General features: G+C 67.1%; 56 protein-coding genes, 1 tRNA gene and 1 other RNA gene (1 of these 58 running past the window's edge). 28 read left to right on the forward strand and 30 right to left on the reverse strand.

Annotated features, from left to right (window positions below; translation table 11 throughout):
- The 3 genes from DQP57_RS14905 to ffs all read right to left on the reverse strand — a co-directional run.
- On the reverse strand, positions 1–1,324 hold a 1,324-nt coding region (locus tag DQP57_RS14905; RefSeq protein WP_112633680.1), incomplete at its 3' end, for a DNA polymerase III subunits gamma/tau.
- Between the two features lie 52 nt (positions 1,325–1,376).
- Entirely contained in the window at positions 1,377–2,669 is a 1,293-nt protein-coding gene (locus DQP57_RS14910; protein WP_112633732.1) for an aminotransferase class I/II-fold pyridoxal phosphate-dependent enzyme, read from the reverse strand.
- 78 nt (positions 2,670–2,747) lie between these two features.
- An RNA gene (gene ffs / locus DQP57_RS14915) (signal recognition particle sRNA small type) lies at positions 2,748–2,844 on the reverse strand.
- A 76-nt stretch (positions 2,845–2,920) separates the two neighbouring features.
- Here ffs and DQP57_RS14920 point away from each other — a divergent pair.
- Together DQP57_RS14920 and DQP57_RS14925 are read left to right on the forward strand one after the other, a co-directional pair.
- A tRNA-Ser gene (locus DQP57_RS14920) sits at positions 2,921–3,009 on the forward strand.
- 89 nt (positions 3,010–3,098) lie between these two features.
- The gene (locus DQP57_RS14925) at positions 3,099–3,929 is read left to right on the forward strand and encodes a hypothetical protein (protein WP_112633681.1); all 831 of its coding nucleotides are present in this window, start codon (positions 3,099–3,101) and stop codon (positions 3,927–3,929) included.
- Here DQP57_RS14925 and DQP57_RS14930 read toward each other — a convergent pair whose 3' ends face one another.
- Together DQP57_RS14930 and DQP57_RS14935 are read right to left on the reverse strand one after the other, a co-directional pair.
- Positions 3,930–4,670 (reverse strand): enoyl-CoA hydratase/isomerase family protein, encoded by a 741-nt coding sequence (locus tag DQP57_RS14930; protein ID WP_112633682.1) that lies wholly within the window; start codon positions 4,668–4,670, stop codon positions 3,930–3,932. It lies immediately after the preceding gene.
- Between the two features lie 14 nt (positions 4,671–4,684).
- Positions 4,685–5,065, reverse strand: coding sequence for a hypothetical protein (locus DQP57_RS14935; RefSeq protein WP_112633683.1), 381 nt, complete (start codon positions 5,063–5,065; stop codon positions 4,685–4,687).
- Positions 5,066–5,240: 175 nt separating this feature from the next.
- On the opposite strand from DQP57_RS14935, the gene DQP57_RS14940 reads away from it, so the two are divergent.
- From DQP57_RS14940 to DQP57_RS14950, 3 genes are all read left to right on the forward strand, one after another.
- Positions 5,241–5,699 (forward strand): lipoprotein LpqH, encoded by a 459-nt coding sequence (locus DQP57_RS14940; protein WP_205869137.1) that lies wholly within the window; start codon positions 5,241–5,243, stop codon positions 5,697–5,699.
- A 99-nt stretch (positions 5,700–5,798) separates the two neighbouring features.
- A complete protein-coding gene (locus tag DQP57_RS14945) occupies positions 5,799–7,532 on the forward strand; it encodes a hypothetical protein (RefSeq protein WP_112633685.1) in 1,734 nt (577 codons plus the stop codon).
- Positions 7,529–8,914 (forward strand): CHAT domain-containing protein, encoded by a 1,386-nt coding sequence (locus DQP57_RS14950; RefSeq protein WP_112633733.1) that lies wholly within the window; start codon positions 7,529–7,531, stop codon positions 8,912–8,914. Before DQP57_RS14945 ends, DQP57_RS14950 begins: the two co-directional genes overlap by 4 nt.
- A gap of 3 nt (positions 8,915–8,917) precedes the next feature.
- On the opposite strand, the gene DQP57_RS14955 is transcribed toward DQP57_RS14950, so the two are convergent.
- Positions 8,918–9,256, reverse strand: coding sequence for a hypothetical protein (locus DQP57_RS14955; protein WP_112633686.1), 339 nt, complete (start codon positions 9,254–9,256; stop codon positions 8,918–8,920).
- Positions 9,257–9,300: 44 nt separating this feature from the next.
- Here DQP57_RS14955 and DQP57_RS14960 point away from each other — a divergent pair, with 44 nt between their 5' ends.
- From DQP57_RS14960 to DQP57_RS14970, 3 genes are read left to right on the forward strand one after another with little or no spacing between them, the layout of a single operon-like run.
- Positions 9,301–10,632, forward strand: a complete 1,332-nt coding sequence (locus tag DQP57_RS14960) for a hypothetical protein (RefSeq protein ID WP_112633687.1) — start codon at positions 9,301–9,303, stop codon at positions 10,630–10,632.
- Entirely contained in the window at positions 10,629–11,768 is a 1,140-nt protein-coding gene (locus DQP57_RS14965) for a hypothetical protein (RefSeq protein ID WP_112633688.1), read from the forward strand. The genes DQP57_RS14960 and DQP57_RS14965 overlap by 4 nt, the downstream gene beginning before the upstream one ends.
- A 38-nt stretch (positions 11,769–11,806) precedes the next feature.
- Positions 11,807–12,865, forward strand: coding sequence for an NAD(P)H-dependent amine dehydrogenase family protein (locus tag DQP57_RS14970; protein ID WP_112633689.1), 1,059 nt, complete (start codon positions 11,807–11,809; stop codon positions 12,863–12,865).
- Between the two features lie 31 nt (positions 12,866–12,896).
- On the opposite strand, the gene DQP57_RS26870 is transcribed toward DQP57_RS14970, so the two are convergent.
- Positions 12,897–13,055: a hypothetical protein gene (locus DQP57_RS26870; RefSeq protein WP_165821815.1), complete on the reverse strand. Its 159-nt coding sequence runs from the start codon at positions 13,053–13,055 to the stop codon at positions 12,897–12,899.
- A gap of 61 nt (positions 13,056–13,116) precedes the next feature.
- On the opposite strand from DQP57_RS26870, the gene DQP57_RS14975 reads away from it, so the two are divergent.
- Genes DQP57_RS14975 through DQP57_RS14985 form a run of 3 tightly spaced genes read left to right on the forward strand, consistent with a single transcriptional unit; the run spans position 13,117 to position 15,025 of the window.
- Positions 13,117–13,290, forward strand: a complete 174-nt coding sequence (locus tag DQP57_RS14975) for a CsbD family protein (protein WP_112633690.1) — start codon at positions 13,117–13,119, stop codon at positions 13,288–13,290.
- Positions 13,290–14,012: a cutinase family protein gene (locus DQP57_RS14980; protein ID WP_112633691.1), complete on the forward strand. Its 723-nt coding sequence runs from the start codon at positions 13,290–13,292 to the stop codon at positions 14,010–14,012. Before DQP57_RS14975 ends, DQP57_RS14980 begins: the two co-directional genes overlap by 1 nt.
- Positions 14,013–14,038: 26 nt before the next feature.
- Entirely contained in the window at positions 14,039–15,025 is a 987-nt protein-coding gene (locus DQP57_RS14985; RefSeq protein WP_165821816.1) for an SDR family NAD(P)-dependent oxidoreductase, read from the forward strand.
- Positions 15,026–15,037: 12 nt separating this feature from the next.
- Here the strand turns inward: DQP57_RS14985 and DQP57_RS14990 are convergent, their stop codons facing one another.
- Positions 15,038–15,427: a PPOX class F420-dependent oxidoreductase gene (locus DQP57_RS14990; protein WP_112633693.1), complete on the reverse strand. Its 390-nt coding sequence runs from the start codon at positions 15,425–15,427 to the stop codon at positions 15,038–15,040.
- Positions 15,428–15,574: 147 nt separating this feature from the next.
- Between DQP57_RS14990 and DQP57_RS14995 the strand changes: the two genes are divergently transcribed.
- Positions 15,575–16,159: a TetR/AcrR family transcriptional regulator gene (locus DQP57_RS14995; RefSeq protein ID WP_112633694.1), complete on the forward strand. Its 585-nt coding sequence runs from the start codon at positions 15,575–15,577 to the stop codon at positions 16,157–16,159.
- Positions 16,160–16,168: 9 nt separating this feature from the next.
- On the opposite strand, the gene DQP57_RS15000 is transcribed toward DQP57_RS14995, so the two are convergent.
- Together DQP57_RS15000 and DQP57_RS15005 are read right to left on the reverse strand one after the other, a co-directional pair.
- Positions 16,169–17,371, reverse strand: a complete 1,203-nt coding sequence (locus DQP57_RS15000) for a cytochrome P450 (RefSeq protein ID WP_112633695.1) — start codon at positions 17,369–17,371, stop codon at positions 16,169–16,171.
- A gap of 11 nt (positions 17,372–17,382) precedes the next feature.
- A complete protein-coding gene (locus tag DQP57_RS15005; RefSeq protein WP_112633696.1) occupies positions 17,383–18,216 on the reverse strand; it encodes a mycofactocin-coupled SDR family oxidoreductase in 834 nt (277 codons plus the stop codon).
- A 236-nt stretch (positions 18,217–18,452) separates the two neighbouring features.
- Here DQP57_RS15005 and DQP57_RS15010 point away from each other — a divergent pair, with 236 nt between their 5' ends.
- On the forward strand, positions 18,453–19,286 hold the full coding sequence (locus tag DQP57_RS15010; RefSeq protein WP_240631766.1) for a rhomboid-like protein: 834 nt from the start codon (positions 18,453–18,455) through the stop codon (positions 19,284–19,286).
- Here the strand turns inward: DQP57_RS15010 and DQP57_RS15015 are convergent.
- Positions 19,227–21,269 (reverse strand): glycoside hydrolase family 172 protein, encoded by a 2,043-nt coding sequence (locus tag DQP57_RS15015; protein ID WP_112633697.1) that lies wholly within the window; start codon positions 21,267–21,269, stop codon positions 19,227–19,229. The genes DQP57_RS15010 and DQP57_RS15015 overlap by 60 nt on opposite strands.
- Before the next feature lie 360 nt (positions 21,270–21,629).
- On the opposite strand from DQP57_RS15015, the gene DQP57_RS27440 reads away from it, so the two are divergent.
- Complete coding sequence (locus DQP57_RS27440; protein WP_276310837.1) at positions 21,630–21,752, forward strand: hypothetical protein; 123 nt, start codon at positions 21,630–21,632, stop codon at positions 21,750–21,752.
- Positions 21,753–22,368: 616 nt separating this feature from the next.
- Here the strand turns inward: DQP57_RS27440 and ligD are convergent.
- Positions 22,369–23,400 (reverse strand): non-homologous end-joining DNA ligase, encoded by a 1,032-nt coding sequence (gene ligD / locus DQP57_RS15025; protein WP_112633699.1) that lies wholly within the window; start codon positions 23,398–23,400, stop codon positions 22,369–22,371.
- A gap of 26 nt (positions 23,401–23,426) precedes the next feature.
- On the opposite strand from ligD, the gene DQP57_RS15030 reads away from it, so the two are divergent.
- Positions 23,427–24,506 (forward strand): ATP-dependent DNA ligase, encoded by a 1,080-nt coding sequence (locus tag DQP57_RS15030; protein ID WP_112633700.1) that lies wholly within the window; start codon positions 23,427–23,429, stop codon positions 24,504–24,506.
- A gap of 366 nt (positions 24,507–24,872) precedes the next feature.
- Here the strand turns inward: DQP57_RS15030 and DQP57_RS15035 are convergent, their stop codons facing one another.
- Positions 24,873–26,117 (reverse strand): HNH endonuclease signature motif containing protein, encoded by a 1,245-nt coding sequence (locus DQP57_RS15035; protein ID WP_112633701.1) that lies wholly within the window; start codon positions 26,115–26,117, stop codon positions 24,873–24,875.
- A 133-nt stretch (positions 26,118–26,250) separates the two neighbouring features.
- A complete protein-coding gene (locus DQP57_RS15040) occupies positions 26,251–26,541 on the reverse strand; it encodes a CDGP domain-containing protein (RefSeq protein ID WP_112633702.1) in 291 nt (96 codons plus the stop codon).
- An 83-nt stretch (positions 26,542–26,624) separates the two neighbouring features.
- Between DQP57_RS15040 and DQP57_RS15045 the strand changes: the two genes are divergently transcribed.
- Entirely contained in the window at positions 26,625–26,993 is a 369-nt protein-coding gene (locus DQP57_RS15045) for a hypothetical protein (RefSeq protein ID WP_112633703.1), read from the forward strand.
- Here DQP57_RS15045 and DQP57_RS15050 read toward each other — a convergent pair.
- The 6 genes from DQP57_RS15050 to DQP57_RS15075 form a co-directional block, all read right to left on the reverse strand.
- Positions 26,990–28,249 carry a cytochrome P450 gene (locus tag DQP57_RS15050; RefSeq protein ID WP_112633704.1) on the reverse strand — a complete coding sequence of 420 codons (1,260 nt, stop codon included), beginning with the start codon at positions 28,247–28,249 and terminating at the stop codon, positions 26,990–26,992. The two genes, DQP57_RS15045 and DQP57_RS15050, sit on opposite strands and share 4 nt — an antisense overlap.
- Positions 28,250–28,284: 35 nt before the next feature.
- Positions 28,285–29,190: a haloalkane dehalogenase gene (locus DQP57_RS15055; RefSeq protein ID WP_112633705.1), complete on the reverse strand. Its 906-nt coding sequence runs from the start codon at positions 29,188–29,190 to the stop codon at positions 28,285–28,287.
- A gap of 1 nt (position 29,191) precedes the next feature.
- On the reverse strand, positions 29,192–29,677 hold the full coding sequence (locus DQP57_RS15060; protein ID WP_112633706.1) for an NUDIX domain-containing protein: 486 nt from the start codon (positions 29,675–29,677) through the stop codon (positions 29,192–29,194).
- Positions 29,678–29,683: 6 nt separating this feature from the next.
- Complete coding sequence (locus DQP57_RS15065) at positions 29,684–31,039, reverse strand: WS/DGAT/MGAT family O-acyltransferase (RefSeq protein WP_112633707.1); 1,356 nt, start codon at positions 31,037–31,039, stop codon at positions 29,684–29,686.
- Positions 31,040–31,155: 116 nt separating this feature from the next.
- Positions 31,156–31,539, reverse strand: a complete 384-nt coding sequence (locus tag DQP57_RS15070) for a DUF1330 domain-containing protein (RefSeq protein WP_112633708.1) — start codon at positions 31,537–31,539, stop codon at positions 31,156–31,158.
- Positions 31,540–31,585: 46 nt separating this feature from the next.
- Entirely contained in the window at positions 31,586–32,443 is an 858-nt protein-coding gene (locus tag DQP57_RS15075; RefSeq protein ID WP_112633709.1) for an SDR family oxidoreductase, read from the reverse strand.
- Between the two features lie 113 nt (positions 32,444–32,556).
- Between DQP57_RS15075 and DQP57_RS15080 the strand changes: the two genes are divergently transcribed.
- Genes DQP57_RS15080 through DQP57_RS15095 form a run of 4 tightly spaced genes read left to right on the forward strand, consistent with a single transcriptional unit; the run spans position 32,557 to position 35,505 of the window.
- On the forward strand, positions 32,557–33,642 hold the full coding sequence (locus tag DQP57_RS15080; protein ID WP_165821817.1) for an NAD(P)H-dependent amine dehydrogenase family protein: 1,086 nt from the start codon (positions 32,557–32,559) through the stop codon (positions 33,640–33,642).
- A complete protein-coding gene (locus tag DQP57_RS15085) occupies positions 33,639–34,142 on the forward strand; it encodes a VOC family protein (RefSeq protein ID WP_112633711.1) in 504 nt (167 codons plus the stop codon). The genes DQP57_RS15080 and DQP57_RS15085 overlap by 4 nt, the downstream gene beginning before the upstream one ends.
- The gene (locus DQP57_RS15090; RefSeq protein WP_112633712.1) at positions 34,139–34,912 is read left to right on the forward strand and encodes an SDR family NAD(P)-dependent oxidoreductase; all 774 of its coding nucleotides are present in this window, start codon (positions 34,139–34,141) and stop codon (positions 34,910–34,912) included. The genes DQP57_RS15085 and DQP57_RS15090 overlap by 4 nt, the downstream gene beginning before the upstream one ends.
- Positions 34,909–35,505: a TetR/AcrR family transcriptional regulator gene (locus tag DQP57_RS15095; RefSeq protein ID WP_112633713.1), complete on the forward strand. Its 597-nt coding sequence runs from the start codon at positions 34,909–34,911 to the stop codon at positions 35,503–35,505. The genes DQP57_RS15090 and DQP57_RS15095 overlap by 4 nt, the downstream gene beginning before the upstream one ends.
- 5 nt (positions 35,506–35,510) lie before the next feature.
- On the opposite strand, the gene DQP57_RS15100 is transcribed toward DQP57_RS15095, so the two are convergent.
- Positions 35,511–36,500, reverse strand: a complete 990-nt coding sequence (locus DQP57_RS15100) for a D-2-hydroxyacid dehydrogenase family protein (RefSeq protein ID WP_112633714.1) — start codon at positions 36,498–36,500, stop codon at positions 35,511–35,513.
- Positions 36,488–37,939, reverse strand: coding sequence for a short-chain fatty acyl-CoA regulator family protein (locus DQP57_RS15105; RefSeq protein ID WP_240631767.1), 1,452 nt, complete (start codon positions 37,937–37,939; stop codon positions 36,488–36,490). The genes DQP57_RS15100 and DQP57_RS15105 overlap by 13 nt, the downstream gene beginning before the upstream one ends.
- Before the next feature lie 109 nt (positions 37,940–38,048).
- On the opposite strand from DQP57_RS15105, the gene prpD reads away from it, so the two are divergent.
- From prpD to DQP57_RS15125, 4 genes are read left to right on the forward strand one after another with little or no spacing between them, the layout of a single operon-like run.
- Positions 38,049–39,554: a 2-methylcitrate dehydratase PrpD gene (gene prpD / locus DQP57_RS15110; protein WP_165821818.1), complete on the forward strand. Its 1,506-nt coding sequence runs from the start codon at positions 38,049–38,051 to the stop codon at positions 39,552–39,554.
- Entirely contained in the window at positions 39,554–40,471 is a 918-nt protein-coding gene (gene prpB, locus DQP57_RS15115; RefSeq protein ID WP_112633716.1) for a methylisocitrate lyase, read from the forward strand. The genes prpD and prpB overlap by 1 nt, the downstream gene beginning before the upstream one ends.
- Positions 40,468–41,595: a bifunctional 2-methylcitrate synthase/citrate synthase gene (locus DQP57_RS15120; RefSeq protein ID WP_112633717.1), complete on the forward strand. Its 1,128-nt coding sequence runs from the start codon at positions 40,468–40,470 to the stop codon at positions 41,593–41,595. Before prpB ends, DQP57_RS15120 begins: the two co-directional genes overlap by 4 nt.
- 5 nt (positions 41,596–41,600) lie before the next feature.
- Positions 41,601–44,984, forward strand: a complete 3,384-nt coding sequence (locus DQP57_RS15125) for a pyruvate carboxylase (protein WP_112633718.1) — start codon at positions 41,601–41,603, stop codon at positions 44,982–44,984.
- Positions 44,985–44,987: 3 nt separating this feature from the next.
- Here DQP57_RS15125 and DQP57_RS15130 read toward each other — a convergent pair whose 3' ends face one another.
- From DQP57_RS15130 to DQP57_RS15140, 3 genes are read right to left on the reverse strand one after another with little or no spacing between them, the layout of a single operon-like run.
- Complete coding sequence (locus tag DQP57_RS15130) at positions 44,988–45,905, reverse strand: HpcH/HpaI aldolase/citrate lyase family protein (protein ID WP_112633719.1); 918 nt, start codon at positions 45,903–45,905, stop codon at positions 44,988–44,990.
- A 13-nt stretch (positions 45,906–45,918) separates the two neighbouring features.
- Positions 45,919–47,103: a CaiB/BaiF CoA transferase family protein gene (locus tag DQP57_RS15135; protein WP_112633720.1), complete on the reverse strand. Its 1,185-nt coding sequence runs from the start codon at positions 47,101–47,103 to the stop codon at positions 45,919–45,921.
- A complete protein-coding gene (locus DQP57_RS15140) occupies positions 47,096–48,460 on the reverse strand; it encodes an LLM class flavin-dependent oxidoreductase (RefSeq protein WP_112633721.1) in 1,365 nt (454 codons plus the stop codon). The genes DQP57_RS15135 and DQP57_RS15140 overlap by 8 nt, the downstream gene beginning before the upstream one ends.
- Positions 48,461–48,527: 67 nt before the next feature.
- Between DQP57_RS15140 and DQP57_RS15145 the strand changes: the two genes are divergently transcribed.
- On the forward strand, positions 48,528–49,178 hold the full coding sequence (locus DQP57_RS15145; protein ID WP_112633722.1) for a GntR family transcriptional regulator: 651 nt from the start codon (positions 48,528–48,530) through the stop codon (positions 49,176–49,178).
- A gap of 13 nt (positions 49,179–49,191) precedes the next feature.
- Here DQP57_RS15145 and DQP57_RS15150 read toward each other — a convergent pair whose 3' ends face one another.
- From DQP57_RS15150 to DQP57_RS15170, 5 genes are all read right to left on the reverse strand, one after another.
- Positions 49,192–50,163 (reverse strand): LLM class flavin-dependent oxidoreductase, encoded by a 972-nt coding sequence (locus DQP57_RS15150; protein ID WP_112633723.1) that lies wholly within the window; start codon positions 50,161–50,163, stop codon positions 49,192–49,194.
- 16 nt (positions 50,164–50,179) lie between these two features.
- Positions 50,180–50,668, reverse strand: coding sequence for a VOC family protein (locus DQP57_RS15155; protein WP_112633724.1), 489 nt, complete (start codon positions 50,666–50,668; stop codon positions 50,180–50,182).
- Positions 50,665–51,903 (reverse strand): MBL fold metallo-hydrolase, encoded by a 1,239-nt coding sequence (locus DQP57_RS15160; RefSeq protein WP_112633725.1) that lies wholly within the window; start codon positions 51,901–51,903, stop codon positions 50,665–50,667. The genes DQP57_RS15155 and DQP57_RS15160 overlap by 4 nt, the downstream gene beginning before the upstream one ends.
- A gap of 15 nt (positions 51,904–51,918) precedes the next feature.
- Complete coding sequence (locus tag DQP57_RS15165) at positions 51,919–53,190, reverse strand: sulfotransferase family protein (protein WP_112633726.1); 1,272 nt, start codon at positions 53,188–53,190, stop codon at positions 51,919–51,921.
- A gap of 96 nt (positions 53,191–53,286) precedes the next feature.
- On the reverse strand, positions 53,287–53,673 hold the full coding sequence (locus DQP57_RS15170; protein ID WP_112633727.1) for a DUF2237 family protein: 387 nt from the start codon (positions 53,671–53,673) through the stop codon (positions 53,287–53,289).
- Positions 53,674–53,803: 130 nt separating this feature from the next.
- Between DQP57_RS15170 and DQP57_RS15175 the strand changes: the two genes are divergently transcribed.
- The 3 genes from DQP57_RS15175 to DQP57_RS15185 form a co-directional block, all read left to right on the forward strand.
- Positions 53,804–54,241, forward strand: coding sequence for a TM2 domain-containing protein (locus DQP57_RS15175; RefSeq protein WP_112633728.1), 438 nt, complete (start codon positions 53,804–53,806; stop codon positions 54,239–54,241).
- Positions 54,242–54,472: 231 nt separating this feature from the next.
- Positions 54,473–55,606: a cellulase family glycosylhydrolase gene (locus DQP57_RS15180; RefSeq protein WP_112633729.1), complete on the forward strand. Its 1,134-nt coding sequence runs from the start codon at positions 54,473–54,475 to the stop codon at positions 55,604–55,606.
- Between the two features lie 137 nt (positions 55,607–55,743).
- Positions 55,744–55,760, forward strand: partial view of a DUF4185 domain-containing protein gene (locus DQP57_RS15185; protein WP_112633730.1) — the 5' portion only. The gene runs 1,654 nt beyond the window's last position; only the first 17 of its 1,671 coding nucleotides appear in the window; it begins with the start codon at positions 55,744–55,746; the stop codon falls past the right edge of the window.

Raw genomic sequence — 55,760 nt, forward strand, 5'->3', positions numbered from 1 at the left:
CCGGCTCGGGGGCCGGAGCCGGTTGGGCCTCGGGCTTGGGTTCGGGTTTCGGGTCGGGCTTGGCGGTGGCCGCCGCGGACCGCCGGGTGAACCGGGCGGGTGGCTCGGGTTCGGCCCCCGCCGCAGCGCCGCGCGGCGCCGCTCCGGCGGCATCGGAGGCGGGAATCGACATGTCCAGCCGGGTCTCGATGCGCTCGACGCGTTGCAGCAGCGCGGATTCGGTGTCGCTGGCCGAGGGCAGCAGCAGTCGCGCGCACACGACCTCGAGCAGCAGACGCGGCGCGGTGGCACCGCGCATCTCCCCCAGCCCGGCCTGCACCACCTCGGCGTAGCGGGTCAGGGTCGCGGGCCCGATCCGGGTGGCCTGCTCACGCATCCGCTCCAGCACGTCCTCGGGGGCGTCCACCACGCCGCGGCTCGCCGCGTCCGGGACGGCCTGCAGCAGGATCAGGTCACGAAACCGCTCGAGCAGATCGGTGGCGAATCGCCGGGGGTCGTGCCCGGCGTCGATCACCGACTCCACCGCGCCGAACAGCGCCGCGGCGTCGGCGGCGGCCAGCGCGTCCACGGCGTCGTCGATCAGGGCCATGTCGGTGGCGCCGAGCAGCCCCAGCGCCCGCTGATAGGTCACGTGCGCGCCTTCGGCGCCGGCCACCAGTTGATCGAGCACCGACAGGGTGTCGCGCGGCGAGCCTCCGCCGGCGCGGATCACCAGCGGATAGACGGCGTCGTCGACGGCGACGCCCTCCTGCTCGCAGATCCGGCCGATCAACGCGCGCATGGTCTTGGGCGGCAACAGCCGGAACGGGTAGTGGTGGGTGCGCGACCGGATGGTCGGCAGCACCTTCTCCGGTTCGGTGGTGGCGAAGATGAAGATCAGGTGCTCGGGCGGCTCCTCGACGATCTTGAGCAGCGCGTTGAACCCCGCCGTCGTCACCATGTGCGCCTCGTCGACGATGAACACGCGGTATCGCGACTGGGCCGGCGCGTAGAACGCGCGGTCGCGCAGCTCGCGGGTGTCGTCCACGCCGCCGTGGCTGGCGGCGTCGAGTTCGACCACGTCGATGCTGCCGGGCGCGTTGGGCGCCAGCGCCTGGCACGAATCGCAGACGCCGCAGGGGGTGGCCGTCGGCCCCTGGGCGCAGTTCAGCGAGCGGGCCAGGATGCGCGCCGAGGAGGTCTTGCCGCAGCCGCGCGGTCCGGAGAACAGGTACGCGTGGTTGATCCGGCCGGCTTCCAGCGCGACCGACAGCGGTTCGGTGACGTGCTCCTGCCCCACCACTTCGGCGAAGGTTGCCGGTCGGTACTTGCGGTAGAGGGCCACGGTCAGCAGGCTACCGGCGTCCGCCGACGGCGACGCGGGCCGGCAGGGTCGTCTAGTTCACACTCGAGGTCGACGACGCCAGCAGCGACTCCGACGCCGCCAGCAAGGCGCAGGTGGCCAGGCCGTCGACGGCCTCGCGCAGGTCCGGCAGCGACGGGAAGGTCGGCGCGATCCGAATGTTGGTGTCCTTGGGATCTTTCCGGTACGGGAACGACGCGCCCGCCTCGGTGACCGCGATGCCGGCGTCCTTGGCCAGCGCGACGGTCCGCTTGGCCGTGCCGGGCAGCACGTCGAGGCTGATGAAGTAGCCGCCCTTGGGGTCGGTCCACGAGGCGATCTTGGAATCGCTGAGCCGCTGATCCAGGATCTCGGCGGCCAGGGCGAACTTCGGCGCCAGGATCTGCTGGTGCCGCAGCATGTGCAGCCGCACGCCGTCGGCATCGCGGAAGAAGCGCAGGTGCCGCAGCTGGTTGATCTTGTCGGGTCCGATCGACTTCTTCGACGCGTATTGCAGGTACCACGCGATGTTGCCCAGCGAGCCGCCCAAGAAGCTCACGCCGGCGCCGGCGAAGGTGATCTTGGAGGTGGACGCGAACACGTACGGCCGATGGGGGTTGCCGGCCGCGGCCGCCAGCCCGAGCACGTCGACCTGCCGGATGAAGTCGTGCGTCAGGGTGTGCACCGCGTAGGCGTTGTCCCAGAACAGCCGGAAGTCAGGGGCCGCCGTCCGCATCTGGACCAACCGCAGGACGGTGTCCCAGGAGTAGGTGACCCCGGTCGGGTTGCCGAACACCGGCACCGTCCACATTCCCTTGATGGCCGGGTCGGCCGCGACCAACTCTTCGATCAGGTCGACGTCGGGCCCGTCGGAGAGCACCGGGACGGGGATCATCTCGATGCCCATCGTCTCGGTGATGTTGAAGTGCCGGTCGTAGCCGGGGACCGGGCACAGGAATTTGACGCTCGGTTCGTCCTTCCAGGGCCGCTGCGAGTCCACGCCGCCGTACAGCATCGAGAAGGCGACGAGGTCGTGCATCAGTTCCAGGCTGGAGTTGTTGCCCGCGATCAGGTTCTGCACCGGGATGCCGAGCAGCTCGCCGAAGATGGCCCGCAGCTCGGGCAGGCCGTGCAGGCCGCCGTAGTTGCGGGTGTCGGTGCCCTCGTTGTCGCGGTAGTCGTCGCCGGGCAGGCTCAGCAGCTGGTTGGACAGATCCAGCTGGGCGGCGGCCGGCTTCCCGCGGGTCAGGTCCAGGGAAAGCTTCTTGGCCTGCAGATCCGCGTAATCCTGCTGGTGGCGAGCGTGCGCAGCCGCGAGCTCGGCAGGGGTGAGGGACTCCAGCGACACCGTGAACCCTTTCGCTGTCGGCATTGGGGGCGGCCGCAAGCGCGGCGTGGCCGGGCGCAGCGGGTCGGCACCCATTTGACCTAGGGGACCCCGCGCACCCGACAGAGCCCATTGACCCTTGCTGCCTTCCGGCCCTGGGGGAGTTCACAGGATAGACGCCGCGCGGGGTCCAGCGATGAGTCTAATACCTGCCCCGGAGTCGACGACGAGCAACTGGCAGCGGCCATCGGGGCCTCGGTTACCATGGCCACGGAGGATTCGCCTAGTGGCCTATGGCGCTCGCCTGGAACGCGGGTTGGGTTAACAGCCCTCGCGGGTTCAAATCCCGCATCCTCCGCCAGTGGTCCGCCGAGCGGACCTGTACGAATTGATAGGGATTCGGGTCGGCCGCCTTTAGGCTGGCGTGGATTCACCAGCATGAGGAGGGGTATGGGGCGCAAGATCGCCGTGCCATGGCACCTGCTGTTCTCCCTCGTTGCCGGCGCCCTCTACTTCTTCTTTGTGTTGCCCCGTTGGCCGGAGCTGATGGGGGACACCTCACGCACGCTGGGGATGGCGCTGCGCATCGTGACGGGCGCCCTCATTGCGCTCGCGGCGCTGCCGGTGGTGTTCACCCTGCTGCGCACCCGCAAGCCCGAGCTGGGGACGCCGCAGCTGGCCTTGTCCCTGCGGATCTGGTCGATCGTGGCCCACGTGCTGGCCGGCGTGCTGATCATCGGGACGGCGATCAGCGAGATCTGGCTGAGCCTGGACGCCGCCGGGCGGTGGTTGTTCGGCATCTACGGGGCCGCCGCCGCGATCGCGTTGCTCGGCATTTTCGCTTTCTACCTCTCCTTCGTCGCCGAGCTGCCCCCGCCGCCGCCCAAACCGATCAAGGCGAAGGAGCCCAAGAAGCGCCGCGTGCGCGGCAAGAAGGGCGACGAGGCCGAAGCCGACGAGACCGACGAGGCCGACGAGGCGGAGACCGCCGCCGCGGAAGTCGAAGAGACCGAGGACGCCGAACAGGCTGAGCCGGCAGCCGAACCCGCCGAAGTCACCGCCGCCACCGGCGACGCCGCCGAGGCCACCGAGTCTGGGGTGACGCCGGAGCCGGCGACCGAGGCAAAACCCGACGAGGCTGCCGTCGAGGACGCCGACGAGTCCGACGAGTCGGGGGCCAAGTTGCGCAACCGGCGCCCGACCGGCAAGGGATCGCACCGGATGCGGCGCAGGCGCACGCGGGCCGGCGTTGCCCTCGACGAAACCGTCGACGAGGACTAATCAGCGGCGCCGCAGCCGCTCCGCGTAGGCGGCGATGCGTCGCAGCGTGTCGTCCGTGCCCCACATCCGGCGAACCTCGTCATCGACCCCGCGGGCCTCGCGGATCCGCGCCATCGTCGGAGCATGCAACTGAGTCTTGGTCTGCCGGTAGGCGTCGGGCGGGACGCTGCCCAGGTCCGACGCCTCCGCCACGGCCGCCTCGAGGAGCTCCTCGGCGACGACGCGGTGGGCCAGTCCGCGGGCCACGGCCTCCGCGCCCCGATAGCTGCGGCCGCCCAGCAGCACCTCATCGGCGTGCATCCCGCAGGCGTAGCGCATGACCTCCAGCGCGGCGACCGGGAACGGCACCCCGACCCGCACCTCGGCCGCGCCGATCTGCGCGTCGGGGCCGATCAGGCGGCGGTCGCAGGCACACGCGAGGACGCAGCCGCCCGCGATGGCGGCGCCGTTGATCGCGGCGACGGTGGGTCCCGGATAGCTGAACACCGCCTCGAAGGCCGCCGACAGCGCGGGAACCAGCCGATCGGTGTAGCCGGTGCCGCCCTGCACCACGCGGTTGAGGTCGACGCCGGCGGAAAAGGCCCGGCCGGCACCGGTGATAACCAGCGCGCCGGCGTCCGAACTCGCCAGCTCGCGCACCGCCGTAGCCAGGCCTTCGAGCAGCTCGACATCCTGCGCGTTGACCGGCCCGGAGGACAGGGTCAGCACCTTGACGGTTCCCGCGGAGTTGATGTCGATCATGATGCTTCCTCCGTTCAGCGGCCGACGGCCACGAGGACCACGGGAATGTCGGTGTTCTCGTCGGTGTGATAACTCGCGCAGACGCGGTGGTAACCGTCGGCGATCTGGACCGGAACCCCGGTGACGAAGTCACCGCGCACCAGCAGGATCGGTGACAGCGGCAGGCCCTTCTCGACCTTGGTCAGGTCGGCGGCGACGTGCGGATTGTCCACCGGCAGCAGGCCCAGCTGCGCGGCACGCAGAATGTCCTTGGCCTTCCGGTGTGTCACGGTCCCGGACTTGAGCTTTTTGATCGCCTTCTTCACCGTCTGCGCGCCGGCAAGCATGCTGAGGTAGTCCGCCGCCGCCGGAAAGTCATGGGCCTCAGGCTTTTCCAGCCATTTCACGCTGAGCATCGCGGTATTCCCTTCGCCGACTCCGACATCGACGCAGCCTACCGCTGGGCCGGGCGAAATTTGGGATCGGTAGCAACCGCAGCGGTCTGTACTGGCGCCAGGACGACGCCATCGGGGCGGCGCACGAAGGAAGGAACCACAAGTGAAACGTCTTCTCGCAGCTGCGATTGGGACCCTGGGCTGCGCCGCGGCTTCAGTGGCCCTGGTGGGGTGCTCGAGCGGCGGCCACCCGGCCGCATCGGGGTCGAGCACGACGCCCAGCGCCTCCACGGGCACCAACGCCCAGGTCAAGGTGGGCGGTACCGACCTCGCGGGCGTGAACCCGGCGTCGGTGACCTGTGTGCGCACCGGCGGCAAGATCAACATCGGTAGCGGCTCCACGGGCGGTGCCCAGCAGGCGCTGGCCGTCGTGCTCACCGACGAAGCCAGCCCGAAGGTCCAGTCGCTGGCCCTGGTGGTCGACGGCAACGCGCTGGCGGTCAGCGACAACATGGGCGCCAAGGTGGGTTCGGCCAACGTCGCGGTCGATGGCAAGACCTACACCATCACCGGTCAGGCGCAGGGTGCCGACATGAAGAACCCGATGGCGGGAATGATCACCAAGGACTTCACCATCAAGGTGTCCTGCGGCTGATCGGTTTGCGGCCCTCGAGCGGCGGACGTGCCTCACTCACGCGTCCGCCGCTCGCGGTTTTGGCGATCCAGGTACCACCCTCGGACTTATGATGCAGCCGTGTCGATCCCGGACGAATTGGACGAGGCGCGCCGTTTGGCGTTCGCCGCCGACGAGGCCGGTGCCCGCGATCTGCTGCTGTCACTGATTCCGCGGATCGAACGCGACGACCGGGACGACGACCTCATGCTGGAAGCCCTTGGGCAGCTTGGCGAGATCTACCTGGCGCGCGGGGCGTACGACGGGGTCCGCGAATCCATCCGGCGCATCGAAGACTGTTTGGCCATCTACGCCGGCATCGCCGCGGGCACGATGCCGCACGAAGCCGAGCGGGTGCGGCTTTCCGGCACCGGGATCGCGCGGATGATGGGCCAATACTCGCGGCGGGCGCAGTTCCTGCGGACCGGGTTGGCCGCCGCTCTGGGCGACCACGAAGCCGCGGCTGCGGAGCTGGAAACGTTGTGCGACAACGGCTCCGGGGACGAGGACCCCGCTCTCGCCGACGAGCACAGAACTCTGTGCGCCACCGCGCAGATCCTGTGCGCCACCGCGTTGTGTGACGACGACCTGCATGTGCGGTCGGTGGCGCTGTGGGAAAAGGTTCTGGACAACATCGGTCATGCCGGCGGCGGCGAGCGCGCCGACTATCTGTGGATCACCGGCGCCACCGGGTACGGCAGGTTCTGCGTGGAAACCGGGCGGTTGAGCGAGGCCGAGCCGTGGTTGCGGCGCGCCGAGGCGCGGGCAGCCGCCAAGGGTTGGGAATTGGCAAGAGCCAGAGCACAATTGGAGCGGGTGGCGGGCCGCTGGGCGGCCAACGACCACGCCGGTGCCGAAGAACTGGTCGGTCAGGCCTATCCGGTCATCGCCCGCCATGACCGGGCCCACGACGTGGCCCGGTGCTGGCTGTACATGGGACTCACCCGGCTGGGATCTGGCGCCCTGGAGGCCGCCGACGAATGCTGGGAGCACGCCGAACGGCATTGGCGCGAACTTGGAAAGCCGCTGCCGCTGCATCGAATCCTGCTGCAGCGCAGCTGGATCGCCATCTTCTGGAGCCGCTTTTCCGACGCCGTCGAGCTGATCGCGCAAGCCCGCGAATTGCTGGACTCCTCGCCACGCAGCAGCTGGCTGCAGTACGCCCAGCTGGACAATCATCTCGGAACGGTCTGGCGCGCCGACGCTCTGGCGGACCTGGGTTTCGACAGCTCGGGCGATCCCGACGAGACGCTGCAGGAAACCGAGGCGCGCCAGGCCGAGGGGCTCGGCATCCTGCGCGGCGAGGTCGGCACGCCGGCCTACTGGCGCGCAATGACCAAACTCGAACAGGCCGCCGAGCTCAAGGTGCCGGCCGCCCTGGCGGTCGACTCGGTGCGGTACTCGATCGCCGACGCCGACGCGCGGGCACGGTGGGCCACCGGCATTTCGGCGCCCATCCTGGCCGGTGCGTTCGCGGTGGCCTGGGAGTGGGAGAACACCGCCCTGATCAGTGAGCTCGTTGAATACCACAGTGCGCGCGGCACTTTCGAAGGGTTGCAGCGACCGCGGATCGGCGAATGGGCCTCGACGGCCGTCGCGGCCGTTCCCGTCGAAGCCGACGCGGAACCCGTGGCGCTGGCCGCCGCGGGCCCGTCGACACCGGGCCGCGCGTCGTTGACGAAGCTGGGTCCGCTGCCGCCGCTGCAGATGCAACCCGGGGCGGCGCCGATCCTGAGTCACTATCGGGAGCTGGCTGTGCAGCGCTACGGGCGCGAGGTCACCGCGGCCGAGCCCGCCTGGTCGACGTGGCCATGACCGGGCCCGACCGGCTGACCCTGGTGCTGCGATACGCCGACCTCGGAATCGCGACCTACGCCAGCCTGCAAATCGTCGGCCAGCCGTCCAGAACCGTCACCTGGGTGGTCGAAGAACCCCTGCTGCTCGCCGCGCTGGCCGAACTCACCGCCGCCCTGCCCGAGCCGCACGGCGCCGAAACCCGGCGCGACGCGATCGAGCGCGCGCTGACCACGGGACCCTTCGCCACGCCGGACACCGAGCTCACGGTCGCCTACATTCTCGGTGTGCTGCTCATCGGTACGGCGGGCTGGCAACTGCTGGCCGAATGCGTGGCCTCGCCGCGGGCGGTGCTGTTCGTTTCGCCCAGCGCACGGCTGGCCCGCGTGCCGTGGGGGCTGCTGGCCATCCCGAAATCGGGTCCGAGCAAAGAAGAACTGGTGCGTGCGCGCCAGGAAGCGATCACCGCCAGCGGTCGCACCGCGGCCCAAATCCCTTGGCGGCTAGCCGATATAGCGGAACTGACCGATGGCCATCGGCTGATGGAACTGGTCGACGTGCTCATGGCGGTGCCGCCCAACATCGTGCACTCGCCGCGCGCGCCGGCCGAATGGCACGCCCGGCGAGACGGCGCACCGCTGCTGATTCTGGATCCTCGCGTGCCGGGGCAGCGACCGGACTCCGCGCTGGGATCGGTGCTGGGCAGGCCCGCGCCGCACACGCCGGTGGCGCAGCACTTCGCCGGCGTCATGCGGCGCCGGCCCGTCCTGCCGCGCGCCGACACCGTCGTCGACCTGTTCCGCCGCCAGGATGCCGGGCGGGCCTGGCTCGCCGACCTGCTGCGCCAAAACCCGTGCCGGCTGCTGTATGTGGGCCATGCGAGTTCGGCCGACACCCAGCACGACCACGGAACCCGCGCGGACCGGGCCGCCCTGCATCTGGCCGATACGGCGGACGTCCCCGGGGATGCCAACGTGATCGGCGATCATCGCCCGCTGACCGCCTCGGACCTGATGGCCCTGCGATTGCCGATGCCGCCGCGCGTGGCGTTGCTGGCCTGCGGATCCGGTGGTGATTATCAGTTCGACGAAGCAACCGGGTTGGTGGCGGCGATGATCCTGAACGGCGCGCAGCTGGTGACCGCCACGCTGTGGTCGCTGCCGACGACCGCCGCGCACCGGCAATTCGCGCGGTTCACCGGCGCGGCCGACGCGGAGCCTGCCGACCCGATGGCCGAACTCGTGGCGGCCGTGGACGACGCCCACGACGCCGCGCAGGAGGCCGGGTGCGCGGTGAACCGGTGGCAGCGCGAACAGATGCGGCGCTGGCGCGACGGTGAGGTCAGCGCCAGCCCGCTGTATTGGGCCGCCCTGGCCACGTTCGCCGTCGACGGCGCGCGGTAACGCTCACAGCGAGGCCACCCACGCCGCGTGGACGGCCAGCACGTCGTCGGGCAGCGAAAGCTCTTCGCGGGCGGTCGGATCGAAGGCCACCAACACGACCAGGCCCGGCCGCAGCATCGACAGGTCCGGGCCCCCGTCGCACCGGGCCAGCTTGCCGATGAACGTCTCCCCCGACACGGCCACCACCTCGATGAAGACCTGGCGCTTGACCTTGCGGACCGTGCCAACGCCCACGGTGCGGTTCCCGGCGTCCCGGCGGCGGCGCGACCGGAGCCATTCGACCAGCAGCAACAGCTTGTTCATGCGATCAGGGTCCGGCCGCAGCCCGGCTACCGAACCCAACTTTTTGGCTGCCGCAAACTTTGCGATGGCCCTATTCTGTGCAGATGAGCGCCGACCCGCAGGTTGCGACCGCCGTGGGAGGTGAGGCGGTGGCCCATCCACGGCGGTCGGTGATCGAGGCGGCGTGGCGGGCCATCGGCCCCGGCGTGGAGGTGCTCAGCGGTGACGACGGTGCCCCACTGAGCCGGACCGTCAAACGCATCCTCGACCCGTTGGTGCTGCGACTGCGATCCAACCCCGCCTATTCGGCCCCGGTGGTCACGGCGGAGACGGCCGCGGCGATGCACGACCTCATCGTCGGCGGCGGCCCCGAATTGCGTTCGGCCGCAGCATGGTTCGATGCTCTCAAGCTGGAGCGCCGCAGGCAGCGGATCCGCACCGGCAACGCCCAGGAGCTGTATTTTCCGGTCTGTTTCGAACTCGCCGTCACGAAAGGCCCTCCGACGCCGCAGGATTACCAGACCGCGGCGGCGGTGCTCGGCGAGATCCATCGCGATCGCGATCGCACCGCGATCGAGGTCCTGCACCGATACGTGGCCGATGCCCATGTCGTTGCCGCGCTCGCCGAGCAGTTGGAGCACAGTTGGCGCGATGTGCGACCGGACGAGGCCGCCGTCATCGATCCGTTCCGGGCCGAGCTCGGCACGGTGTTGGGCGCGGCCGGCGGCCACGGCGCCGCGGCGACCCGCCGGCGCGTGTGGTCGGCGATGATCACCGACCCGACCCCGTACAACCTGGGCGCGCTGGCCCGCACCGAGACGGACCGACTGCCCTGGTCGATCGTCGATCTTGGCCTGAGTTCCGTTGCGCCACAACAGCCGCCGTCGATTTCACAGAGCGCCGATGGTGAGCGTCCGCTGGATCGCAGTGTGGTGGACCGGGTGCGGGCGACCCTGCGGCGCGCCCTGGATCGCGACGCGTTACCCGAAATCCCGGTGCTGTGCGCGGAAGAGGTCGACCGGGCCTGCGCGCCGTGGGGGCTACTGGCCGAGGACAAACAAGCCACGCTGGTGGCGGGCATCGAGGTCGCGATCCAGCTCGCTCCGCTGGACCCGTCCGCCTCGTGCCGTTACGACCTCGCCGCGCAGATCCAGGCGCGGCTGCGCAAGGAGGCGTACGTGATGCACGCCCGCCGGTATCTGGCCGAGAACGGCCCGATTCATCCCCGCCAGCGTCAGGTGGTCGACGACCTCGCGGCCTTCGCGCAGCCCTACCTGAGCCGGCTGTGGGCGCGGCTGCACGGGCGGGACGTCTGGCAGGAGCGTTGTGACGACGTCGACGACGTGCGCGCGCTATTGGACGGGGTGGCCCGGTCGGTGAGCCTGGATCACCGGCAGCGCATCAAAGCGATGCTGGAATTGCAGGTGGCCGGGTGAGACTGGTTGCCGATTCCGGGCTTTGGAGCACCGAGCCCGTAAACCCCACGGCCGCAACGCCACTGATCGCCCTGCTGGAGGTCAGCGGAGCGGTGCTGTCGTGGACGGTGGACGACCCCGACGACGCGGCGCCGCACATCACGTTCACCGACGTGTCGCGCGCGGACTGGTTGTGGCGGGTGCTCGGTGAAGCCGGTCATGTCGCGCTGGTGTCGGCCGTGGACGGGGTGCCCGGTCACCCGCGCGGCATCGAGCTCGCGGGCGTCGACCTGGTGCCGGGCTCGCTCGCCCCGCTGCGCAGGCTCGCCATCGGCCATTGGCTGCGCCGGTGGTGGCCCGCCAGCAGGCAGGACGGCCTCGCCGGCCTGGACCGCGCGCTGCTCGATGTCGAGGTTGCGGCGCTGACCGCCGGCGCGCAGAGCTTCTTTTCCGACGACACGCTGGATTCGGACGTGACGCAGCTGCTTGCGCCGCACGCCGACGCGCTGATGAGCCGGGCCCACAGCGATGATTCCCGGGTGGTGGACCTGGTCCGGGCGAGCGCCGGACTCGCCGAGGAAATCGGCGTGGGCGGCGACCGGTGGTTCGAACTCATTGCCGCGCTTGACGATCCGCGCCTGATTGTGACGATGCCGACCGATCGTCGCGATGACTACGCGTTAGCCGCCGGCGCGGGCGCGGGTCCGTTCGGGGCGGCCGCGATAGCCCGCGGCGTCGCCTCCGTCGCCTGGAGCGGGGTTCCCCCGGCGATCTTCGATGCCGGCGAAAACACCGTGGACTGGAGCGTCGACGCCCGCGGTTCGGCGGTCGTCGCCGTCGTACAGGCGGCCGTCATCGGGCCGGACCCGGCGACCGGCATCGCGGTGCGCCTGCGTTCGGCGGCCATCGAGGGCCTCGGCACCCTGGACGCCGGCGGCCGCGCAACCCTTCCGTTGCAAGACGGCCGCGGGCAGCCCCTGACGGAGTCGGTGGCCTGGGACCACGACTGGTCGGCGACGTCGGTCCTGGTGGGTGCCGAATCGACGGAATCCCCCGAAATCCGGGAGCGGGTGCGGCGCTGGGCTCGGTCGCGGCTGGACTCGCCGCCGCGAGACGCCTTCCTCGCCGAAATATTGGCCGCGGAATCTGCCTATTAGGCCTACTAAGAACCCCGGCCATTCCCTATGCTGAGCGAGTGCCAAACACCTATCGCGTCGTTCAGTGGAACACCGGAAACGTCGGCAAGAGCTCACTGAAGTCGATCGTCGGCAACTCCACCCTGGAATTGGTGGGCTGCTACGCCTGGTCGCCGGAGAAGGCGGGCCGCGACGCCGGCGAACTCGTCGGGATCGAGCCGCTCGGCGTCAAAGCGACCAACGACATCGACGAGCTGCTGGCGCTGAAGCCGGACTGCGTGGTCTACAACCCGATGTGGATCAACGTCGACGAACTCGTCCGCATCCTGTCCGCCGGCGTCAACGTGGTGACCACGGCCTCGTTCATCACCGGCCACAACCTCGGCGAGGGTCGGGACCGGATCCTGGAGGCCTGCGAGAAGGGCGGCTCCACGATCTTCGGGTCAGGCGTCAGCCCGGGCTTCGCCGAACTCTTGGCCATCGTGTCGGCGATGGTCTGCAACCGGATCGACAAGGTCACCGTCAACGAGGCCGCCGACACCACCTTCTATGACTCGCCGGAGACCGAGAAGCCCGTCGGCTTCGGCCAACCGATCGACAACCCCGACCTGCCGGCGATGGCGGCGAAGGGCACGGCCATTTTCGGCGAGGCCGTCCGGTTGGTGGGTGACGCGCTGGGTGTCGAGCTCGACGAGGTGCGCTGCGTCGCCGAGTTCGCCCAGACCACCGAGGATCTCGTCATGGCGTCCTGGACCATCCCGGCCGGACACGTCGCCGGTACCTACATCAGCTGGCAGGGCATCGTCGGCGGCCAGACACTCATCGACCTCAACGTCCGGTGGAAAAAGGGACAGACGCTCGATCCCGACTGGCAGATCGAACAGGACGGCTGGGTCATCCAGATCGACGGGCAGCCGACGGTCACCACCAAGGTCGGCTTCCTACCGCCGCCGTACTTCGAGGCCACGACGCTCGAGGAATTCATGGACCTCGGCCACATCATGACGGCGGTGCCGGCCATCAACGGCATCGCCGCGGTCGTCGCCGCGGCGCCGGGAATCGCCACCTACGCCGACCTTCCGCTGACACTCCCGCGCGGCAACGCGTATGTCGGCTGATCCGGGTCAGCCCTGCCCCGACATCGCCGTCTCAGCCCAAATGCTCCGGGGGCTCGGGTTTGATAACGGGGGGCCGATCGGCGGGCGAGTCACCCAAATAGCGCCTCAGGCGCAGCAGCTGATTGATCACCATGCCGATGCCGAGCAGCATCAGCCCCGCCACTATTGCCACCACGATCGCGGTGCTCACGAGTCCATGATGACAGCAACGCGGGTTTTGATAGCTGCCATTGCCGGGTAGCCACAGCGGCATGAGCAACGAAGACAAGCTGAAGAACAAGATCGAGGACCTGGGCGGCCGGGCCAAGGAGGCCATCGGCAAGGCGACCGGTGACCACGACACCAAAAACGAGGGCAGGGCGGACCAGGCGAAGTCCAGCCTGAAGGACGCCGGCGAAAAGGTGAAGGACGCCTTCAAGAAGTAATGAGCATCCGTGCGGTGTCGGCCGTCATGTTCGGGCGCCGGCTGTCCATCTGTGCGCTTTCCGCTGTCGCGGTGTGCGATTCGCTGCTCGCGAGCGTGCCGGTTCCGTCCGCGGCGGCCGAGCCGTGTCCGGACGTCGAGGTCGTCTTCGCTCGGGGATCCGGCGAGGCGCCCGGCGTCGGCGGCATCGGCCAGCCCTTCGTCGACGCGTTGCGTTCACGGCTGGGCGGTCGGTCGCTGGCCGTGTATCCGGTGAATTACCCTGCCAGCACGGACTTTTCGAGCCCGGACTTTCCATTGACGGTCATCGACGGCATCCGCGACGCCAGTTCGCACATCGAGTCGATGGCGGCGAGCTGTCCCAACACCAAAGAGGTGCTCGGTGGCTACTCGCAGGGCGCCGCCGTCGCGGGGTACACCACCTCGGCCGCCGTGCCCCCGGGCGTGCCGGCGTCCGCGGTGCCCCCACCGATGCCGCCCGACGTCGCCAAGCACGTGGCCGCGGTGACGCTGTTCGGAACGCCCTCGGGTCAGTTCCTGCAGAAGTACAACGCACCGCCGCTGACCATCGGGCCGTTGTATCAGCCCAAGACCCTCGAGTTGTGCGCGCAGGGTGACCCGATCTGCGGCAAGGGCGACGGCAGTGACTTCGCCGCGCACACGTCGTATCCGATCAACGGCATGACCAACCAGGCGGCCAACTTCGCCTCGAGCCACCTCTGAATTTCCGCGTCTTGCAGAATGAGGCCATGCGGGTTCTGATCACGGGCGGTACCGGATTTGTCGGCGGGTGGACCGCCAAGGCCATCTCCGATGCGGGGCACTCCGTCAGGTTTCTGGTCCGAAACCCCGACAAGCTGCAGACCACCGTGGCCAAGTTGGGCGTGGACGTCACGGATTTCGCCGTCGCCGACATCACCGACCGCCTCGCCGTGCGGGAGGCGTTGCAGGGTTGCGATGCCGTCGTGCACAGCGCCGCACTCGTGGCCACCGATCCGCGCCAGACGGCCGAGATGCTCGCCACCAACATGCAAGGCGCACAGAACGTCCTCGGCCAGTCGGTCGAGCTGGGCCTGGATCCCATCGTCCACGTGTCCAGCTTCACCGCGCTGTTCCATCCCGACCTGGAGACCTTGACGGCGGACCTGCCGGTGGTGGGCGGCGCGGACGGATACGGAACGTCCAAGGCGCAGGTCGAGATCTACGCCCGGGGCCTGCAGGATGCGGGTGCGCCGGTCAACATCACCTATCCGGGCATGGTGCTCGGTCCCCCGGCCGGCGATCAGTTCGGTGAGGCCGGCGAGGGTGTGCGGTCCGCCCTGCAGATGCACGCGATCCCGGGGCGCAGCGCGGCGTGGCTGATCGTCGACGTCCGCGACCTCGCCGCGCTGCACGCGGCCCTGCTCGAGCCCGGGCGCGGACCGCGCCGCTACACCGCGGGCGGTCATCGGGTGCCCGCGGCCGAGCTGGCCAACCTGCTCGGCGAGGTCGCCGGGACGCCGATGGTCGCCGTCCCCATCCCGGACACGGCGCTGCGCGTCGCCGGGGCGGTGCTGGATCGGGCGAACCGCTTTCTGCCCTTCGAGACGCCGTTCACCTGGGCGGGAATGCAGTACTACACGCAGATGCCGGCCTCCGACGATTCCCCGAGCGAGCGCGAGCTCGGTATCACCTATCGGGATCCGCAGGAGACCGTGGCGGATACCTTCGAGGCGATTCGCACCGAAGGCGCCTAGCCGCGCCGTGTCTCAGGCGGCGGGCTTGATCTCGAGTCCGACGTGCACCTTGTCGATGCCGCCGCGGACGATCGAGTGCGCATAGAACCACGGGGCGTGATACCAGTAGCGCCTGAGGACGGCGTTGTAGACCCGCCTCGTCTCGGATTTCGGTAGCACCCGGGCTTTCGCCTCGACCTCCTCGCTCTTGGGCTTGCCCAGCGCCGTGCTCTTGGCGATCGTCACCCTGGGAGTGTTGGTGATGCGCTTGGTTTTCCAGGACCCGTCGTCGGTGATCACCAACAGCGTGTCGTCCCCGTCGGGCACGCCCCAGATCGGTGTCGGTTTCGGACGCCCGTCCTTGGTGAAGGTCGTCAACAGCAGGTACTTGGATTGAATGACGTCCGTGAAGCTGGGGGCCACGAGCTTTCCTTTTCTGTGGATCAGGGTGTTTGGACCTCAATTGCCCCATCATGCGACTTCCTAATCGTGGGCCGGCCGACCTGAGCTAAGCTCTTGGGCGATTGCCCAAACCGTGGCGTTTGTATCCGTTGCCGAAAGAGCCAGCACATGACAGCTTCGCGACGGCCGAAGACGCGGGACTCCACCACTCGCGACATGCTGATCGACGCAACAATCCAGATCATGGTCGAGGAAGGATACGCGGCGGCGACCTCGCGGAGGGTGGCCAGCGCAGCCGGTGTCAAACCGGCGCTGGTCCACTATTACTTTCCCACCATGGATGAGCTGTATCTAGACGTGTTCCGGCGCGGGGCGGCCGCCTATCAGGAGCGCCAAAAGCAGGCGTTGACCTCCGACCGACCGCTACATGCCTTCTGGGACACGCTGATCGAACCAAAGGACACGCGCCTGCTGCTGGAGTTCATGGGACTTGCCAATCATCGCAAGGAGATCAGGGCGGAGCTCGCGGCTTGGTTTCAGCGGTGGCGCGATACGCAGATCACGGCGCTGACCTTCATCGTCCGCGAACATGATGTGGACACAAACGAATTTCCGCCCGCCGGGCTCGCGGTCATCATCGCCGCGATCGGCCGCATGCTCATCCTGGAACAAGCGCTCGGCGCCACAGGGGGCCATGAAGAAGCCGTCGCGCTGGTCAACCGGCTCATCGAGCGATTCGAGATGCCCACCTAGCGCGGGCCTTCAGGGCAACACGACCCGTAGTCGCTCCCAGCCGCGGACGGTCGACGTCGACGCCAATTGCGCTGTGTCGTAATCGATGTCCCATTCGGGCCACCGATTCAGGATCTCGTCCAGCGCCACGCGACCCTCCAGGCGGGCCAGGTTGGCACCCAGGCAGTAGTGCACGCCCTTGCCGAAGGTGATGTGCGAGATGTTGTCGCGGCGGATGTTGTAGGTGTCGGGATCGGTGTAGCGGCGGTGATCGCGATTGGCTGCCCCGAACAGCAACAGCATGGCGCTGCCGGCCGGGACCGTCGTGCCGTAGCACTCGAAATCTCTTGCCAGCCAGCGGGCGACGTGCGGACCGGTGGGTTCGAATCGCAGTGTCTCGTCGACGGTGCGGGTCAACAGTGACCGGTCGCGGTAGACCTCGCGGCGCTGATCGGGGTGCTCGGCGAGCACCTTGGCCAGCCAGCCGATCAGCCGGCCGGTGGTCTCGTTCCCGGCGCCGGCGACCACCTGGGTGTAATGCAGCACTTCCTTGCGGGTCAGCTTGCGGTGCACCCCGTTCTCGTCGTCGAATTCGACGTTGAGCAGCGTCGTCATCAGATCGTCCGAGGGGTTCTTGGATCGCCATTCGACGTAGTCGGCATAGATCCGGCCGTCGGCGATGGAGTCGGCGTCGGCGACCTTCAGTGGCGCGCCGGGCTTGGTGCGCAGGTTGGCGTCGTTGGCGTCACGCACCGAGATCTGTTCGGACTCCGGGATTCCCAATAACATACCGATCACGCGCATCGGCATCATGGATGCCAGCTCGGCGATGATGTCGAAGCCCCCCGAGCCGACGAGCGGGTCCAGACACCGCACGCAGTATTGCCGGATCTGGTCCTCGAGCGCGGCCATCCGGCGCGGGGTGAACACCCGCGACATCAGGCCGCGCAGCCTCGAGTGTTCGGGCGGGTCCTGGAACATCATGACGCCCCCGGGCATGTCGAATTTCGACTGGACGAGCTCGAGGATGTCGCTTCGCCTGTTGGAGAAGGTCTCCCAGTTGGCCAGGCCCCGCTCGACGTCGGAATGCCTTGACAGCGCCCAGAAGTCGTAGCGCTCGTTGTAGTAGATAGGCGCTTCTTCGCGCAGCCGCGCGTAGATCGGGTAGGGGTTGGCATTGATCTCGACGTCGTAGGGGTCGTAGTAGACGTCGGTGTCCTTGGTGACGGTCATCGATCCGTTCCTTACTTCAGGCAGCTGCCGGCGTCCACTGGGAGCGCGACGCCGGTGATGTAGCGGGCCTCGTCGGAGGCCAGGAACAGCACGGCATTGCTGATGTCTTGGGCGGTGACCCACGGGATCGGCAGCGTGTGGAAGGTCTGGCAGATCGGCGCGAGGTCTTCGGGTCCCGGGTTCTGCAGGTCGGGGCGGAAGGCATGAAAGGTGCCCTCGTTGATCAGCAGCGGCGTGTTCACATGGGTGGGTAGCACGGCGTTGACCCGGACCATCTTGTGCCCGAGTTCAACCGCGAATGCCCGCATCAGGCCGATCACCCCGTGCTTGGCCGAGGTGTAGTGGCCGGTGTGCAGGTAGGCCTTCCTGCCCGCGACCGACGAGGTCAAGATGATCGAACCGCCGCGGTCGCCGTCCAGCAGGTGCGGGACACCGGCTTTGACCGTCTTCCACACGCCGCTGAGGTTGACGTCGATCATTTCCTGCCACAGCGCCTCGTCGGTCTTGTGCAGCTTGCCGGTCATCGTGCCGATGCCCGCGTTGGCGACGATGACGTCGAGGCGCCCCAGCTGTTCGACGCCGGTGTCGACCGCCGCCTTCAACGCGTCGTATTCGCGGACGTCGACCTCGGCGGTCACCACGCGTGCTCCGGCGTCCTTGACCATGCCCGCGGTGATGTCGAGGTCTTCCGGTGTAGCGGCGGGTGCCGGTGACCCTTCGAAGCCCCGGCAGATGTCGACCGCGATGATGTCGGCACCCTCCTGGGCGAGCCGGACGGCGTGACTCCTGCCCTGCCCCCGTGCCGCACCGGTCACGAAGGCAACCTTGCCGTCCATCCGACCCATGGCATCCTCCACCCGTCGATTTTGGGCGATCGCCCAAAAGTGTGGCGCAGGCCATGTCTAGCAGCATCCCGACGAGTCCGTCAAGGCGATCGAGTCCGCCGACGGGGCCGTTGCCGCGATCGCCGCTCTTTAAGGTGGCGTCACGGGGCCCGCCCATCCGTGAAGATTTGCGACGCGCGTGTGAAGGCTTCGTTAAGAACGAGGCGCGCCGCCCGCCGAACCGGCACGGTCGAACCATGACGCTCGCCGCTACCCGCCGCGACGGCGCCCCGCGTTGGACGGAGGCGCCGCTGCGCGCTGTGCCCGCGGCGGCGTCGGTTCGAGTCACGGCCAGCTATGCGATCGTCCTGCTCACCATCTATGTCACCCTCGCCGCGGCGGGCCCGCACGCGCACGAGGTCGCCGTGAGCCGAATGAGCACCAACGTCCACAACCTGGGGCGCGGTCACCTGGGCACCTTGATCGGCAGCGCTTTCGTGAACGACGGCGGCGATCTGTTCTTTTGGCTGCCCGGGCTGGTCTGCCTCCTGGCCTTGGGTGAGCTCATGTGGTGCGGCAGGGGATTGCTTGTCACCTTCGCCGTCGGGCACATCGGCGCCACGCTGATCGTCGCTGTCGGATTGGTCGCCGCCATCGAAACCGGCATGCTGCCGGTTTCGGTCGCCCGCGCCAGTGATGTGGGAATCAGCTACGGCGCGGTGTGCGTGCTCGGCGCGTTCACGGCCGCGATCCCGGCGCGTTGGCGCGGCGTCTGGGCGGGTTGGTGGCTGGGGATCGCCGTGGTGGCTGCCGCGGGCGCGGACTTTACCGCCGTCGGCCATGTGGTGGCGCTGCTGCTCGGCATCGGGTTGTCGTTCCGGCTCCGGTCGGCTGCGTCATGGGCGCCCCTGCACCAGACGCTGCTCATGGTCGCCGTCACGTTCGGCTATCTCTTGCTCGCCGGGCCCTCGCTGATGGCGCCCGTCGGGGGGCTGGCCGGGGCGCTCATCGGACTGGCCACCAACCGTTCGTTAGCCGGTGGGTCCCGCCAGGTTGTCGACGTGGTACCGGCTGGCGGTCCAGGGCGGTGAGTCGGCGGTGGGCGTCAGGGTGATCGTCGCCTGCGCTTTGCCACCCGTCACCGAACGCGGCAGCAGGTAGGTGTCGTCCAGCCACCGGTGGATGCTGTTGCTGCGCGGCTGCAGCCAGTTGCCTGTGGGGGTGCCGTCCACCGCAACGTCGGCCGATTGAAAGCCGGTGGCCTGATCCGAGGTGCGCCGCAGCAGGATGCCGTCGTTGTCCGGATCGATCTGGACGTGAAAGGTGATCGCGCCGTTGGCGGTACGGACCGAACCGGCGACGGGCAGGGTGTCCTGAGTGCCTTCGTACTCGCTGACCAGGAGCTGGTCGGTCGCGTCGGAGTCGGTGTAGCCGTGTAGGACTCGATTGACGGGATCCGTCGGGCTGATGTCGTCGCCACCGGTGACACCGGGGTCCGGCTGGGTGTAGAGGAAGGCGGTCGAGCCGTAATCGGGCTGCACCATGTTCCGTTTGCCGTGTTCGATGCCGAATCGGAGCGCGGAGTGATAGCCGATAGCGTCGGCCAGCATAATCCGGTAGACGGCGACGCAATAGTCGGCGCAACCACCGGCGGAGGTGCGTTGATCGGGCTGGCCGTTGAGTGGGTCGCTGAAGTGGGTGCCGTCCTTGAAGTACCAGCCGCCCTCGTAAAGGTCCTCGGTGCCGGTGCCGTACCACTGCGGGGACGCGGCGCCGTCGATGTAGACCCGTTCGGCGCCTTCGAGAAAGTACGGGGCATCGTCACTGAACGCCGTTTTGGTTCGATAGCCGTGGATGGTCTGGCTGACACCGACGAATTTGCCGCGTCCCTGCTCCTCGGCGAACAGCCAGTCCTGGCCGAGCGCGGTCGGCCCGGCATGTGAGCGCGCGGTGAAGTAGCCGGCCCGGCCGCTGATCAGCGCGGGCGCCCACCGGGCGTCGGGTGTGGTGGCGACGTCGCTGACGATCCCCGATACCGCGTCGCCGCCGGTGTTGACGAGCGTGACGCGGGCCGATTGCGCGAAAGGCATTGGCCACCAAGCGCATAGCTGCAGCGCCCCATCGGGCTGTGGGGTGGCCGCGAACATCAGCGATCGCACGGAGTTGACACCCAGCCCGGCGCCGAAGAACTCCCCCAGTGGGGAGTCCACCATGGTTCGCCCGTCGAACTCGATCCGCAGCTGCAAGCCGTTCAACTGCGCGGCCGCCGGCCCCGGCAGCTGCAGTCGCAGCGCCGAAATGCTACCCGGGCCGGTCGATTCGGCGATGGTCTGCGCGGCGCCGCCGGCCAGCTCGATGACCCGATTGCTGTGCGCCACATCGGCGGCCGCCGGTTTGGGGTCGGTTGTCCCGGCGGCCCGGAGGATGTCCAGCACGTCGAGCGCGGGATCGCTGGGCGCGAAAGTGTTGATCCCGTCGGCGTTGGGAAACTGCCGATAGTCGACGTGGTAATACTCCAAATGCGATGTGACGCTGACCCGCATCGAGCGCCGGTACGGCATCGGCACCTTGATGTAGTCGCCGCCCGGCGATTGCGCGGCGTTGGCCACCAGCGGCCACACGAACGGTGCCCCCAAGCTGCCGTCGACCAACGATTGCAGTGGGGTGTCGACCACGGTCTGCCCGTCCAGCTCGATGCGGATGTGTCCGAGGGCGCGGACATTGCCGCCGTCCCGGGTCAGCCAGATCGAATCGATCTCTCCGGCACCGTGATCCTCCGCGATGATGCAGCCGGCGCCGCCCGGCGCCAGGCACCCGCCGCTGCCGTTGCGATTGCCGGTCGATATGTCGAAATTGCCGCCGCTGCGATCAAAGCTGGATACCTGCAGGGTTTGCGAGGCGGGGTCCAAATAGGGCAGCCGATCCAGCCGCCGATAGGTGTCCCAGCCGACCAATCTTTCGCCGGCCAGGTTTGTACCGGGCGTGGCCGGATCCGCCCCGGCCACCCCGGCCGCGGAATTCGTCACCAGCAGCAACGCGAATGTCGCGGTGCATAACCGCGCTGCCACCGACATAGAAACAGAGCCTACGGAAGGAAATCCCGTACCTGCAGTTAGGCGCTCCGGTGAATTCGATACCGAAAGTTGGATATCAGGCCCTAAAGCAAGTTTGTATCCTGTTTCGGCCCAACACGTTTCCTCCCTGGCGATAACTGCCTGCGGGTACCCCTTTGCGGCGCAATAGGACTCGATTTAGACCCGAAAACATCTGCACTCACCCCGTAAGGTGCCCGAAATCAACGACCTGCACTCGGCTACTTTCAGTCAGGTGAAGTAATTAGTCCGAAAATTACTCATTCCCATACTCATACGACAGCGCGACGCGTAATATACCTACTCTCGGGCGTCAGATATTCTCCTACGGACGGAGTGGTCATGTCTGGTCTGAAATACAAAGTTGTTCTTGGTCTGATCCTCACCTTCACCGCCATCACGGCTTCCGGCTGCACGACGCCGATAACCATCGACTGCGGACCCAACCTGACCTGCACGATGTAGGTTTTGCCGGGCTACCGGCACGGGGTCTCAATTACTCGCATCCATTCCTTGGTATGGCCCATTTCGTGGGCCTGTTGCGTAGTTTCTCCATGGCATTGGGTGCCAGTTTGCGCACGGTCACATACCGTTACGTGCCGGCGTAGCGGATGGGACCATGACGGCATCAACCGAAACCTCGTGATGTGAAAGTCACTGGGCATCAGGGGTTTTGCAGGCCGCATCGGTCGCATTCGGGCCGCGCTTGGGCAACGCCCACTCGAGCCACGCGAGGGCGTGCGCATTGTTCGGGCCATGCGCACGCTCTCCGCGAATTGCCTGGGTGACCTTTGCGCGCGATGGCGGTAAGCTAATCGCCTCGGCTAAACAGTTCTGAAAGCCGTTGGCCCCGACGCCGTGGCAGTTCGGGCGGGGGAATTCGTGTGGTTTGAATCCGGTTCGCCAATGCGGGGATTGAGGCCCCGGGGTGTCACTGTGACAAATCAGGTTAAGCCACTGCGGCGCAACAGAATGCCTTCTGCGCACGCGCCGCGAGTGATAGCGTTGGCACCCTCACGTGAACAAAGGGGCGCGCGAGGGTAAACCGCGGCCCACGCAGAGTCCGTACAACGCATTGTGGTTAGTCCTTCTCGTTTTTGAGGTCTCGATCCCGGCTGGGTTGAACGCGTTTGGGTTCGCCGGGCATTTTCGGGTAGTTCGGTGGATACGGCATGTCCCCAAGCCCACGCTCGTCGTCGGCCTCGGCCATTTCCAATAAGGGAACAATCGATTGGGCCGCATCATCCATTGCGGCCCAAGGGTCTTGCCGATCCTTGACCAGATCGGGCACGGTCGCCATGGTGTAATCGTCCGGCTCGGCGTCGGCGAGCTCGTCCCACGTCAGTGGCATCGATACCGTGGCGATCGGCGTGCGTCGCACCGAATACGCCGACGCCATGGTGCGGTCCCGGGCGTTCTGGTTGAAGTCGATGAAGATACGCTCGCCGCGTTCTTCCTTCCACCAGGACGTGGTGACGGCATCGGGCGCCCGGCGCTCGACTTCGCGGGCCAGGGCGATGCCGGCGCGGCGCACTTCGATGAAATCCCAGTCTGTCGTGATCCGCAGGAACACGTGGATACCGCGACCGCCCGAAGTCTTCGGGTAGCCCGCCAGTCCGAGCTCGTCAAGCAGCGGGCGCAGCACGTCGACCGCGACCGTGCGCGCCTGGTGGAATGCGACGCCGGGCTGGGGATCCAGATCGATGCGCAGTTCGTCGGGATGGTCGGTGTCCGGACAGCGCACCTGCCATGGGTGCAAGGTGACCGTGCCCATCTGTGCCGCCCACACGACCGCCGCCGGGTGGGTGACTTTCAACGCGTCGGCGGTCCGCCCCGACGGAAAGGTCACCTGGCACGTCTGCAGGTAGTCGGGATGGTGCTGCGGGATCCGCTTCTGGTAGATCTCCTCACCGTCGACGCCGTCCGGGAACCGCTGCAGGTGCGTAGGCCGGTCGCGCAGGGCATCGAGCATCGGGCCACCCGCGACGGCACGGTAGTAGTCCACCAGGTGTCGCTTGGTGCCTTTCGACCCGAGTTTCGGGAAATACACCTTGTCCGGATTGGTCAGCCGCACCGCGATGCCGTCGACGTCGAGCTCTTCTGCAGCAGCCATACCTCTGATTCCAGCACAATCAGGCTATGCATCTCCCTGTCATGCCGCCGGTGTCGCCGATGCTGGCCAAGTCGGTTCGCTCCATTCCCTCCGATGCGTCCTACGAGCCCAAGTGGGACGGCTTCAGGTCGATCTGCTTCCGCGACCACGACCACGTCGAGCTGGGCAGCCGCAATGAACGGCCGATGACGCGCTACTTCCCCGAGCTGGTCGCCGCGGTCAGGGCCGAGCTGCCGCAGCGCTGCGTCATCGACGGCGAGATCGTCATCGCCACCGACCGGGGCCTGGATTTCGAGGCGCTCCAGCAACGCATTCACCCGGCGGAGTCGCGAGTGCGGATGCTCGCCGAGACCACACCGGCGTCCTTCATCGCGTTCGACCTGCTCGCCCTCGGCGACGACGACTACACGCGGCGGCCCTTCACCGAGCGGCGCGCCGCCCTGCTCGACGCTGTGTCTTCAGCGGCCCAGCCGGGCCGCACGATCCATGTCACGCCGGCGACGACCGATCTGGACACCGCGCAGCGCTGGTTCGACGAATTCGAGGGCGCGGGCCTCGATGGCGTGATCGCCAAACCGCTGGACATCACCTATCAACCGGACAAGCGGATCATGTTCAAGGTCAAGCACGAGCGGACCGCCGACTGTGTGGTCGCCGGCTATCGCGTGCACAAATCCGGTGCCGACGCGATCGGTTCGCTGTTGTTGGGGCTGTATCAAGATGACGGTCAGCTGGCGTCGGTCGGGGTGATCGGTGCGTTCCCGATGGCCGAGCGGCGGCGACTGTTCGGCGAATTACAGTCGCTGGTCACCGATTTCGAAGGTCACCCGTGGAATTGGGCGGCGCACGAAGCCGGCGAGCGGACGCCTCGCAAGAACGAGTTCTCCCGCTGGAACGCCGGCAAGGATCTGTCGTTCGTGCCGCTGCGGCCCGAGCGGGTGGTCGAGGTCCGCTACGACCATATGGAAGGTCGGCGGTTTCGCCATACCGCGCAGTTCAATCGGTGGCGCCCGGATCGTGACCCCCGCTCGTGCACGTACGAACAGCTCGAACAGCCGGTGACTTTCAGCCTGGGCGACATCGTGCCGGGGCTCGGTTCGAGCTAGGACAGCGACGGCGGGTTGACGGGCCTACAGCGTCCGGCTGTTGGGCGTCACGACGCCGCGGTTGTCCCAGGATCTATATCGCAGTGGGAGACTATCCGCCGCGACCGGATCAGCGTCGTAAAGAACCCTGAACTAAGCGACGAAGCCTAGACCCGTGTCCCGGTCGGGTCCAGTCAGGCGTCGACGTGCCTCGAGGATGGAGGAAGACGAAATCCGCGTCCGCTTGGCGCACGTTAGTGCGCACGTCGGCGCGGATTGTCGACTTCGATTATCGCGATGCAGTCCTGCGCGCATCCGCGCGAATTTCTCTATGCCCCAACCTGTTTGGGCCTTAACCCGGTGCTGGTCATGACGGGCAGCGCTGAGCTAGTTAGCTGTCGGTGGTGGTTGGGGTTGGAAGGGTGTGTACCACCACCACTGGGCGCGTTCGCCGGTCGGTCCCGGACAGGGCGCGACCGCGGGTCGGGGTGTGGTGGGTGGGCGTGCCAGCGATCCCGGGCTCAGCACGCGCCCGGCGTCGTCGCGGACAACGAGTGCGTGTGCGGGTCCGGTGATGGTGATGACGCCGCGATGGTGCAGCCGGTGATGGTACGGGCACAGCAGCACCAGGTTGGCCAGCTCGGTGGGCCCGCCGTCTTCCCAGTGCCGGATGTGGTGGGCGTGCAGGCCGCGGGTGGCACCACAACCGGGAACCACGCAGCTGCGGTCGCGATGCTCCAGCGCGCGGCGCAGCCGCCGGTTGATCAGCCGGGTCGCCCGCCCGGCGCCGATGACCTCGCCGTGACGTTCGAACCAGACTTCACAGGTGGCATCACAGGTCACATATTGGCGTTCGGCGTCGCAGAGCAGCGGACCCAGATGCAGTGCCGCGGCCGGCTTGTCGACGTCGAGGTGCGCCACGACGGTGGTGTGCTGCCCGTGTGGGCGCCGCGCCGCCTCAACATCCCACCCTGACTCGACCAGGCGCAGGAACGCCTCGACGGTGCCCGGCATCGGCGGCCGCCGATCATCCGCGCTGCTGGCCTGATCGTGTTTCCACTCGGCGATCAGCGCGTCACGATGCGACGCCAAGGCGGCGTCGAACGTCGCCGCATCGGAATGCGGAAGTGTGATGCGGTAGCAGCTGCCGTTCTCGGTGGTGGTCGTGGTGAACGAACCCTGGGGCTCGGGCCGGGGGTCGGGGTCGGGTCGGGGTTCGAGCTTGACCGCGGTGCGCAACTGGTTGACCGTCGCGACCGCGGCCAGCTGTGCGTAATGCTCATCGGACCCGTGACCGGCGCGTGCGGCGATCACCCCGACCTGATCAACCGACAGCCGGCCCTGCCGCAGGCCTTGGGCGCACCGGGGGAACTCCTCGAGCCGGCTCGCGATGGTGGTGATCGTGTGCGCGTGCGCCGGCGAGCAGCCCGTCTTCCAGGCCACCAACGCCGACACCGACCGCGCCCCGGTCATCCCGCACAACTCGTCGCGATCAATCTCGGCCACGATCTCGACGATGCGCCCATCAATCGCATTGCGTTGACCGCTCAACTCCGCCAGCTCCTCGAAGAGCACCTCGAGCCGTTCCTTAGGGGACGCTTCGACGCTGGCTACAGTCGCGGTCAAAGACATGACAACATCATCGCAGTCGGGTACGACAAATCTGGCCGCAAGAAATTGTGCCGGGAAGTGACCGTCCTCGTAGACCCGCCACGACCACCGCGAACCCCGAATGATGGGCCAGGCCCGGGTTGAAGCGGCCCGCTCAGCCGTCGATGTGCGTCGGTGGATCGGCGAAGGTGAAATCCGAGGGCTGCTGGCCGGGACCCATCAGGCCGCAGTGGTTGTCCGGCACTAGGTAGGAACTGGCGCCGTTGGGGACCAGGCGCGTGACCGCGACGCAACGTTGCCAGGTGCCGTCGGGCTGGACGGGGCCGTCGCACTTGCTGAGAACGGGTCCCCCGTACTGGCAGCCGGCGGCGGCCGGCGGCGCCGAGGCAATCAGCCCTGCGGCCGTCAGCAGGGCAGTCGTTCCACCAACAATGCAGCGCTTCATGGTTGCCTCCCGTCACGACGCTACCGCTTGGGCGAGCGGGTTTTGGCCGTTTAAGCCCCGACTACAGCGGGCACGCGGCCACCATGTCAGTCACAGCCTTTCAAGATCTGCCGTTGGCCGATCGTGGCCGCAAGTGGGATGGTGACGCGGCCGAGAAGCGGGTGCGGAAGTGGGCCGGCGCCCAGGACGGTCCGAATCAGAAGTACCGTGACGCGCACGTCTGGTACGACGGCGACAACAAAGACAACTTCACCGCCTACAAGCTGCTGATCGCCGACGTGATCGATGGCGACCTGACGGCCGTGCCACGCGGCGTGATGGCGGCCGGCGCCATCATGGACGGCGCGCGGGGCGGTATCGACGTGCCGCAGTCCGATGTCGATCGGATCAAGAGCCACCTGGCGAAGTACTACAAGAAGATGGACGAAACCCCGCCCTGGGAACGGAGTTAGACCGCGACCATCAGCTGCGACAGCCCGCGCAGCGTGACGTTGGTCTTGTACTGCGGTTCGCCATCCAACCGGGCGTTCAAGAAACGCGCAGTCACCGCCGACAGGGCCACACCGGCTTCGAGTCGGGCCAGCGGCGCGCCCAGGCAATAATGCGCCCCGCGGCCGAATCCTAAGTGTCGCATAGCTTTCCGATCCGGATCGAAGACATCGGGACGCTCATACTCGGCGGGGTCGCGCTGGGCGGCGGCGGTGAGCAGCATCATGATGTCGCCTGCGGGCACGTCAAGGCCGCCAATTGTCATGTCGTCGGCCGCCGTTCGGGCGATCATCTGCACAGGCGGGTCGTAGCGCAGCGTCTCCTCGATGACCGCCGGGGCGCGGTTGGCGTCGGCGCCGAGCGCGATCCATTGCGACGGTTGACGCAGCATCGCCAAAACCGCGTTGCCAATCAGGTTCACCGTGGTCTCGTGACCGGCGACCAGTAACAGCACGCAGGTGGACACGATCTCCTCCGCGGTCAGCTGGTCGCCCGACTCTTCCACGGCGATCAGCCCCGACATCAGGTCGTCGCCGGGCCGCGAGCGGCGACGGTCGATGAGGCCGTGCAGGTAGGCGCGCAACCACATTCCGGCGTCCATCCGCTCCTTGAGGTTGTCCGACGGCGTTCCGGTGAAGGCGACGAACGGGTCAAGCGATTGCGCCAGCAGTGCGGACACCCGGCTGAATTGCGGTTCGTCCTCGAGCGGTACGCCGAGCAATCGGCAGATGACCGCCACCGGCAGTGGGTAGGCGAGGTCCTCGACGACGTCGAACCGCCCCTTGTCGGCGATCCGGTCCAGCAACCCGTCTATCAGCGCGCTGATGTCGGGTTGCAGCGCGTTCACCACCTTGGGCGCGAACGCCTTGCTGACCAGTTTGCGCAGCCGGGTGTGGTCCGGCGGGTCCTGGAACAGGAACCCTGGCGGGGTTTGTGGCGGCGCCTCGGCACCGGCCTCGAGCAGCTGCTGGGTCTGCGCCTCGATCTGTGCGCGGGCGGCAGTCGACTTGAGTCGGTCGTTGCTCGACGACGGGTGGCGCAACGCGTCGTCGCAGTCACGATAGGTCGCGAACACCGCGAGGTTGCCCTCCGGCAAGGCGAACGATCCTTGTTGGCGAAACCGCGCGAACAGCGGGTAGGGGTCGGCACGGACGGCCGGGTCCAGCAGCCGTACCAACAGTTCGTCGGGTTTGGTGGACTCGGTGGGCGCGGTCGTCATCCTGACATTGTGCCCGGCACCGGGTCGCGCCCTGATCAGCGGCGCAAGAACTCCACGATGTGACCGGCCAGTTCATTTCCGGCGTCCTCCTGCAAGAAGTGCCCGGCGCCCCGGATCACCGGATGCTCGATCCCCTGCGCGCCGCGCATCTCCCGCTGGAAGATCGCGGCCATCGGCCCGGTGATCGGGTCGCTGTCGCTGAACGCGACCAGCATGGGTGTCGCGCTCGCCGAAAGCTTGGCCCACGCGCTCTTGTTGGCCGCCGCGGCGGGGTCGTCCGGTGAGGTGGGCACCAGGCCGGGCATGGCGCGCGGCCCGGCGCAGTAGTCGTCGGTGGGGAACGGCGCGTCATAGGCCGCCCGCTCCCGCTCGCTGAGTTGCGTGCGACAGCCGCCTTGGACGAACGCGCCGACGTTCAGCGTCGGAGCCGAGGTGATGGCTTCGCGGAAGCGCCACCAGACGTCGGCCATGGGCTGCTCGCCATTGGGCAGCCCGGTGTTCGCGACGACCACCCGGGCGAAACGCTCGGGATGCTCTGCGGCAAGCCGTAATCCGATCAACCCGCCCCAGTCCTGGCCGACCAGGGTGACGTTGCGCAGGTCGAGGACATCGAAGGCCATCGCCCGCATCCACTCGACATGGCGCGCGTAGCTGTGGTCTTCGCGGCGGGTCGGCTTGTCCGAGCGACCGAACCCGACCAGGTCGGGGCAGACCACCCGACGGCCGGCGGCGGCCAGAATCGGGATCATCTTGCGATACAGGTACGACCACGATGGTTCGCCGTGCAGCATCAGAATCGGGTCGGCGCCTTCCGGGCCGTCCTGAACCCAGGCCACGCGCAGTGCGCCGCCTTCGTCGTCGGGTACTTCGCAATACCTTGGGGTGTAAGGGAAGTCGGGTAGATCCTCGAATCGGTCGTCGGGCGTTCGCAGTGCTTGCATGTCAGGTTCCTTCGGATAGTCCGGCCACGCCCGGATCCGCCATCAACCGGTCGAGAAAGCCGTGCTGGCCCTTCAGTAGTTTGATCCGCGCGGTTGCCACCGCGAACCATCCCACGCGGTCGACTTCGGGGAACTCCCGCAGCGCGCCGGATCCCTTCGGCCATTCCAGTTCGAAAGTGTTGCTGCGCGCGTCGGTGACGTCGAGGTCGCTGTCCACCGCGAAGGCGGTCACGACCTTGCCGCCGGACTGCTTCAGCTGACCGAGGTCGATGCGCGGCCCGGCCGGCACCGGCAACCCCAACTCCTCGGCGAACTCGCGTTGCGCGGCCGCCCAGGGATCCTCCCCGTCGGCGTACTCCCCTTTCGGGATCGACCACGCGCCGTCGTCCTTACGGGCCCAGAACGGCCCGCCGGGATGCGCGAGCAAGACCTCGACGACGCCGTCGCAGGTCCGGTACAACATCACACCGGCGCTCAGCTTCGCCATCGAATCCTATGCTCCCACAGCGCGTTCCAGGTCCTTCAGTGAGGATTCCAGATGCGCGAGCAGGCGTTGCAGGTGCGGCACGCTGCGCCGGCAGCCCACCAGACCGAAGTCGAGATTGCCGGCGTTGTTGGCCAGGGTGATGTTCAGCGCTTGACCGTCCAGCGCGATGGACAGCGGGTAGTTGCCGTCGAGGCGGGCGCCCCCGTAGTAGATCGGCTGCGTCGGTCCCGGCACGTTCGAAATGATGATGTTGAACGGCGGTGACGTCGATGTCACCCAGCCCGGGACCGCCGCCAACGCCAACGCCGACGTGTTGATGGCGGACAGCGCCAGCGCCTGGAACCGCGGCAACTGTGAGAACACTGTCTTGTTGCTGCGCATCGATTCGCTGATGGTCAGCAGTCGTTGCGCCGGGTCGTCGGTGTCGGTCGCGAGATTGCACAGGATGGCTCCGACCAGATTGCCGCCGGCGTCGGCCTCTTCCTCGGTGCGCAGGCTCACCGGGACCATCGCGATCAGCGGCGTGTCCGGTAGCGCGTCTTGCTCGAGCAGGTAGTAGCGCAGGGCGCCCGAACACATCGCCAACACGACGTCGTTCACCGTGACTCCCGCGGCCTTCTTCACGGTCTTGATACGGTCCAGCGACCAGGACTGCGCGGCGCAGCGGCGAGCGCCGCCGATCTTGACGTTCAACATGGTCTTCGGCGCCCCGAAGGGCAACGTCAGTTGTTGTTCCAGCAGCGCCGCACGCGCCAGCCCCAGCGTCGACGGCGCAAGCGCCGCAACGGATCCCGCCGTGCGCGCCAGTGCGCGCAACGGAGACGACGGGCCGGCTTTGCGCCTGGGTTTTCGCAGACCCCACGGGGCGCGGATCTCGAGGTCGTCCGGATCGGTCGACAGCGCGCGCTGCATCAGCTTCTGCGCGGAGACACCGTCGATCAGCGCGTGGTGGACCTTGGTATAGATAGCGAACCGGCCGTCTTTCAGGCCCTCGACGATGTGCGTCTCCCAGAGGGGGCGGTGCCGGTCCAGCAGGCTGCTATGCCAGCGCGACGTGAGTTCGAGCAATTCGCGAACACGTTTGGGCGACGGCAGCGCCGAACGGCGGACGTGGTAGTCGATGTCGACGTCGTCGTCGTAGGACCAGCCCAGGTTGGCGATGCCGCCGACAAAGCTCGCGGGATGTTTGCGAAACGTGGGCTGGAAATCCCGCTGAGCGGCCAGGCTCTTGTAGAGGTCACTAACGAAGCCGCGGCCGGCGCCAGGCGGGGGCTCGAACAACTGCAAGCCTCCGACATGCATGGGATGTTCGCGAGATTCTCCCAGGAGAAAGATCGCATCGGTGGGCTTTATCAGTTCCATCCACCCATTAGACCCATTTCGGCCTGATCCGGAAAGGCATAGCGCGATCGGACCGGCGCCGGCCCAGGTCGACGGGGGCAACGCCAGGCGGCCCGGCGAAGGATCGACGCGCTAAATCACTCGGCGGCCATCGACCAGATCGAGGTGGCGATCAGGTCTCCGCGGTCCAGACCGGCGGCCCGATGCTCGTGCACCTTGGCGTATTCCGGGGTTGTCACCATGTCGATGAAGGCCTGCGGGGTGGGATATTCGACGATGAGAATCGCGTCCCACCAAGGCTGTTCGCCATCGCCGATGACCACCGACGGCGCTCCCCCGGCGTAGCGCAGGGTGGCGCCGACCCGCTCGAGGTGTGGAACCACTTCTTGGCCGTATTGCAGGTAGCTCTGTAGACCGCCCTCGGGTTTGAATTGCAACAGGTTGACCATCACCACCGGCGCATCGGCGGGTCGCGCCGCGAGCGCGGCGAACTGCTCGGGCGTGGGTTCCAGGCCGCTCATGTGAATCTCCTTGCGCTGGTTTGTGCTAGCCGTACGACGAATCCGGTTAGAGCAGGTCGGTGATCGTCTTGAGTCCCGCGTCGTAGAGCACACCGGGAAGCATCCCGCCGTCGCATTCGATGGTGGTGCCGTTGACGAAGTCGGCCTGTCCGCCGGCCAGGAAAACGCAGACGCGCCCGACCTCCGCGGGCTCGCCGGCGCGGCGCAACGGGACGGCGGCGAAATACCTTGCGCCATCGGGGTCGTCCTTGGGCAGCACGAACGACCGGAAGTTCTCGGTCATCGTCGGCCCCAGGGCGATGCAGTTGACCCGCACCGTGGGCCCCCACTCTTCGGCCAGGGACCGGGTGAGGTGGTTGAGGCCGCTTTTCGCCGCCCCGTAGGAGACCAGGGTCGGCGATCCGGCCGGGTGGCCGGCGCCGCTGGAGATGTTGATGATGCAGCCGACGCCGTCCTGAGTTTGCATCTGCCGATAGGCGCGGATCGCGAACCACAGCGGGCTGATGAGGTTCATCTGCACGGCGAACGCATGGAACAGTGCGGTGCGCGCGTAGTCGTCATCGTCGGCGGGCGCACCTTGAATGCGTTGCACCAGTTCGGGAATGCTCTCGGCGTGGGGTGCGGGGACGGTACCGCCGGCGTTGTTCACCAGGATGTCGATCCGTCCGTGGACGGCCACAACGTCCGCGACGAACGCGTCGATCGATCGGTAGTCACCCTGGTCGCACACCTGTTGGAAAGCGCGCTCCGCCCAGGCCGGCTCGATGCCCGGAATGCCGTCCAGCGGAGAGCGCGAGCAGCCGATCACGGTCGCGCCCGCGCGCAGCAGCTCATGGGCGATGCCCACACCCACGCCGCGGCTGGTGCCGGTGACGATCGCGATCTTGCCCTCGAGGACGCTCATCACAGACCCTCTCCAAACGGTGAATTATTGACAGTCACTGTCAACGAGTCATAGCCTGCCATTTCATCCGTCGATGTGTAAAGACCGCGCACTGTCCACCCCGGAGGTCAATGATGAGTAGCCCGTCCAAGCTTCGTGTCGTCCAATGGGCCACCGGGGGCGTGGGTAAAGCCGCGATCCAGTGCGTCCTCAATCATCCACAGCTGCAGCTGGTGGGGTGCTGGGTGCACAGCGCGAACAAGAACGGTGTGGATGTCGGCAACATCATCGGGGCAGGCGATCTCGGCGTCACCGCCACCAACAGCATCGACGAGATACTGGCGCTGGACGCCGACTGCGTGATGTACAGCCCGCTGATACCCAACGACGACGAAGTGATCGCGATCCTGCGCTCGGGCAAAAACGTGGTCACGCCGGTCGGGTGGGTCTATCCCGATCCGGGCAACAAGCGTCACCGGGCCGTCGCCGACGCCGCGACGGAAAGCGGTGTGACGCTGCATGGTTCGGGCATCCACCCCGGCGGTATCACGGAGCGATTCCCACTCATGGTGTCCTCGTTATCGTCGGCGGTGACGCACGTGCGGGCCGAGGAGTTCTCCGACATCCGCACCTACAACGCACCGGATGTGGTGCGCCACATCATGGGATTCGGCGGCACCCCCGAGGAAGCCACCCAAGGGCCGATGGCCGGCCTGCTCGAAGCGGGCTTCAAGCAGTCGGTGCGAATGATCACCGACCACATGGGTTTTCGCATCGACCCCAACATCAGGACCATCCAGGACGTCGCCGTCGCGACCGCCGACATCGACTACGACCCCTTCCCGATCACGACCGGCACCGTGGCCGCGCGCCGGTTCCGCTGGCAGGCGCTCGTCGACGGCGAACCGGTCATCACCGCGGCGGTCAACTGGCTGATGGGCGAGGAAAACCTGGAACCGGCCTGGAATTTCGGCGGTCGGGGCGAGCGCTTCGAGGTGGAGATCACCGGCGATCCGGACGTGAGCCTCACCTTCAAGGGCCTGCAACCGGAGACGATCGCGGAAGGACTGGTGAAGAACCCGGGCGTCGTGGTCACGGCCAATCACTGCATCAACGCCATTCCCGACGTCTGCGCCGCAGAGCCGGGCATCAAGACCTACCTGGACCTGCCGTTGTTCGCCGGCCGCCCGGCCCCGAATCTTTCGGCGGGCAATCGGTGACGGGCCGGGGTGTCCTCGGTGACGTGTCGTTCTGCCACCTCGTCGTCGGGGTGACCGACATGGACCGCGCGCTGGCGTTCTACCGCGACATGCTGGGCATGGAGATCGTCTTCGAAACCCTCATCTCCGGCGAGCCTTTCGACGCGGTGCTACACGCGAGCCGCAAGCAGGAGGGCCGCGTGGTCGGGGGCCTGCTGGGCGGGTTGATGGTCGAGCTGCTGTCGATCGGCGCCAACCCGCCCGAGCGCAAGCAGCGGCGCGGCATCACAGGCATCCACAACGTGTCGCTGTCGGTGACCGATCTCGATGACGCCCACCGCCGCGTCGTCGACGCCGGCTATGCCCCCGACCAGGCGCCCTTCGAGATCGGCGGCGTGCGAATGTTTTTCGTCAAGGACCCGGACGGTACGCCGGTGGAGTTCATCGAACTTCCCAACGGTGCGCGCAGTACCTACGAATTGCATCGCGGCGTGCAGCTGCAGATGGGACCGGTCAGATGAGCTACAGCCACCCCGAGTCCATGCGTGGGCACGTCGCGATCGTCACCGGGGCCGCCCAGGGCGTCGGCAAGGGTGTCGCGACCGCGTTGCTCGAACGTGGCGCGAGCGTGCTGCTGGTCGATATCCAAGAGGAGGTTCTGGACAGGACACGCGCGGAGCTCAGTTCGATCGGACGGGTCGAACAGCTCGTCGCGAACCTGCGCGACCCGGACAGCGCGCAGCGGATCGCGGCCGCCGCGGTCGAGGCCTTCGGCACGGTGCACGGCCTGGTCAACAACGCGATCGCGACCAACGAACCCAAAGCGTTCGTCGACATCACCACCGAAGACCTGGCCCTCGGGTATGACGTGGGCCCGCGCGCCACCTTCCTGCTGATGCAGGCCGTGCACCCACTGATGGTTGAGTCCGGCGGCGGATCGATCGTGAACCTCGGTTCGGGCACGGGCACCGGCGGTGAGCCGAAGTGGGGCGGCTATGCCGCGGCCAAGGAAGGCATCCGCGGGTTGTCGAAGGTGGCCGCCCTGGAATGGGGGCGTGACAACATCCGCGTCAACGTGATCTGCCCCTTCGCCGAATCCGACGGCGTCAAGTTCTGGAAGTCGTTTGCGCCCAAGGAATACGACAAGGCCGTGGGACGGGTGCCGATGAAGCGCATCGGCGATGTCCGCACCGACGTGGGTGCGCTGGTGGCGTTCCTTCTCGGCAGTGACGCCACGTTCATCACCGGACAGACCATTCACGTCGACGGCGGGATCGGCTGCTTCCGATGAGCGGCGAGTCGCTCCGCGACCGGCAGCGCGCACAGATCCGGGCCGACATCCGGCGCGCTGCGTTTCGGCTGTTCGTCGAGCGCGGGTACGACGCCGTGACCACCGAGGAAATCGCCACGGCCGCAGGGGTTTCCCCCCGCACCTTTTTCCGGCATGTGCCGGCGAAGCAAGAGCTTCTGCTGGCACCGGTGCGATACGGCGGGGCCGCGATCGTCCATCTCCTCGAGGGCCGGCCCGCCGACGAGGCACCCGATGTCGCGCTGATCAATGCCATCATCACCCGGACCCGCTCGTTCGAGCAGGCCGACACCGAAGAATGGCGCGAAGCCCTGCTCGTTGTCCCCGACCTGCTCGACAAGGTCACGGTGCACCGGCCCGCCGACAAGGAGCGGGCCACCAAGCTCATCGCCGATCGGATGGGTGTCGACCCGGATGCCGATCTGCGCCCCGGTCTGCTGGTCCAACTCGCCTTCGCGGCCGCCGATTTCGCCTTCCAGCAGTGGGTGCGGCAATCCGGGCGGCCGCGGCCACTGGATCGTTACGTCACCGACGCCCTCGAGGCGGTCAAAAGTCCGCACTGGAAACGCAAGTAGACGGCTCAGCGCCCCTGCATCGCTTCGGGATTGGCGATCCGGATGGGCGCCCCGTCCAGCCAGGCGACCACCGATTCCACGGTGTCGGAGTAGAAGGCGCCCAGCATCTCACGAGTGACGTAGCCCAGATGAGGGGACAGGGTCACGTTCGCCAGCAGCCGCAAACGGTGGCCTTTAGGCAGCGGCTCGGTGTCGTAGACGTCCAACCCGGCCCCGGCGATGCGTCCCGCCTCCAACGCGGCGATCAGCGCGGCCTCGTCCACGATCGGGCCCCGGGAGGTGTTGATCAGGTAGGCGTGTGGCTTCATCCGCGCCAGCTCGGCCTCGCCGACCAAGCCTCGGGTGCGCTCGGAGAGCACGAGATGAATGGAAACCACGTCCGACGATTCGAACAGCGTCGCCTTGTCGACCCTGCGCGCGCCCACGCTCGCAGCGGCTTCGTCGGTGAGATTCTGGCTCCACGCAAGGACTTCCATGCCGAACGCGGCGGCGTAGTGGGCCATCCGAGCGCCGACCCGGCCCAGGCCGAGCAGCCCGAGCGTCTTGCCGGCCAAGGTGACGCCCGCGCTGCTCTGCCAGCCCCCGTCACGCATGTTGCGGTGCTCTTCGGCGAGATTGCGCACCGTCGCGATCATCAGCCCCCAGGCGAGTTCGGGTGTGGCGTCCCGCATCGACCTGAACCGGGGATGGGCGAAATCCGAGTGCGCCACCGCAATTGCGTGCTCGGTGGCCGCGGCCATATCCAGGTTCGGCAGGCTTTTGCCGACGATGGTGATCAGTTTCAGGCCGGGCAGGCGCTCGATCAGGGTTCGGGGGAACGCCATCCGCTCCCGCAGTGTGCACACCACGTCAAACGATCGCAGCGCCTCCGCCGCTTCGTCCTCGGCAAGGTGCCGGTCGAAAACGGTGACCTCGGCGCGCTTTTGCACCGGTGACCAGTCGGCGACCCGTAGGGCGACACCGGCGTAGTCATCGAGAATCGCTACCTTGGGCACGAGGTCTCCCCACTTCGGTGAGTGGCCGCCGGTGGATAGGGCAGATTCGTGCTGCTGTGTGGATCCACGGATACCGGGCGGCCCAGATACGGGAAGGCGCGTTGCGCGCAGGCCTGCCGGTCGCAGATCTTGCAGCCGGCCCCGATCGGCACGATCGATTCGGCGTTGGTCGGATCGATGCCGACGGAGTAAATGAGTTTCCCGGCGTGGGCGACGTCGCAGCCCAACCCGATGGCGAAGCTCTTGCCCGGCCCGAGATAGCGGCTCGGCTCCGTCGCGGTGGTCCTGGCGATCCAGAAATAGGTGCGCTCGTCCGGCATCTGCGCGACCTGCGTCAGGAACTGGCCGGGCCGGGAGAACGCGTGGTGCACCACCCACAGGGGACAGTTTCCCCCGACGCGGGAAAAGTGAAAGGCCGTGGCGGACTGGCGTTTAGAGATGTTTCCGGCGCTGTCGGTGCGGACGAAGATGAAGGGAATCCCGCGGGCATGGGGCCGCTGCAGGGTGGACAGCCGGTGGCAGATCGTTTCGAACCCGACCTCGAATCGCCTTGCCAGCTGGTCGATGTCGTACCGGACGCTCTCGGCCGCGTCCAGGAATCTCAGGTAAGGCAGCAGCAGTGCGCCGGCGAAGTAGTTGGCCAGGCCGATGCGGGCGACGCCGCGCGCATCGTCGCTGAGCTGATCGTCACCGGCGATGATCCCGGTGATCAGCTTGTTCTGGGTCAACAGGGCGATCTGGGTGGCGAGCTGGAAGGCGCGCTGGCCGGGGTGAAGCCACCGCGCCACGTACAGGGTCTTCGACTCGGGCGCAAACAGCCGTTTGGCGTTGGGGTCTAGCGCCTGGCCATCGTCGATCACCACCGTGACACCGAGTTTGTCCACGAGCAGCTGCGCCAGCTGGCCGTCTAGACCGCCGATGCGCAGGTTGTTCTCGTTGAACAGGTCTTCGGCAGCGACGTCCAGTTCGCCGATGTAGTTCTTGCGGTCGTAGAAGAAATCCCGGACCTCTTCGAACGGCATGGGTTGCTGGGCCATTGCCGAGGTGTCGACGTTGGCGCGACTGTGCAGCGCTTCGAGGTCGGCGGTGGTGTCATGCAGGCGCCGGTGCAGATTGACCAGCGTCTGACCGACCGCCGGCATGCGGGCGACCAGCTCCTCGAGTTGCGCCGGCGTGGCGGACGTGTCGGCCAGCACCTCCCGCAGGTCCGAGACCAGGCGGGCGTCGGATTCCGGCGCGAAGTAATGCGTCGGCAGGTCGAACCGCTCGGTGAGCGTGAGCAGCACCGGAACGGTGATCGGGCGCTGATCGTTTTCCAGCTGATTGACATAACTGGTCGACAAGCCCAGCGCGCGCGCCAGCGCCACCTGGGTCATCCCCTGCTCCTCGCGCAATCGCCGCAGCCGTGCGCCGGCGAACGTCTTCGCCACCCGGTACACGGTACGCCCGCGTCTTTCACAACGTTTGCAAAAGTCGGCATTTATGGACACATGATTACGCTTTTACAAGGGATTTACCTTGTGATCGGCCTTGCGTACTGTGCGGCTTATGCGGATTCATGACGTTCGAACCCGTCGCAGCGCCGACAATTTCCCCCGCGACCAGCACCTGGCATGGAAGATCGCCGAGGTCGCCGCCGACCCCGTCGCCGTGCCCGCGGACACCGCGGCGATGGTGATCAACCGCATCATCGACAATGCGGCGGTTTCGGCGGCCTCGGTGAACCGCCGCCCGACCGCCGCCGCCCGCGTCCAGGCACAGGCACACCCCATCTCCGTCAAGGGCGCCAAGGTTTTCGGGATCCAGGGCGACTACTCCCCGGAATGGGCGGCCTGGGCCAACGGGGTCGCCGTGCGCGAGTTGGACTTTCACGACACCTTCCTGGCCGCCGAGTACTCGCACCCGGGCGACAACATCCCGGCCCTGGTCGCGGTTGGCCAGCACCTCGGAATCAGCGGAGCCGACCTGATCCGCGGCATCGCAACGGGTTACGAGATCCAGATCAACCTGGTCAAGGGAATCTGCCTGCACGAGCACAAAATCGACCACGTCGCTCACCTCGGCCCGTCGGTGGCGGCGGGTCTGGGCACCATGCTGCGGCTGGACAAGGAGACCATCTACTCCGCGATTGGACAGGCCCTGCACCTGACGACGTCCACCCGGCAATCACGCAAGGGCCTGATCTCCAGCTGGAAGGCGTACGCACCCGCGTGGGCCGGCAAGGTCGCCATCGAGGCCGTCGACCGCGCGATGCGTGGCGAGGGCGCGCCCGCACCCATCTGGGAGGGCGAGGACGGGGTGATCGCCTGGCTGCTCTCGGGTCCGGAGCATACCTATCGGGTACCGCTACCCGAGGCCGGCGAGCCGAAGCGCGCCATTCTGGACAGCTACACCAAGGAGCACTCCGCCGAATACCAGAGTCAGGCGCTGATCGACCTGGCGCGCCGAATGCGCGACCGCATCGGCGATCTGGGTCGGATCGCCGCGATCGAGTTGCACACGAGCCACCACACTCATTACGTCATCGGCACCGGATCCGGTGATCCGCAGAAATTCGATCCGGATGCCTCCCGCGAAACGCTGGACCACTCCGTGATGTACATCTTCGCGGTCGCCTTGCAGGACGGAAGCTGGCACCACGAAAGGTCTTACACGCCGGAGCGGGCACACCGTCCCGACACCGTCGAATTGTGGCGCAAAGTCTCGACGATCGAAGATCCCGAGTGGACCCGGCGCTACCACTCCTCCGATCCCGCGGACAAGGCGTTCGGCGCCCGCGCCGAGGTCACCCTCGAAAGCGGTGAAGTGATCGTCGACGAGATCGCGGTCGCCGACGCGCATCCGTTGGGGGCCAGGCCGTTCGGGCGCGAGCAATACCTTGGAAAGTTCACCGAGCTGGCCGACGGGGTGGTCAGCGATGCCGAGCAGCGGCGATTCCTATCGGCGGCCGAAGGCCTGCCAGATCTGCGGCCGGGTGGGCTGGGAGCGCTCAACATCGCGGTCTCTCCGCCGGTGCTTGGCCACGCGCCGGTGATTCCCTCGGGGATCTTCTGATGAGCGGGCCGATCGGCGCGACCGTGCCCGCGGCGGCGAAGCGGGCCCAGTTCCGCGCCGGCCTGGAAAGTGGCCGGCTGCAACGCTTCCCGGGAGCCTTCTCACCGCTGGTGGCCAAGCTCATCGCCGAGCTCGGCTTCGAAGGGGTCTACGTGTCCGGGGCGGCGCTGTCGGCCGACCTCGGGCTGCCCGACATCGGGCTGACCACCTTGACCGAAGTCAGCGGCCGCGGAGCGCAGATCGCAGCGGTGACCGACCTACCCACCCTGATCGACGCCGACACCGGTTTCGGCGAGCCGATGAGCGCCGCTCGCACCGTGACCCTCTTGGAGGACGCCGGGCTGGCGGGTTGCCACCTGGAGGACCAGGAAAATCCCAAGCGGTGCGGGCATCTCGACGGCAAGGCCGTGGTACCGGCCGTCGAGATGGTCAAGCGCCTGCGCGCCGCCGTTGCCGCCCGCAGGGATCCGAACTTCATCATCTGCGCCCGCACCGATGCCGCCGGGATCGAGGGGGTGGCTGCCGCGATCGAGCGCGCCAAGGCCTATGCCGATGCGGGTGCCGACCTGATCTTCACCGAAGCCCTCCGGACGCCAATGGAATTCGAGCAATTCCGGGCCGCCATGGATACGCCGCTGCTGGCGAACATGACCGAATTCGGAAAGTCGGAGCTCTTGACCGTCCGACAGCTATCCGACATCGGCTACAACGTGGTGATCTACCCGGTGACCACCCTTCGGCTGGCAATGCATGCCGTCGAGGCGGGTCTTGGTGAGATCGCCGACAGCGGAACGCAATCCGGTCTTATGGACCGCATGCAACATCGCAGTCGGCTCTACGAACTGCTGCGCTACGCCGATTACAACCAATTCGATTCCGACATCTACAACTTCGCCATCGGAGGAGACGCGCAATGAGCGCTATCGAAGACAGCCAGCCCCGCATCTACAAGGGACTGGCCGGTGTCGTCGTCGACACCACAGCCATCTCCAAGGTCGTCCCGGAGACCAACTCCCTCACCTACCGCGGGTATGCGGTACAGGACCTGGCGACACAGTGCAGCTTCGAACAGGTGGCCTACCTGCTGTGGCACGGCGAACTTCCCGACGAGCAACAGCTTGCGCTGTTCTCCCAGCGGGAACGAGCGGCCCGCCGGCTGAACCGTTCCCAGCTGTCGTTGCTGGCCAAGTTGCCCGAGACCTGCCACCCGATGGACGTGGTGCGCACCTTCATCAGCTCCATTGGTGCCGAAGACCCGGATGAGGACGACAGCAGCGCAGCGGCCAACTACGCCAAGGCCCTGCGGATGTTCGCGGTGCTGCCCACGATCGTCGCCGCCGACCTGCGCCGCCGGCGGGGCCTGGACCCCATCGCCCCGCACAGCCACATGAACTATGCGCAGAATTTTCTGCACATGTGCTTCGGCGACGTTCCCGAGCAGGTGGTGGTGGACGCCTTCGAGCAGTCGATGGTCCTCTACGCCGAGCACAGCTTCAACGCATCGACATTCGCCGCCCGGGTGGTTACCTCCACGCAGTCCGACATCTACAGCGCGGTCACGGCGGCCATCGGCGCGCTCAAGGGCCCGCTGCACGGCGGCGCCAACGAGGCCGTCATGCATGACATGCTCGACATCGGCACCGCCGATCGGGCCGCGGAATGGCTGCGGGACAAGCTGGCTCGCAAAGCCAAGATCATGGGATTCGGTCACCGGGTGTACAAGAACGGTGACTCGCGGGTGCCGACAATGAAGGAGGCACTGAAGCGCGTCGCCGCGGCGCGCGACGGCCAGAACTGGCTCGACATCTACGAAGTCCTGGAGAAGGGCATGGCCGAGGCCACCGGCATCAAACCGAACCTGGACTTCCCGACCGGACCCGCCTACTACTTGATGGGCTTCGACATCGGCATCTTCACGCCGATCTTCGTGATGAGCCGCGTCACCGGCTGGACGGCACACATCATCGAGCAGACCGCGTCCAACGCGTTGATCCGTCCGCTCAGTGAGTATGTCGGACCACCGCAACGGGCTCTATCGTAAATACCGTGTTTGCCAAGGTACTGGTCGCCAATCGCGGAGAGATTGCGATCCGCGCGTTCCGCGCGGCTTATGAGCTGGAAATAGGCACGGTCGCGATCTACCCGTATGAGGACCGCAATTCCGTGCACCGGCTCAAGGCCGACGAGTCCTATCAGATCGGCGAGGAGGGCCACCCGGTGCGCGCCTACCTGTCGGTCGACGACATCGTCGCCACGGCACAGGCGTGCGGAGCGGACGCGATATATCCCGGCTATGGCTTCCTGTCGGAGAACCCCGATCTGGCGGCGGCATGCGCGGCGGCGGGCATCACGTTCGTCGGACCGAGCGCGGAGGTGCTCGAGCTGACGGGCAACAAGTCCCGGGCGGTCGCGGCGGCGCGGGCGGCGGGTCTTCCGGTGCTGACTTCCTCGCCGCCCTCGACATCGGTGGACGAGCTGGTGGCCGCCGCCTTGACGATGACGTTCCCGCTGTTCGTCAAGGCCGTCGCCGGTGGCGGCGGCCGCGGGATGCGCCGGGTCGCCGACGCGGCGTCGCTGCCCGAGGCGATCGAGGCCGCCAGCCGCGAGGCCGAATCCGCGTTCGGAGACGCCTCGGTCTTTCTCGAGCAGGCGGTGATCAATCCGCGGCACATCGAGGTGCAGATCCTGGCCGACACCCAGGGCAACGTCATTCACCTCTATGAGCGCGACTGCAGTGTGCAGCGCCGGCACCAAAAGGTCGTCGAGGTCGCACCGGCTCCCAATCTGGATCCGGCGCTGCGCCAACGGATCTGCGCGGACGCCGTGGCCTTCGCACAGAGCATCGGCTACACCTGCGCGGGCACCGTGGAGTTCCTGCTCGACGAACGCGGCAACCATGTGTTCATCGAGATGAACCCGCGCATCCAGGTGGAGCACACGGTCACCGAGGAGATCACCGACGTCGACCTGGTGTCCGCGCAACTGCGCATCGCCGGCGGGCAGAGCCTGGAAGATATTGGCTTGAGCCAGAATTCGATCGTCCCCCATGGTGCGGCCTTGCAGTGCCGGATCACGACCGAGGACCCGGCGAACGGGTTCCGTCCGGACACCGGCCGGATCACCGCCTACCGCACCCCGGGCGGCGCGGGAATCCGGCTGGACGGCGGCACCACCCTCGGCGCCGATATCAGCGCGCACTTCGACTCGATGCTGATCAAACTGACCTGCCGGGGCCGTGACTTCGCCACGGCGGTGCGCCGGGCGCGCCGCGCGGTCGCCGAATTCCGTATCCGCGGTGTCTCGACGAACATCCCTTTCCTGCAAGCGGTCCTAGACGATCCCGACTTTCAGGCCGGGCGCATCACGACGTCGTTCATCGAGGAGCGCCCGCAGCTGCTCACCGCGCGCAGCTCCGCCGACCGCGGCACCAAGATCCTGAGCTACCTGGCCGACGTCACCGTCAACAAGCCACACGGCGAGCGTCCGTCCGCGGTCTACCCGCACGACAAGCTGCCCGACGTCGACCTGTCGGTGGATCCACCGGCGGGTTCCAAGCAGCGGTTGACCGAACTCGGGCCGGAGGGATTCGCCGCCTGGCTCCGCGAGTCGCGCGGGGTCGGCGTCACCGATACCACCTTCCGCGACGCCCACCAGTCCCTGCTGGCGACGCGCGTGCGCACCAGCGGCCTGATCAAGGTGGCGCCCTACATCGCCCGGACCACCCCACAGTTGCTGTCGATCGAGTGTTGGGGCGGGGCGACCTACGATGTGGCGCTGCGGTTCCTGAAGGAAGACCCGTGGGAGCGGCTGGCGACGCTGCGGGAGGCGTTGCCGAACATCTGCCTGCAGATGTTGCTGCGTGGACGCAATACCGTTGGGTACACGCCCTACCCGGAGACGGTCACGACGGCTTTCGTCGAGGAAGCGACGGCAACGGGCATCGACATCTTCCGGATCTTCGATGCGTTGAACAACGTCGACTCGATGCGCCCGGCCATCGACGCCGTGCGGGAAACCGGTGCCTCGGTGGCCGAGGTGGCGATGTCCTACACCGGCGATCTGAGCGATCCCGCCGAAAAGCTTTACACGCTGGACTATTACCTGAAGCTTGCCGAACAGATCGTAGAAGCGGGCGCGCACGTGCTGGCGATCAAGGACATGGCCGGGCTGCTGCGCGCGCCCGCCGCGACGACTCTGGTCTCGGCGCTCAAGTCCCGGTTCGACCTGCCGGTGCACGTGCACACCCACGACACCCCGGGCGGCCAGCTGGCGACCTATGTGGCGGCCTGGCACGCCGGGGCCGACGCCGTCGACGGCGCCGCGGCCCCGCTCGCGGGAACCACCAGCCAGCCCGCGCTGTCATCGATCGTGGCCGCGGCGGCCAACACCGCCTACGACACCGGGCTGTCACTGCCGGCGGTATGCGACCTGGAGCCGTATTGGGAGGCGCTGCGAAAGGTGTACGCGCCCTTCGAATCCGGGCTTCCGGCGCCGACCGGACGCGTCTATCACCACGAGATCCCCGGCGGCCAGCTGTCGAACCTGCGCCAGCAGGCCATCGCACTGGGGCTCGGTGACAGGTTCGAGGACATCGAAGACGCCTACGCCGGAGCCGACGCCATCCTGGGGCACCTCGTCAAGGTCACCCCGTCCAGCAAGGTGGTCGGCGATCTGGCGCTGGCACTGGTGGGTGCCGGCGTCAGCGCCCAGGACTTCGCCGACGACCCCGCCCGCTACGACATCCCGGACTCGGTCATCGGCTTCCTGCGCGGAGAACTCGGTGACCCGCCCGGCGGCTGGCCCGAACCGTTGCGCACCAAGGCATTGGAGGGCCGCGGCCCGGCAAAGCCCGAACAGGAGCTGACGGCTGACGACGAAAAGGCGTTGGCGACCCCCGGCGCCGACCGGCAGGCGGCACTGAACCGGCTGCTGTTCCCCGGGCCCACCAAAGAACTCGAGGGACATCGCGAACAATACGGGGACACCTCTCGGCTGAGCGCCAACCAGTTCTTCTACGGATTGCGCCACGGCGACGAACATCGCGTCGAGCTGGAGCGCGGTGTGGAGCTGTTGATCGGCTTGGAGGCCGTCTCCGATGCCGACGAACGCGGCATGCGTACGGTGATGTGCATCCTCAACGGTCAGCTGCGCCCGGTCGTGGTGCGCGACCGCAGCGTCGCCTCGGATGTGCCGGCTGCCGAGAAGGCCGACCGCGCCAACCCGGACCACATCGCGGCTCCCTTTGCCGGGGTCGTGACGGTGACGACCGGCGTCGGTGAGGAAGTCGAAGCCGGCCAGACCATCGCGACGATCGAAGCGATGAAGATGGAAGCCGCCGTCACCAGCCCGAAGGCCGGCAAGGTCGCGCGGATCGCGGTGTCCCAGACCGCGCAGGTGGAGGGCGGCGATCTCCTGGTGGTGATCGACTAGCGGTTACCGCAAGCGCGCGGCCGTGATCAGGGCGGCGCGCGCCAGCGTCTGCTGCGCCTGCTTCACGTGGGCGGCGTCGACCAGGACACCGTTCACCCCGACCGCGCCGCGGCCCTTGGCCTCGGCCTCCCGGTAGGCGGCGACATTGGCTTCGGCCCGGGCGATTTCGTCGGCCGTCGGAGCGTAGACCTCGTTGGCGACCGGCACCTGGTCGGGGTGGATGGCCCACTTGCCGGTGTAGCCGAGCAGCGACGCGCGCCGAGCGTCGCACTCGTACCCCGCCACGTCCCGGTAGTCGGGATAGGGCGCGTCGATCGCGTCGATGCCCGCGATGCGGGCGGCCACGAGCACCTTGTTGCGCGCGTAGGCCCAGAATTCGCCGGGATATTCGCCGAGCGGAACGAAGTTCGTGTCCACCCGGGCGCCCTGCGACAGCGAGAAATCCCCCACCCCGAAGATCAAGGCATCCAGCCGCGGGCTGGCGGCGGCGATCTCCTCGGCGTTGGCCAGGCCTTCCACCTCTTCGATGAGAACCTCGAGCCGAATGCGCTCGCTCAGACCGAGTTTCGCCTCCAGCTGGGTGAGCAGCACATCGACCCACCACACGTCGCGTGCCCTGCGGGCTTTGGGAATGATGATCGTGTCGAGGTTTCGGCCGGCCTTCGTCACCACCTCGACGACGTCGTCGTGGCACCACGGGGTGTCCAGCCCGTTGATCCGGATGGCACGGGCGGTGCGGCCCCAGTCGAGATCGTTGAGCGCGGTGATCGCCTTGGCGCGCGCCTCCTCCTTGAACGCCACGGGCACCGCGTCTTCGAGATCGAGGAACGCCAGGTCGGCGCCGCATTGGGCGCCCTTCTCGAACATGTTGTCGTTGCTCGCGGGCACCGCGAGTTCGGACCGGCGGAGCAGATCAGTCATCGATTTCTTTCTGTCACAACACGCCGCGGGCGTGCAGGCTGTCAATGTCGTTGGGAGTCATGCCGAGTAGCTCGCCGTAGACCTCGGCGTTGTGTTCGCCCAGCCGGGGTCCGAGATGGTCGACCGTGCCGGCCGCCGAGGAGAACCGCGGAACGGGTGCCTGTACCTTCATCGCCCCGAGCTGTGCATCGTCGACGGAGACGAACACCCCTCGATGCGCCAGCTGCTCGTCGGCCACCAGATCGCCGATGTCATAGACCGGGGCCGCGGCCACCTCGTGGGCGTCGAAAACGGCCATCGCCTCCGAAAGTGTGTTGGTGGCAACCCAATCCGCCACCACGGAGTCGACCTCGCGGGCCCTCGCCAGCCGGCGCTGCGGGTCGGCAAAGTCGGGGTCGGTTACCAGGTCGTCGCGTCCGATCGCCCGGAACACCCGCAGCGCGAGCGCCGGCGAGCTTCCCGACATGGCCAACCACTTGCCGTCGGCGGTGCGATAGGTGTTGCGCGGCGCGGAGATATCCCACCTGTTGCCCGACCGCTCGGGGACCAGTCCCAACTGGTCATAGCCCAGCAGCGTCTGCTCGAGCAGCCGGGCGAGCGGGTCGATGAGGTTGACGTCGATCAACTGTCCCGGCCCACCCTGCACGTCGCGGTGGTACAGCGCCATCAGCACCGCGTAAGCGGCGTTCAGTGAGGCGACGCCGTCGGCCAGCATGAACGGGGGCAGCGTGGGCGGGCCGCCGGCCTGGCCGGTGATGTGCGCGAATCCGCTCATCGCCTCCCCCAGCGTGCCGAACCCCGGCCGCTCGCTCTTCGGGCCGCTCAATCCGTAACCGGTGATGTGCAGCATCACGATCCGGTCGTTGACCGCGCGCAGACTCTCATAGTCCAGACCCCACTTGCGCAACGTCTGGGGACGGCTGTTGAAGATGGCCACATCGGCGTGCGCCACCAGACGACGCACCAGGTCCTGGCCTTCGCCGCAGCGCAAGTCCAGTGTGATCGAACGCTTGTTGCGCGAAATCGACTTCCACATCAACCCGACTCCGTCGCGCTGATTGCCCCAGCCGCGGATGGGATCGCCGTGCCTGGGTTCCTCAACCTTGATCACGTCGGCGCCGAACTCGCCCAGATAGGTCGCCACCAGGGGCGCGGCGGCCAGGGTGGCGAGGTCGAGTACCCGCAGCCCGTCAAGCATTGACACCGGCAGCAGCCCACGCGCTCGAAGGGCGTTGCAGCCCAAGGTGTTCCCGCAGCGTCGATCCCTCGTACTCGGTGCGGAACAGCCCCCGGCGTCGCAGCTCCGGAACCACCATGCGCACAACATCTTCGAACGCCCCAGGCAGATGCGTTGCGGCCAGCACAAATCCGTCGCACGCGTCGGTTTGGAACCAGTCGGCCATCTGATCGGCTACCTGAGCGCCGGTGCCCACGAAACGCGGCCCCTGCAACAGGGTGGCGCGATGGTTGGCGAGGTCACGCAGCGTGACAGTGTCCCCGCCGATATGGGTGCGCAGGTTCTGCACCAGACCGCGGATTCCGGACACCGAGGCGAGCAGTTCATCGGTGACCGGATCGTCGAGATCATGTTGCGCGAAGTCGTAATTCATCAATTCCGACAGGAGCGTCAGCGATGCCATCGGATGAACCAGATCGTCGAGGAACATGGCTTCGCGCTCTTTGGCGTGGGCTTCCGACTCGCCGACGACGGCATAGGCCATGGGGCAGATGCGAACAGCGCCGGGATCGCGGCGGGCGTCGGCGATACGGTCCTTCTGATCGGCGTAGTGACTGCGCGCCACGTCGATGCCAGGATCGCCGGTGAAGATCAATTCGGCCCATCGCGAGGCGAATTCGCGTCCCCGGCCCGAGGAACCGGCCTGGATGATGACCGGACGCCCCTGCGGGGTGCGCGGCACCGTCAGCGGGCCGCGCGCGGAGAAGAATCGGCCGACGTGGCCCAACTCGTGCACCTTCGCGGGATCCGCGTACTGACCGGACGCCCGGTCGTGCCGGACGGCGCCGTCCTCCCAGGTGTCCCACAGGCCGGTCACCACGTCCATGAATTCGTCGGCCCGGTCATAGCGTTCGTCGTGGCCGAGGTGGGCGTCGACGCCGAAGTTCTGCGCTTCGCTGTCGTTGACGGAGGTGACCACGTTCCACGCTGCGCGGCCGCCCGACAGGTGGTCCAGCGAGGCGAAGGTCCTCGCGACGTGGAACGGCTGGTAGTAGGTCGTCGAGTAGGTGGCGCCCAGCCCGATTTTGGAGGTCGCCTGCGCGAGCACACCGAGGATCACGCTGAGGTCCAGCTTGACCGGGCGGGCGCCGTACCGCACCGCCTCACCCACCGAGCCGCCGTAGACGCCGGGCATCGCCAGGCGATCGTCGAAAAACATCAGGTCGAAGCAGCCCTCTTCGAGCTGGCGGCCGATCTTGGCGTAGTAGGAGGCGTCCAGGTAGCGGTGCTCCGTTGCGGGGTGCCGCCACGAGCCCGCGTACACGGAAGTGCTGCCGGCCTGCATGAAGGCGACCAGCGCCATCTTGTCGGTACGCATAATTGAAACGTAACATCTGATATTTCAGATATCAAACGTTAGATCTGTTGTTTGGTATTGTGCGCAGGTGGCGAGGATCGACATTTCCGGCACCGTGCGCGAACGCGCCGCCCGCGAGCTCCGCGACCGGATTCTCACCGGCGCACTGCCCGCTGGAGCGCGGGTGGACCTCGACGCCATCACGGAGGAATTCGCGACCAGCCGCACCCCGGTGCGAGAGGCGCTGCTGGAGCTGTCCTTCGAGGGCCTGGTCCAGGTCGCCCCGCGCAGTGGCGTGACCGTCCTGGGCATCAGCCCGGACGACGTCCTGGACAGCTTCACCATTCTCGGCGTGCTGACGGGTCAGGCCGCGGCGTGGGCCGCCGCACGGATCGAGCCTGCAGAGCTCGCGACGCTGCGCGAACTCGCCGCCGACGTCGTCGCTCGATCCGGTGACGACAGCATCGGCGAGGCCAACTGGCATTTCCATCAGATGATCCACCGGGCCGCGCACTCGGCCCGGCTGATGAATCAGATCAAACAGGCTGTCCGGGTGGTGCCGAGCAACTTCCTCACCCTGTTCCCCGAGCACGAGAAGCACTCACTCGACGAGCACCAGGAGCTACTGGACGCGCTCGGTGACAAAGACGCCGAACGCGCGCGCACCATCGCCGAACGACATGTGTTGGACGCGGGTCGCTCGCTGGCCGACTGGCTGGAGCAGCGCCGCGACGGTTAGTCGCGGGCGTGGGTCAGGAGAATGCCGGCAAGACCTTGTCGGTGAGCAACTGCACCGACTTCCAGGCTTCGTCGACCGGCATGCCCCCGACCAGGGGGTGCATGACGAGCGGGCCGTAGTTGTCGGCGTCACGGATCTCCGCGGTCAGCTGCTCCGGAGTGAGGAAGCGGTATCGTCCCGATGCCCTGACCTGGTCCAGCGTTTGAACCCCGGGCAGGTGCATGAGCGAACGCTGGTCGGTGGACCACCGGCCGTAAGTCACTGCCTCCCAGAGGATGTGGTCTCCGAGCTCCGCCCACGCGCGGTCGGGGTCCTCGTGCAGGTAGATCATTCCGCGATTGACCGGCCCCGGCATCAGGACGAAGGGCGACATGCCCGCCTCCGCACACAGCTCGCGGTAATAGTCGGCAATGTCGGGCAAGTGGTCCGCCAAGCTCAGCGGCAATCGAAAACGGGCCGCGCGCCGCGCCGTGGCACGTGCGCCACCGCCGACGTACAGCGGGGGGTGCGGCCGCGACCAGGTGCCGGTGCAGATCCCGTTCTCCGGATCAGCGCCGGACCAGACGGCGAGCATTCGTTCGAGCAGCGCGTCCATCAGCGCACCGCGCCGGCTGAAATCGGCTTCGAGAGCGTCATATTCAACCGTGCGGTACCCCAGGCCCACCGTGGTGTGCAGGCGTCCGCGACTCATGTTGTCCACCAGCGCGATGTCCTCGGCAAGTCGCACCGGATTCCACAGCGGACCCAGCGCGCAATCGACACTGGCGATCAGCTTCGAGGTCCGGGCCAAAAACATCGCCGCGGCCATGATCGGATTGCAGCTCCACCCGTGCCCCGTCGCGTGATGCTCATCGACGCTGATGGAGGTGATGCCGTGGGATTCTCCCCACTGTCCCAACTCGAGCGCCGCGGAAAGGAGCTTGCCCTGCGTGCGTGGGTCGCCTTGCGGGGAAGCAAAATTGAAGCGCAGCACCGTCAACAGCATGCGAAACCCCGCCTCTCTACGCTTCCGGGCCCGCCGCCGCCTGCAGGAAGGCCGGAAAGTCCGGGAACAGTGCGCGGTCGACGATCTCGATGCGGGTTCCCGCCGCGTCGACGTAATAGGCGAACAGCGCCAGGTCGCCCGAAGACGGGCCTGCGGTGCCGGCGGTGGCTTCGAAGCTGAAGCCGTTGTCTTCCAGTATCTTCGCGCTCTCGGCCAGGCTGTCGGTCCAATAACCGAGGTGATGGATCGCGTTGCCGGGCGCTGCCGACCAGGCCGTTCCGGGAACCTCCTTGATCAGTTCGACGTGCGGTGCCTGCAGCGAATAGACGAAAGTCGAAGTGATTTCGTGGGTTCCGGCGGTTGTGCGAAAGGGCAAGGTGTAGCTCACCGGGGTTATCCACCGGTAACCGGCCAGCGCGCTCAGCCGCGCCATCGCCGCCTCGAGGTCAGGCACGATGATGCCGGTGTGGTAGAAGTCTTCGGGCCGTAGCGCGAATGCCGTCATGTGTTCCTCGCTATCTGGTTGCGCAGCCAGGCACTCTCCCAGAAGTTGTTGCTGCTGGCGAGAAGCTTTTCATGAGCGTCCCGCAACACGGCGCGAGCCCCAGGATGTTCGGCCGGAACGAGCTCGGCCAAATGGATGGCCTGCAGAGGGCGCTCGGCAGTCAAATGAGCGCGAGCTCGCGCCAGTAACGCATCGGCGCCGGCCAGTTCGACCACATCCGCGGCGACCGAATCGAATCCGACCGGATACAGCTCGGTGGTCGATTCGTGGTGGAACCAGCCTGAGTAGTTCTCCCAGACGGCCCGCACGTCCCAGGCGACTTTGCCGTAGCCCTGGCCCACTTCGTATTCCGCGGGAAGCGTGATGTCGCGCATCAGCGCGCGGACGTCCTTGCCTGCGTTCATCCCGTCAACGGTTTGATCGTGGATGTACTGGATGGCGTTGCGCAGCCGGGTCAGCTCTTGGTTGATGCGGTCGGCACCCTGGACCGGCTCGAAGTGTCCGGTCACCAGCAGGTCGGCCTGCAGGTCCCGGACTCTGTCCACTGACGCGATCGCCGTCAACGCGTCCCGATACCGATCGCCGCGCATGGTGACGAGGTTGGGAATGTGCCCGATGAGCGGGCCAAAGGTATTTCCGCACAAGCAGATCCGCTCTTGCGGCAGCCACACCACCAAAGAGTCGGTGGTCTCTCCTCCAGGCACCGAAATCAGTTCCATTCGCCGGCCGCCGACCTCGAGACGCAGGGTGTCCTCGAAGTCGATGTCCACCGCGGGCACGCTCTGGCCCGCCAGCCGCGACGTGCCCAGGCGCCGCTGGATGGCCTGGATGCCGGTGGCCAGCGTGTCTTTGAAAGCGAATGCGCTGCGGCTGGCCCGGTACGGGATCAGCCGGTCGTTGTCGTCGCGCCAGGCCTTCCAGTTCGCCTGCGCGACAACGACCGTGTCGGGATCGCGCACGCTGTCCAGGCCGCCGACGTGATCGACGTGGCCCTGCGTGAAGATGATGTAGCGCACCGGCGACGAGTCGACGGCGTCGAAGTTCGCGCGATGCACCGGGCCCTCGAAACCCATCCCGGTGTTGATGACCACCCGACCCTCGGTCGTGGTGAGCAGATACGAGTTGGACAACCCCGGCGAACACCACAGCCCGGGGGCGATTTCCTCGGCCCTCTCGGCAGACGCCGGGCGCATCGCGTCGGCGCCCGGCCTGCTCCGATAGACAGGTTCGAACATCGCTGGTGACTCCTCTTATTCGGGACAGACGTCGAACTTGTCGAAGTAGAAGCCGAAACGGCGGCGCAGTTCGTCCGCGGAGGTGCCGAAGTGCCGCTGCAGTTCGTAGTGGATGCGGCCGTGTTTGCCCCGCGGATTACCGTCCAGGTAGCGCTGGAAGCGTTCGCGTACCTTGGGCGGCAGCTCCACGCCGGCGCACCGGTACAGCGTCTCGAGCACCGGCATCTCGTTGCCCCCCAGCTGGTGGAAGTTGATGTCGATGCTGCGTTCGGGCGCCACCAGGTGGCGGTCCCGCACACATGCGCTGAGTAGGCGATGCACGCGGTCGCTCCAATAATCGAGCAGCCACTGCGGGTCAATGCTGTTGCGGCGCAATCGGTCCGAGTAGGCCATCATGGTGATCGCCGACTGGATCACCGCGGCGGGGTCGCGGTGCGTGAAGGCCACGGTCGCGTCGGGGAACGTCGCCATCAGCGGGCCGAGCTGCTCGCAGTGCTGTGGACTCTTGAGCACCCAGGTCCGCGGGCCGCGCAGGAAGGTCAGCGCCTGCAGCACCTTTTTCATGTAGGCGTAATGCCGAGTTTGGTCGAGGCCCAAGTAGTAGTCACGCCAATCAGGCACGCGCGCATGCCATTCCAGCACGTACGAGGCCAGGTCGAGGTCGAGAAGCTCCACTTCCTCCTCGATCGCCTCGGGAGACCGGTCATGCATCGCGGCCACCACGGGTGCGCTCGCCATCAGCGCATCGTGTTCGGCTTTCGCGCGCGCGTAGCGGGGATCGACGCCGAAAATGTCGGGGCCCTGCCCCCGCGCAGGAATGGGATCCTGACTTTCCCAATACTGCAGCGCGCGCCGGCGCGGGTCGGCGGCAATGAGGTTCACCAAATGGGTGGTGCCCGAACGCGGCATCCCGACGACGATGAACGGCTTTTCGATCGGGATGGACTCGATCTCGGGGTAGCGCCCGAGGAGTTCGGTGAGCGACATGCGGTTGCGGAGCAGGCGCACGATGCGTTGGCGCAGCGAACCGCGGGTGAGCTGGCGCAGCGCGTCGTCGGCTTCGATGGCTCCGACGTGCGCCCGCAGCCGGTCGGCGAAGCCGTCGGTGTCGTCGAGGTCGGCGGCTCCGGCCGGCAGGCCGGTCTGCTCGATGGCCTCCGCACGCATCCGGTCGATGTCCAGGTCGACGGGCTTGGCCTCGGTGAATTCCAGGATCTGGCGCTGCACGTCGGTCAGCCGGGGCGCCGTCAGGTCGTCGAAGTCGATGTCGTCAACCGCCGAACCCACCGCAACCCCTCTCCGACGCAACGGGTGAGAAAGATGACACCGACGCTAGCCGCGGCGCAGATCCGTGGTGCATCCACCTGCCGCGCCCGGCCGGCGCTAGAGGTTGGCCAGATCGTCGGGGACGTCGACCTTGTGTTCTTGCAGCGCCTCCAAGGGCACCACCTCGAGGGTGCTCTCGTGAGTAGCGGCCAGCACCACCGGGGCGGCACAACCGTCGTGGTGGGCGCGCAGCCAGTTCAGCGCGGTCACGCACCAGCGGTCGCCGGGCAGCAGACCGGGGAACCGGTACTCGGGCACCGGCGTCAGTAGGTCATTGCCGATCGAGCGCTGGTGCTCCAGGAATTCGGCGGTCATCACCGCGCAGATCGTGTGCCGGCCAAGGTCCTGAGGCCCCGTCGAGCAACAGCCGTCGCGGTAGAAGCCGGTCACCGGGTCTGTGCCGCACGGTTCCAGCGGACCGCCGAGCACATTTCGATCAGGCACCCGTTCAGTATTGCGCTCCTGAGGGTGAAGTTTGAAGAAAATCTGCCGACTGTTTCGTCGGGTTTTCACGGGACGGTCCCGGCGGGCCTCTGTGTGGACGCCCGGACGCTGGGCGTGTTAACTCGAAGCGATGTCGACGCCGCCCAACCAACCCGGAAATCCGCCCGGCGAGCCGCCCTGGGGGTGGCAGCCGCCGGGTTATCCGCCCCCGCAGCCTCACCCCGGCTTCTCGGGCTATCCGGGGTATCCCGGTTACCCCGGATATGGTGACCCCCAGGCGCCGTACGGCCGCGATCCGGTGACCGGACTGGCGCTATCGGACAAGTCCGCGACCACCGCCGGCTTGCTCCAGCTGTTCTTCGGCGTGTTCGGTATCGGGCGCTTCTATATCGACTCGACGCAGATCGCGGTCGCGCAGCTGTGCCTGGGGCTGTTCGGAGTTCTCTTCAGCCTCTTTTGTTTTCTGGGCTTTCCGGTCCTGCTCGGCGTCATGGTCTGGGCCATCGTCGACGCGATCATGATCTTCACGGGCAGCGTCAAAGACAGATACGGCCGCAAGCTGCGTTAGGCGAGCGGCGATAGGGAATCCTTTTCGGTTGTCCGACAACGCGTTTGACGCGCAACGGGCCCTGATTTTAACTTGGTTGATCTTCGAGGCGGTCCGGCCACGCCGGTAGTGGTGGTCACGGATTGGTCACGATCGCCAGCGAGTTCGTCGCGCGACGGTGCCGACAACGAACCTGTCGCGACGCGCTGAGCAAATCCCGGGGAAATCGCCCCGAAAACTTATCGTCACATCGTGGAACGACGTACGGCCCTGAAACTCCCTCTGTTACTGGCGGCAGGCGCCGCAGTTGCCCGGGCGCCCCGGGCTTCCGCGGAGGAAGCGGGCCGGTGGTCACCCGAGCGCGCGAACCGTTGGTATCAAGCGCAGGGCTGGCTCGTTGGAGCAAACTACATTCCGGCGAACGCCATCAACCAACTCGAGATGTTCCAGCCCGACACCTTCGATCCGCGGCGCATCGATACCGAACTCGGCTGGGCGCAGTTCTACGGCCACAACACTGCGCGGGTGTTCCTTCATGATCAGCTGTGGGCCGCGGATCAGCGTGGCTTCCAAACGCGCCTAGGGCAATTCGTCGACATCGCGGCGCGTCATCGCATCAAACCGCTGTTCGTGTTCTTCGATTCCTGTTGGGATCCACATCCGCGCGCGGGCCGCCAGCGTGCGCCGAGGCCCGGCGTGCACAACTCGGGGTGGGCGCAAAGCCCCGGCGCCGAACGACTCGGCGACCCTCGCTACGTCCCTGTCATGCGCGACTACGTCACCGCGGTGATGACCCAATTCCGTAACGACAACCGCGTTTTGGGCTGGGACCTGTGGAACGAGCCCGACAATCCCGCGCGCCAGTACCGCACGGTCGAAAGAAGCGACAAGGAACAACTGGTCGCCAACCTGCTCCCCCAGGTGTTTCGGTGGGCGCGGGCGGTGGATGCCAGCCAGCCACTGACAAGCGGTGTGTGGCAGGGAGATTGGGGACAACCTCAGGGCCGCAGCACGATCAGCGACATCCAGCTTGCCAACGCCGACGTGATCACCTTCCACTCCTACGCCGGGCCGTCCGGGTTCGAGAACCGGATCAACGAGCTCACTCCGCTGGGCCGGCCGATCCTGTGCACGGAATACATGGCGCGCCCTCAGGGCAGCACCGTCGAATCGATCCTTCCGGTTGCCAAGCGCCACAACGTCGGTGCCATCAACTGGGGTCTGGTCGCCGGCAAGACCCAGACCTACTTTCCCTGGGACTCATGGGATCACCCGTACACCTCAGTCCCGAAGGTGTGGTTCCACGACCTGATCCGGCCCGAGGGCCGCCCGTTTCAAGACATCGAGGCCCTGACGGTGCGAAAGCTGGCCGGTAGCCAGACCTGAGCAGGTTGCGGCCTGGGACTGCCTTAGCTTCGATCCTTCAGCGACCGCACCCGCCCGTGAGCTTCCAGTAGTAGGGTTATACCTGCTCAGAAGGGGGCGGCGATGGTCGTCGGTGTTGGTCGACTGCAGGCGGCGCCATGACGTGGGGCCACTT

The sequence above is a fragment of the Mycobacterium colombiense genome (genome assembly GCF_003284935.1).
Lineage (GTDB): Bacteria > Actinomycetota > Actinomycetes > Mycobacteriales > Mycobacteriaceae > Mycobacterium > Mycobacterium arosiense_A.

What these genes read in the sequence shown, in the direction of transcription:
- DQP57_RS15155 (WP_112633724.1), bottom strand. Translation starts at nt 50,668, where the DNA reads ATGACGGCATTCGCGCTACGGCCCGAAGACTTCTACCACACCGGCATC.
- prpB (WP_112633716.1), top strand. Translation starts at nt 39,554, where the DNA reads ATGAGCGGGCCGATCGGCGCGACCGTGCCCGCGGCGGCGAAGCGGGCC.
- DQP57_RS14980 (WP_112633691.1), top strand. Translation starts at nt 13,290, where the DNA reads ATGAGCATCCGTGCGGTGTCGGCCGTCATGTTCGGGCGCCGGCTGTCC.
- DQP57_RS15050 (WP_112633704.1), bottom strand. Translation starts at nt 28,249, where the DNA reads ATGACGACCGCGCCCACCGAGTCCACCAAACCCGACGAACTGTTGGTA.
- DQP57_RS15175 (WP_112633728.1), top strand. Translation starts at nt 53,804, where the DNA reads ATGTCGACGCCGCCCAACCAACCCGGAAATCCGCCCGGCGAGCCGCCC.
- DQP57_RS15160 (WP_112633725.1), bottom strand. Translation starts at nt 51,903, where the DNA reads ATGTTCGAACCTGTCTATCGGAGCAGGCCGGGCGCCGACGCGATGCGC.
- DQP57_RS15130 (WP_112633719.1), bottom strand. Translation starts at nt 45,905, where the DNA reads ATGACTGATCTGCTCCGCCGGTCCGAACTCGCGGTGCCCGCGAGCAAC.
- DQP57_RS15150 (WP_112633723.1), bottom strand. Translation starts at nt 50,163, where the DNA reads ATGCTGTTGACGGTGCTGCGCTTCAATTTTGCTTCCCCGCAAGGCGAC.
- prpD (WP_165821818.1), top strand. Translation starts at nt 38,049, where the DNA reads ATGCGGATTCATGACGTTCGAACCCGTCGCAGCGCCGACAATTTCCCC.
- DQP57_RS15040 (WP_112633702.1), bottom strand. Translation starts at nt 26,541, where the DNA reads ATGAAGCGCTGCATTGTTGGTGGAACGACTGCCCTGCTGACGGCCGCA.
- DQP57_RS14995 (WP_112633694.1), top strand. Translation starts at nt 15,575, where the DNA reads ATGACAGCTTCGCGACGGCCGAAGACGCGGGACTCCACCACTCGCGAC.
- DQP57_RS15000 (WP_112633695.1), bottom strand. Translation starts at nt 17,371, where the DNA reads ATGACCGTCACCAAGGACACCGACGTCTACTACGACCCCTACGACGTC.
- DQP57_RS14985 (WP_165821816.1), top strand. Translation starts at nt 14,039, where the DNA reads ATGCGGGTTCTGATCACGGGCGGTACCGGATTTGTCGGCGGGTGGACC.
- DQP57_RS15055 (WP_112633705.1), bottom strand. Translation starts at nt 29,190, where the DNA reads ATGCAAGCACTGCGAACGCCCGACGACCGATTCGAGGATCTACCCGAC.
- DQP57_RS15080 (WP_165821817.1), top strand. Translation starts at nt 32,557, where the DNA reads ATGAGTAGCCCGTCCAAGCTTCGTGTCGTCCAATGGGCCACCGGGGGC.
- DQP57_RS15075 (WP_112633709.1), bottom strand. Translation starts at nt 32,443, where the DNA reads ATGAGCGTCCTCGAGGGCAAGATCGCGATCGTCACCGGCACCAGCCGC.
- DQP57_RS15035 (WP_112633701.1), bottom strand. Translation starts at nt 26,117, where the DNA reads ATGTCTTTGACCGCGACTGTAGCCAGCGTCGAAGCGTCCCCTAAGGAA.
- DQP57_RS15135 (WP_112633720.1), bottom strand. Translation starts at nt 47,103, where the DNA reads ATGCTTGACGGGCTGCGGGTACTCGACCTCGCCACCCTGGCCGCCGCG.
- DQP57_RS15140 (WP_112633721.1), bottom strand. Translation starts at nt 48,460, where the DNA reads ATGCGTACCGACAAGATGGCGCTGGTCGCCTTCATGCAGGCCGGCAGC.
- DQP57_RS14930 (WP_112633682.1), bottom strand. Translation starts at nt 4,670, where the DNA reads ATGATCGACATCAACTCCGCGGGAACCGTCAAGGTGCTGACCCTGTCC.
- DQP57_RS15060 (WP_112633706.1), bottom strand. Translation starts at nt 29,677, where the DNA reads ATGGCGAAGCTGAGCGCCGGTGTGATGTTGTACCGGACCTGCGACGGC.
- DQP57_RS15030 (WP_112633700.1), top strand. Translation starts at nt 23,427, where the DNA reads ATGCATCTCCCTGTCATGCCGCCGGTGTCGCCGATGCTGGCCAAGTCG.
- DQP57_RS15010 (WP_240631766.1), top strand. Translation starts at nt 18,453, where the DNA reads ATGACGCTCGCCGCTACCCGCCGCGACGGCGCCCCGCGTTGGACGGAG.
- DQP57_RS14935 (WP_112633683.1), bottom strand. Translation starts at nt 5,065, where the DNA reads ATGCTCAGCGTGAAATGGCTGGAAAAGCCTGAGGCCCATGACTTTCCG.
- DQP57_RS14950 (WP_112633733.1), top strand. Translation starts at nt 7,529, where the DNA reads ATGACCGGGCCCGACCGGCTGACCCTGGTGCTGCGATACGCCGACCTC.
- DQP57_RS14960 (WP_112633687.1), top strand. Translation starts at nt 9,301, where the DNA reads ATGAGCGCCGACCCGCAGGTTGCGACCGCCGTGGGAGGTGAGGCGGTG.
- DQP57_RS15065 (WP_112633707.1), bottom strand. Translation starts at nt 31,039, where the DNA reads ATGGAACTGATAAAGCCCACCGATGCGATCTTTCTCCTGGGAGAATCT.
- DQP57_RS15095 (WP_112633713.1), top strand. Translation starts at nt 34,909, where the DNA reads ATGAGCGGCGAGTCGCTCCGCGACCGGCAGCGCGCACAGATCCGGGCC.
- ligD (WP_112633699.1), bottom strand. Translation starts at nt 23,400, where the DNA reads ATGGCTGCTGCAGAAGAGCTCGACGTCGACGGCATCGCGGTGCGGCTG.
- DQP57_RS15070 (WP_112633708.1), bottom strand. Translation starts at nt 31,539, where the DNA reads ATGAGCGGCCTGGAACCCACGCCCGAGCAGTTCGCCGCGCTCGCGGCG.
- DQP57_RS15120 (WP_112633717.1), top strand. Translation starts at nt 40,468, where the DNA reads ATGAGCGCTATCGAAGACAGCCAGCCCCGCATCTACAAGGGACTGGCC.
- DQP57_RS15090 (WP_112633712.1), top strand. Translation starts at nt 34,139, where the DNA reads ATGAGCTACAGCCACCCCGAGTCCATGCGTGGGCACGTCGCGATCGTC.
- DQP57_RS27440 (WP_276310837.1), top strand. Translation starts at nt 21,630, where the DNA reads ATGTCTGGTCTGAAATACAAAGTTGTTCTTGGTCTGATCCTCACCTTC.
- DQP57_RS15015 (WP_112633697.1), bottom strand. Translation starts at nt 21,269, where the DNA reads ATGTCGGTGGCAGCGCGGTTATGCACCGCGACATTCGCGTTGCTGCTG.
- DQP57_RS14975 (WP_112633690.1), top strand. Translation starts at nt 13,117, where the DNA reads ATGAGCAACGAAGACAAGCTGAAGAACAAGATCGAGGACCTGGGCGGC.
- DQP57_RS14925 (WP_112633681.1), top strand. Translation starts at nt 3,099, where the DNA reads ATGGGGCGCAAGATCGCCGTGCCATGGCACCTGCTGTTCTCCCTCGTT.
- DQP57_RS15005 (WP_112633696.1), bottom strand. Translation starts at nt 18,216, where the DNA reads ATGGGTCGGATGGACGGCAAGGTTGCCTTCGTGACCGGTGCGGCACGG.
- DQP57_RS15045 (WP_112633703.1), top strand. Translation starts at nt 26,625, where the DNA reads ATGTCAGTCACAGCCTTTCAAGATCTGCCGTTGGCCGATCGTGGCCGC.